Here is a 57671-nt window from a genome sequence, read left to right as displayed (position 1 = left end):
CGCTTTGAACACGCAACACTGTTCGAGGCGATGGCTTGCTGTCCCTGTCGCGCGTCATCCCGATCGACCCTCCTCGAACAAGGAAGGAAGATATCATGAACAAGGCAATCATCATCCTGGCGGCACTCACTCTGGCTTTGCCTGCCCATGCTCAGTCCCAAAACGCACCCCTTCCCCCGGACGCACCGGCACCGGAAGCCGTGCCAGGTCAGACCGGCCCCGACCAGGGCATCACCGGACAGACATTCACCAACATAGCCATCGTCGCATTGGCGGACTTGCCACCCGACCTCAAGGCCAAGGTCGAGACCGTGGTTGCCCAGACCAGTCAGGAAGACCTTCACGTCCTGCAGCGTTCGGTCAGCGCATCGCCGGAAGCCTCCTCGGCCCTGGCCGCGAATGGGCTTGACGCCTCCGAAGTGGTGGCCGCCAACATCGACGGCGACGGCACGCTGACGCTGATCATCCAGACCACGACCTGACGGCGTGGGGGCAGAACCCGGTGCTTCGGCGGATGTCCCATTCCCGGTGCCAGGCGGCAAAGTCGAAGGAGGGCGTCATGACTGACGCGACGGTCCGCAATTTCACGATAAACTTCGGGCCGCAGCACCCTGCGGCGCATGGCGTCCTGCGGCTGGTGCTCGAACTCGACGGCGAAGTCGTCGAACGCGTCGATCCGCATATCGGGCTGCTGCATCGAGGCACGGAGAAGTTGATCGAGTACAAGAACTACCTGCAGGCCCTGCCCTATTTCGACAGGCTCGACTATGTGGCGCCGATGAATCAGGAGCACGCCTTCTGCCTGGCGGCGGAGAAGCTGCTCGGGATCTCGGTTCCACAGCGCGGCCAGCTCATCCGCGTGCTGTATTGCGAGATCGGCCGGCTGCTGTCCCATCTGCTCAATGTCACCACGCAGGCGATGGATATCGGCGCCCTCACGCCGCCGCTCTGGGGTTTCGCCGAACGCGAGAAACTGATGGTGTTTTATGAACGGGCATCGGGCGCCCGCATGCATGCCAACTATTTCAGGATCGGCGGCGTACATCAGGATCTTCCCCCGGACCTGTTGGACGATATCTGGGATTTCTGCGATCCGTTCCTCAAGGTCTGCGACAATCTCGAAGAACTGCTCACCGAAAACCGCATATTCAAGCAGCGCAATGTCGACGTCGGCGTCATCGGTCTCGACGATGCCTGGGCTTGGGGATTTTCGGGCGTAATGGTGCGTGGGTCGGGCGCGGCATGGGATTTGCGCAAGGCGCAGCCTTACGAATGCTACCCGCAGATGGATTTCGATATTCCCATCGGCAAGAACGGCGACTGCTATGACCGCTACCTCGTACGAATGGAGGAGATGCGCCAGTCGGTCCGGATCATGAGGCAATGTCTTGACAAGCTACGGTCGCCGCAAGGCCAAGGACCGGTCGCAATTCCCAACCGGAAGATCACGCCGCCACGCCGCGCGGAGATGAAACGCTCCATGGAAGCGACCATTCACCATTTCAAGCTTTACACGGAAGGCCATCACGTGCCCGAGGGCGAGGTCTATGCCGCCGTCGAGGCGCCGAAAGGCGAGTTCGGCGTCTATCTGGTTTCGGATGGGGGCAATGTTCCTTACCGGTGCAAGATTCGCGCGCCGTCCTTCGCACATCTGCAGGCGATGGACTATCTGTCCCGGGGGCACATGATCGCCGACGTCTCGGCGATCATCGGCTCCCTCGACATCGTCTTTGGAGAGATCGATCGCTGAACCGCCGTCGCCGCCCGCGGGACGCGGGCAGCGCTCTCGCAATGTCATCGATGGTCAGTGTGCCGTCTGCGAATGCGCGCCGCCTGCCTGTGAGATGCCGTTCAGCGCTTCGCCGGCTCGTGCTGCCTCGCCGTTTTTCGTGAGATCGCCAAGCGAGATGATGCCAACCAGCCGTTTTTCACGGCTGATCACCGGCAGCCGTCTAACCTGAAGGTCCCCCATCTGCTGGAGCACGTCCTCGATCTCCTCGTCGTCGTAACAGTACCTGATCTCGGCACTCATCACTTCGCGTATCCGCGTATCCGGGCCCCTACCCTGGGCGACGCCACGGACGGCGATGTCGCGATCAGTGATCATTCCGACCAGCCGGTCGTCCTCGCCTACGGGCAGAGCGCCGGCATCGAGGCTGGCCATGGCGGCGGCGGCCTCCCGCAGGGTCTGGTCCGGACTGGCGACCTGAACGCCTTGCGTCATGCAGTTGCCAACTTTCATGATGTTCTCCTTTGGTTGAAGCGCCCCTTGCCGTTGCTGCGATGGAAACACGATGGGGGGACAATGGCGCCGGCCCAAGACGTTCCATTGCCACGGGATCGGGATCTCATGCGTCGCACGTTCAGACGACGCGGCTGCCGGCATGCATCGGCGATTCTTCGTTCTCGTCGGGATTGGGCAGAGGCGTCTCGTCCGGGAGTTGTTCCGGATCAGGCTCCTCGATCGGTTCGGGCTTCCAGGTCGGCGCCGGCATCGGCACGTCGCGATTGGGATCTGGTTTTCCTGGGTTTGGCATCGGGATCACCTCCCTTCATTCGGGACGCAACTCCTGGCCGGCGTCATTTGTTCCATCGCCAATTCGCGGTCGCCTCCGGCCTTGCCGCCACGGATCGAGACGGCGCGCTGCCGATCGGATCCGCCGGTCGACTTCAGCCCCGTCTTTCGGAACCGGACGGTTTTCCAATCCGTTGTCTCGGCATCGATCGAGGAGAAAGACGATGGCTGGTGACGAGAGAATTTCCGGCAGCAACTTGCCCCAAGTCGCGGTCGACAGTGAACAGGTCCGGCAACTGGTGGCGACAGCCGATCTGCCGTCCAATCAGGCACGCGAGCTCGTGCGCCGTCACGGCAACGATCCGCACAAGCTCGAAGAACTGGCAAAATCTATCAAAGCGGTAAGCTGACCGTCGGGACGGCGTCCGACTCCGTCAGATTTCAAGCAAGGCATAGGGTCGGCCGGTCGGTTTGGAAACGTGCATGGCGACGTTGTAGACCCTCGCCCCGCCGGGCGTGCGGCCCTCATAGCTTCCCCGATGCGCATGGCCGTGCACGACAGCACTGACCTGGAACCGGTCGATCGTTTCCGCCAGCCGCGACGAGCCCAGAAACGGAAATATCTCCAGGGGTTCGCCGGCGATGGTCTCGACGATCGGAGCGTAGTGCAAAATGACAAGCGTGCGTTTTGCGCGAACCTGGCGCATCGCGTTCTCAAGCCGCATGGCCTCGCTGACGCTCTCGGCGACCATCGACTTGATGGCCGGCTCGCCGAAGGAGCCGAGCATGCGTGAACCGAACCCCCCGACGAACCCTTTCACGCCGACAAAACCGACCTCCTCTATTTCGGTCGTCTGCCCGTCGAGGAGATGGACGCCCGCTTGACGCAGGATTTCCGCGACGTCCTCGACCGCGCCGGATTCATAATCATGGTTGCCGAGCACGCCGACCACCGGGATAGAGCAGGCGCGCAGGTCTTCGGCGAGGATCTCGGCTTCGCGGGGCTTGCCCAGATTGGTCAGATCGCCTGGAAGAACGAGGATATCGGCCTCGCGCGACATTTCGCCGAAGAGATCGCGATACGATGTCTGGGCGTCCTCCTTCACATGCAGGTCGCCAACGGCCGCCACCTTGATCGTGGCGGTGCCCTCCATCGCCGGAGCGTCTTCGGTCCGTTCAGCCATCACGAAATTCTCCTGTACCGCCGACGCCGGCGAAGCCCCATTCCTTGACGTCGATTTCGTAGTCGGTCTGCGAAAGCAGGCGCCCGCGGCAGATCTTCATTCTGGGGGAAGGCAATTGGCGCTGCTTGGCAAGGCGGTCGAGCAGTTCGTCAAGCAGCCATGTGGGGATGCGGTCGCGCTCGCTCGGATAGATCCATCTGAAACTGAGAATCTGCATCAGCAGCACTTCCCAGTGGACTTCCAGGTAGGAGAGCAGCCTGTGCCAGTCGATCTGGTCCTGCGCCTTGAGGATCGTATGGGCGATGTCCGCCCCGTCATGACGCCCTCGGTCCTGGATGAAGCATTTGGACCATATGAGCTCGGTCGGGCCGACGATCCTCACCCGGCTTCCCAGCAGTTCGGTTTGGCGGGCATGCTCCATCCACTGGTCGCTTACCGGCATCGTTCCATTCGCCGAGGCGAATATGATGTCGAAGAAATGCGTGCCCTTGAAGACCTTTCCAAGCCACCGGTCGTCCTCGATTTCGACCGCGTAGCCGAGCTGCTTGAAATGGGCCAGGATGCGCGAGAAGTCGCCTGCCTTGCAGAAGATATCGAGATCCTTGGTCTGACGGATGACGCCGGTGTAGGCGCTTACCGCGTAGGTTCCGGCGACAAGGAAAGGAATGTCGGTGGCGGCGAGTTCGCGAATGGCTTCGGTATAGAACACCTCCGCCTCGGCGTTCTTGAGCGTCGGGGCGGCCTTTGCGTCGATCGCGGGAAGGGATGCCGGAACAGTTCCCGGCAACGGATCGTTGATCATGGCACGCATGGCTCCCACACATCGGCAACCGATTGATCGCCCGCGTTGTTAACAGCGGGAACCCTGCCTGGTTCCGCCATGGTCGCGTTGCGGCCTGAAGGAAATCGGGCGCGACGGGCAAAATTACCCGCAGAGTCCTGGGTTTCAATATGGTTGCATGGGCCGTTTCCCTGCATGGAACCATCGCCATTCGGCATCGTTAGCCCGGACAGCCGAAGCTGCCTTCGGGCGATCGGGGTGTCTGGTTTCAAGCGCAGACGATATCCAGGATGTATGTTCTTGTCCTAGCGACAGACTATGACGGCACGCTCGCCGAAGACGGGGTCGTCTCCGATGCGACCTATGCTGCGCTCGAACGGCTGAAGCAGACGGGCCGCAAGCTGATCATGGTGACCGGCCGCGAGCTTGCCGATCTCGAGCGGGTCTTTCCGGCACTCGACATCTTCGACAGGGTGGTCGCCGAAAACGGCGCGTTGATCTATACGCCCGCTTCGAAGAAGGAGCGGCTTTTGGCGCCGGCGCCCCCGGCTGAATTCGTCGACCGGCTGAAGCGTCGCGGGGTCGCGCCCCTGTCGGTCGGACGCTGCGTCGTGGCCACCTGGGAACCACAGGAAACCGCCGTGCTGTCGGAGATCAAGGAGCTTGGACTTGAGCTCGAGATCATCTTCAACTAGGGCGCGGTGATGGTGCTGCCAAGCGGGGTCAACAAGGCCACCGGCCTTGCCTGCGCACTCGAGGAATTGGGGTTTTCCGCCCACAACGTCGTCGGTGTCGGCGATGCCGAGAACGACCATGCATTCCTGCGCGCCGTCGGCTTCGGCGTCGCCGTAGCCAACGCATTGCCGACCGTTAAGGAGACGGCGGATTTCGTCACAGCCAGCCCTCGAGGTGCCGGCGTGGTGGAACTGATCGAACAGCTCATATCGCGCGATGCCGGCTTCGTGGAGACGGCTCGCCAACATGTGGAAGTGGGAACCGACATATCGGGCGCGCAGGTGCACCTTTCACCGCATGGCGGCGGCGTGCTGCTGGCCGGCACATCCGGTATCGGCAAATCCACGCTTGCCACCGCGTTGACCGAGCGCTTTGTCGAGAAGGGTTTTCAGTTTTGCGTTCTCGACCCCGAAGGCGACTATCAGGAACTCGAGAATGTGGTGGTGGTTGGCGACGCCAAGACCCCGCCGATCTCGCGTGAGGTCTTCGATCTTCTGTCCAAGCCAACCAACAATGTCGCTGTCAACATGCTGGGGCTGAAGACCGCCGAACGGCCCGGCAATTTTGCCAAGCTGCTGCCGGACATGGCCAGCATTCGCGCGCGCACCGGCCGACCGCATTGGCTGATCATCGATGAGGCGCATCATCTCTTGCCCCAGGCCCGTGACGGCGCGTCTTTCGCGCTGCCCAAGAGCCTCCCCGCGACCATCCTGATCACCGTGCACCCCGATCTGGTTTCGCGCGACGTCCTGGCTGGCGTCGAAACCGTCCTGGCGCTTGGACCGGAAGCCGACAAGATCGTCGCAAGCTTCTGTGCCGCCACCGGCATCGACGTCCCCGACGGCGCCGTGCCGCCGCCAAAGGACGAAGTCCTGTTTTGGAAACGATCATCGGGCGAGCCGATCAGGACGGTCAAGGTCGAACGGCCCCGCCAGGTTCGCAAGCGGCACATGCGCAAATATGCCGAGGGCGACCTTGGCGACAACAGCTTCTATTTCCGGGGGCCGGACGGAGCGCTTAACCTGAAAGCGCAGAACCTGATGATGTTCCTTCACATCGCAGAAGGCATCGACGATCGCACCTGGGAACATCACCTGCGCGCCGGCGACTATTCGAAATGGTTCCGCAGCAAGATCAAGGACAAGAACCTCGCCGACGAGGTGGCGGACATAGAAACGGATACCGGCACGGACATGCAGGAGAGCCGCGCGGCCATCGCCGAGGCCATTGGCCGCCGTTACACTGCTCCCGCGGACTGACCTTGAGCCGGGGTAGACACAAGCCCATCCCGATTCCTCGGGATGGACCTCTCTCATGTCATGATACGGAGCGAGCGTCAGCCCGCCTGGCTGAAATGCCTAGCGGTTTTTGTGGCTCTGTTGGCCCGCTCTTACATGTTGTTCGTGCGAGCCGCCCCGCATGTTGGAGCTGTCGCCCTGTTGCCGCTCATTGTTACCTGCGGCCTGTTGCTGCTGGCGGTTCTTGTTTTCCGTGTTCTTGTGGCTCTGCTGGCCCGCCTTCACATGTTGCTCGTGGCTACCACCTTGATTGGGCATGGTAATTCTCCTTTCAATCCAACTTCGAGACGACGGTCGTCTCCCCCGGAGAATGCAGATTTCGGCGCCGACGTTCCCTCACGTAATATTTCGTGACATCCTGCCAAAGGGACGAAGGCGGACCGAGCTTGATGCCGACCGGCGGGAGAGCGACATGCCTGAAGCAGCGATCATCACCCCGAGGGTGTGACGCGCCACACTGTGTTTCCGACATCGTCCGCGATCAGCAGCGCTCCGGTTTTGTCGATGGCAACGCCGACCGGCCGACCACGCGCCTCCTCCTGGTCGTTGAGGAAACCTGTGACGACGTCTTGAGCCATGCCGCTGGGGCGGCCACCGCTGAACGGCACGAAGACGACTTTGTAGCCATTCAGCCCGGGACGGTCCCAGCTGCCGTGCTCGCCGACAAAGGCGCCGCCCCGATATATCTGCGGCAGGCTGGTTCCGGTGTAGAAAGCCATGCCCAACGGTGCCACATGCGAACTCAGCGCATAATCGGGAACGATCGCCTTGGCGACCAGATCCGGGCGCTGCGGCATTACCCGGGGATCGACATGCTGGCCGTAATAGCTGTACGGCCAGCCGTAGAAGCCGCCGTCCTTCACCGATGTCATGTAGTCCGGCACTAGATTTGGTCCGAGTTCATCGCGCTCGTTGACGACGGTCCAGAGTGCTCCCGTCTGCGGCTCGAAGCTCAAGCCGTTCGGATTGCGCAATCCGCTGGCAAAAATGCGCGATCGTCCGGTGGCCCTGTCCACCTGCCAGATTGCGGCGCGGTCCTTTTCCGCGCCGATGCCGTTTTCGGTGATGTTGCTGTTCGAACCGACGCCGACATAGAGCAACGACCCGTCCGGACTGGCGGCGAGGCTTTTGGTCCAATGATGATCGATCGGACCGCCCGGCAATTCCGTTAACCTGACGCCCGGCGCGGTGATCTTGGTGTCGCCTGGCCTGTAGGGATAGCGCATGATCGCGTCGGTGTTGGCAACGTAGAGGTCGTTTCCCACCAGGGCGACGCCGAAGGGCGAATTCAGGTGATCGAGGAACACATCCCGGACGTCAGGCACGCCGTCGCCATTGCTGTCACGCAGCAAGGTGATGCGGTTGCTCCGTCCCGTATCGCCGCCCGAGGTGACAAGCGATTCGATTAGGCCCATCACGATATCCTTCGGCCGTTTGGCTGGCGGTTCCGGCGGGGCCTTCGATTCGACGACCAGCACATCGCCGTTCGGCAGGATGTAGAGCGAGCGCGGATGCTGAAGCCCGGTCGCCAGCGCATGGATCTGCAGGCCCTGCGCTACCGTCGGCGTTTCATCCTTCTTCCAGCCGACCACGGATGCAAGATGCATCGGCGGGAACAGATATTGCTTTATCTCCGGCAAATTCGGGTTGGGGCCTATCTGAGTGCTTGGGTCGGCGGCATCGTTGCTGCAGCCCGCGGCGCCGAGCGTCGCAAAGCAAAGGAACGCAAGCCCTGTACCATAAGCGCGTCGCTTGCCGGATCGATCAAACGGTTTCATCGGCCACTCCCACGTGGTGGCGGTAGACAAGGGCCCAGCCCAGCCAGCCGGTGAATATCAGGATGAGTACCACCAGCGCCGACAGGATAAGGCCTGTCGGCATCACCGAGGTCCAGGCATCACGGGTATGTATGAGCATGTTGAAGAAGGACAGTATGACCGCCACCGCATTGCCCAGCATGTGCAGCCACGCGGTTTTATGTGCGCGCACCCGGCGATCGCCCAGGAAGTCGGTGAAGCCGGCAATGGCGGCTAGGACGCCGACGATCACCCCGACCGTCAGCAGCCAGGCGGAGAAATTCGCCCACATCATCTCCGCCGTCCGCCAGTAGTTCAGGTCCGTCAGCAATGCGCCGACGAAGCAGGCGATGGGAATGGGCACGAGCATCGGATGGATGGGATGGCCGGCGATGCTGGCCGTGGAAGCCGGATTCTCCCTTGCCATGAGGAAGTCCTTCCATATCAACTCTTGGTTGGCCCATAAACAATCCCCAAGGCCGGAGGTTCCTGCCTGATGGTCCCGGCGGGTCGCCGCGGACCGAGTTCAGCGGTCAGATCGGCACGATCGCCAGCACCTGGCGGGCGATGATCAATTCTTCGTTAGTGGCGATTGCGTAAACATCGACCGCGCTGCCCTCGCCGGTGATCCGCCCTTTTCCCGACCGGTTTGCATTCGCGTCGAGCAACACGTCCAGCCATCGCAGGCGCTCGCAAACCGCTTCACGGATCTGCCAGGAATGCTCTCCGATCCCTCCCGTGAACACCAGCGCCTCGATACCCTGGAGCGTGGCTCCCATCGCCGCGATCTCGCGGGCGATCCGAAACGTGAAGAGATCGATCGCCTCCGCCGCACGAGGATCCTTGCTGCCAAGCAAGGTCCGCACATCTGCCGACACTCCCGAAACGCCGAGCAGGCCGGACTTGTGATAGAGCAAGGTCTCCAACTCTTTCACGGACATGCCGCGCGCCTGCTGAAGGTAGAGAAGCACGCCGGGGTCGATGGCGCCCGGCCGCGTGGCCATCATCAACCCGTCAAGCGCGGTGAACCCCATGGTGGTGTCGAGACTTCTGCCTTCGCGCATGGCGCACAGGCTGCATCCGCTGCCGAGATGCGCGACCACGCAACGCTTGCCCCGGAGTCCGGGCGAAAGCGCCTGCAGCTGGCCTGCGACGAATTCGTAGGAAAGGCCGTGGAAGCCGTAACGGCGGATCCCGCTTTCCTCGAACTCGCGCGGCAGCGCATAGCGGTTGACGGGCGGCTCCAGCGTGCGGTGAAAGGCGGTGTCGAAGCAACCGATCTGGGGTAGGCCGGGCAGCAGTTTGGAGATCGCACGAACCGGCGCCAGGCCGGCCGGCTGGTGGAGCGGTGCCATCGGCGTCAGCGCGTCGAGCGCCTCGACGATCTCGCCGGTCAGCAGGACCGGAGTCGAAAACCGCTTGCCACCATGGACGATGCGATGGCCGACCGCGCTCAGCGGAGCCTGCGCAAGATACGGATCGAGGACATCGAACAAGTCCCGCAGGAGAACCTCTACGGGCGGGCTTGCGGGCTTGACGGCGCGTTTGAAGATGGATTTGCCCGACGCGTCCTTGGCGACGAGGCTTGGCTCGTCATCCAAGTCTTCGCACGCACCGCTCACCGTGAGCACCGGCCCCTCCTGTGATCCGGCTTCGAACAGGCCGAACTTCAGGCTGGACGAGCCTGCATTGAGGGCGAGTATTGCGCTGGTCACGAGCGGCACTCCCCGGCGGGCACAGCCTTAACCATCCGCCGCGCCCGCTTTGTCGCGCCAGGCCCAGTTCCGGATCTCGGGCATGTCCTCGCCATGTTCGCGAACATAGCGCGTGTGCTCGTTCAGGCCGTCGGCAAATCGGGCCCTCGCATCGGCTGCCCTGGCGCTCAGCCCCGGCACCCGGTCGATCGCCTCGATGGCTAGGTGAAAACGGTCCAGTTCGTTGAGCACCGCCATGTCGAAGGGCGTGGTCGTCGTGCCCTCTTCTTTGTAGCCGCGAACGTGGAAGTTGTCGTGATTGGCCCGTTTGTAGGTCAGCCGGTGAATGAGATAGGGATAGCCGTGGTAGGCGAAGACCACCGGTCTGCCGGTCGTGAACAGCCTGTCGAATTCCGCGTCCGCCAGGCCGTGGGGGTGCTGCTCCTTGGGTTGCAGCGCCATCAGGTCCATTACATTGACGACGCGTATCGCGAGATCCGGTATCGCCTGGCGAAGAAGGTCGACAGCGGCGAGCGTCTCCAGCGTCGGCACGTCTCCCGCGCAGGCCATCACCACGTCGGGATCCTCCCCTCCACGCTCGGTTCCCGCCCAATCCCAGATCCCGATGCCGGCCTCGCAATGACGTATGGCGTCGTCCATCGGCAGCCACTGGGAAGCCGGCTGCTTGCCGGCAACGATCACGTTGACCCGATTGTAGGTTCGCAGGCAGTGATCCGTGACCCAGAGCAGCGTATTGGCATCCGGCGGGAAGTAGATGCGCACGATGTCCGCCTTCTTGTTGGCGACGAGATCGACGAAGCCGGGATCCTGGTGGCTGAAACCATTGTGGTCCTGCCTCCACACATGGGAGGTCAACAGATAGTTGAGCGACGCGATCGGCCGCCGCCAGACAAGTTCACGCGAGACCTTCAGCCATTTGGCGTGCTGGTTGAACATGGAATCGACTATGTGGATGAACGCCTCGTAGCATGAGAAGAGGCCGTGCCGGCCGGTCAGCAGGTATCCTTCCAGCCAGCCTTGGCAAAGATGTTCGCTCAGCACCTCCATGACGCGGCCGTCGCGCGCCAGATGCTCGTCATAAGGCTCGATCTTTTCCATCCAGACGCGCTCGGTCGCGTCGAAGACCGCATCCAGCCTGTTGGACGATGTCTCGTCCGGTCCCATGAGCCTGAAATTGCGGGCATCGGCATTCAGCCGTATGACCTCCTCCATGAACGCTCCCATGAGCTTCGTCGCCTCGGCCCTTGCGCCGCCGGGTTTCGGGACCGCGACCCCGAAGTGGCGGAAATCCGGCAATCGCAACTCCTGCTTGAGCATCCCTCCATTGGCATGTGGATTGCTGCCCATGCGCCGCTCGCCGTCCGGCGCCAGGGCCTGTAGCTCGTTTCGAAACCTGCCCGCTTCATCGAAAAGCGTCTCGGGCCGATAGCCGCGCATCCAATTTTCCAGAGCTGCGAGATGGCCTGCATCGTTTCGCGGGTCGGTGATCGGCACCTGGTGCGCGCGCCAGAAACCCTCGACCTTCTTGCCATCCAGCTCCTTCGGGCCGGTCCAGCCCTTCGGGCTTCTCAGCACGATCATCGGCCAGCGGGGCCGATGATCCACTCTGCCGGTCTCGCGCGCTTCCTTCTGGATTTCATCGATCCGATCGAAGACAGTATCGAGCGTTTCGGCCATCAGCCGGTGCATCGCCCGCGGTTCGTCGCCTTCGACGAAAAAAGGTTCATAGCCATATCCAGCCAGCAAGCTTCGCAACTCCTGCGCGTCGATCCGGGCGAGCACCGTCGGATTCGCGATCTTGTAGCCGTTGAGATGAAGGATCGGCAGGACAGCGCCGTCATGGACCGGATTGAGGAATTTGTTCGAATGCCAGGAGGCTGCCAGCGCCCCCGTTTCCGCCTCGCCGTCGCCGATCACGCAGGCCACGACGAGGTCCGGGTTGTCAAACGCGGCGCCATAGGCGTGAGCCATCGCATAGCCGAGTTCGCCGCCCTCATGGATCGACCCCGGCGTTTCCGCGGCGGCATGGCTCGGGATGCCGCCCGGAAAGGAGAATTGGCGAAAGAGCTTGCGCAGCCCATCCTCGTCGCGACTGACCTCGGGATAGATTTCGCTGTAGGTCCCTTCGAGATAGGTATTGGCGACCATCCCCGGTCCACCATGGCCTGGGCCGCAAATGTAGATCACGTCGGCATCACGCTGCCTGATGATGCGATTGAGATGGACGTAGATGAAATTCAGCCCGGGCGTGGTCCCCCAGTGGCCAAGCAGGCGAGGTTTGATGTGCTCCGGCCGCAACGGCTCCTTCAGCAGCGGATTGTCGATCAGATAGATCTGTCCGACCGACAGAAAATTCGCCGCCCGCCAATAACGGTCGATGAGATCGAGCTCTCCTTGTTCAGGCCGGCTACGCATTGCCCGCACGAGTTTCTCCTTGGCAAAGCTGGTTGAAATACGATGCGTGCCGCCCGCATTGAATAATCCGACAGCGAAGTCGAGGTTCCCATCAAATGCGAGCCGCCCCCCACAGCCGGCCGGGGAAATCTTGCCTCAGCCGCGGATTTCACCATCTAAAGGCGATGCCATCGCCCCGATCCAGCAATCCCACGGACCCTCGCCAGGACGACCTCTTTGGTGCGCCCGACAGCTTGCCGGAAGGATTTCGTTACCTGCCCGAACTGATCACGCCGGCGCAGGAAGCTGAACTGGTGCGGGAGCTCGAGAGCCTGTCCTTCCAGCCATTCGATTTCCACGGCTATCTCGCGAACAGACGCGTGGCAGGCTTCGGCCTGCGCTACGACTATGAGCGGCGCCAGGTGATGGAGGCGCCGCCCATACCAGGTTTCTTGCTGCCCTTGAGGGACAAGGTAGCCGGCTTTGCCGGCCTGCCTGCCACCGATTTCGTGCAGGTCCTGATCAACGAATATCGACCGGGCGCCGGCATCGGATGGCATAGCGACAAGCCGCACTTCGGCATTGTCGCCGGAGTGTCGCTGTTGGCTGCTTGCAGTTTCCGCCTGCGCCGCAGGAACGGTGCGAAATGGGACCGCGAAACCGTCACGGTCGAGCCGAGGTCCGCATATCTGATGGCTGGGGCCGCCCGGACCGAGTGGGAGCACAGCATACCGCCGGTGAAAGAGCATCGCTATTCGATCACGTTGCGGACGCTCCGGCCGTTGTGATCGTCGGACAGCGACTGCGACAGCCGGTGCAGCATCTCGCGTGAACTGCCGAAGCGAAGAAATTTCGGCCCGGCATGAAACTTTCCCTGCCACCGATGGTTTTGCCGACGGGTTTTGCGGGTGAGCGATTCGATTGAGGAGGCGGCGATGAGCGCTACCGGACTCGAGATTTTCGACAAGACCACCCACACCACCAACGTCTGGCTGGACGAGATCATGGCCGACCACGGACAGGATCGCCAGTTCGCTTGGCACCTGCTCGGCGTCGTCCTGCGCACCGTCAGGGACCGGCTGCCGGTCGACATGGCTTCGCATCTTGGAGCGCAGTTGCCGCTGCTCGTGCGCGGCACCTACTATGAGCAGTTCGAGCCGTCACGCCTGCCGCAAAAGAGCCGTTCTCTTGAAGAGTTTCTCGGCCCCGTTGAGCAGGGCATGAACGATACGCGTCCCGTCGACCCGAAAGCCGCGGTTCAATCGGTCTTCAAGGTCCTCTTTCATCATATCGACCCTGGTCAGATCAGAAAGGTCCGCGCCTCGCTGCCTGAGGACGTACGGCAGCTCTGTCCCGATCCCGATACGAAACACTGAACCTCCTCTCGGTTCGAGAGGGCGGCGTGCTCAATAAAGGAAATCCGCCATGCCCAATGCCGCCGAAATCCTCGTCGACACGCTGATCAACTGGAAAGTGGAGGTCGTCTTCGGCCTGCCGGGCGACGGCATAAACGGCATCATGGAGGCGTTGCGCACCCGTCAGGACCGCATCCGGTTCGTCCAGGTCAGGCACGAAGAATCTGCCGCCTTCATGGCGTGCGCCTATGCCAAATGGACCGGCAGGTTGGGCGTCTGCCTGGCCACCTCGGGACCGGGGGGCACACACCTCCTTACCGGCCTCTATGACGCCAAGCTCGACCAGGCTCCCGTGCTTGCCATCACCGGCATGCAGTTCCACGACCTTATCGAGACTTTTACGCAGCAGGACGTCGACCTGACCCGCGCCTTCAACGACGTCGCGATCTTCAACGCGCAGGTCTCCGATGCCGCCCATATGGAAAACCTGGCCAGTCTCGCCTGCCGCTCGGCTCTTGCCCGGCGCGGCGTCGCCCATCTGTCGATTGCCAGCGATGTACAGGAAAACGAGTTGCCCGAGGCAGACCGCTCGAAGCGAAACCGGCCCTCGCACACCCCCGATCGATGGTTCGAAGGCAGCCGGCTTCCGGCTGCCGACCAGCTCGACCAGGCGGTTGAGATTCTCAATGCGGCGAAAAAAGTCGCTATCCTGGCCGGGCGCGGCGCACTCGGCGCACGCGAAGAACTCGAACGCGCGTCGGACCTGCTGGCGGCGCCCGTCGCCAAGGCGCTGCTCGGCAAAGCCGTGCTCCCTGATGACCATCCGAATACGACTGGCGGCATCGGCATTCTCGGCACCCGCGCCTCGCAGGATGCGCTGAGCGAATGCGACGCCCTGCTGATTGTCGGATCGACGTTCCCCTACATCGAATACTATCCCGAACCCGGCAAGGCGCGCGGCGTCCAGATCGACCGTGACGCGCAGAGGATCGGCCTGCGCTACCCCGTCGAGGCAGGGCTCGTAGGCGATGCCGCCGACACCTTGCGTCTTCTCAACGAACGCCTCGAGCGCAAGAGCGACCGCTCCTTCCTGGAAAAGGCGCGGCAGGAAATGACCCGCTGGCGCGATGCAATGGCATTATCCGAAGCCAAGCCGGATGTGCCGCTGAAGCCGCAACTCGTGGTCAAGGCATTCGGCAGGCGTATGCCCGAGAACGCGATCCTGGCAGCCGATTCAGGACAGAATACCGAGATGGCTGCCAGGCACATCGACATGAAGGCCGGACAGGCATTCGGGGTTTCTGGAGCGCTCGCCTCTATGGCCTGCGGCCTTCCCTATGCGATTGCCGCCGGCATTGCCTTTCCGGGGCGGCCTATCTTCACAGTGGTTGGCGATGGTGGGCTTGCCATGCAACTCGGCGAATTCTCGACCGCGGTACGGCACGGCATTCCCCTCAAGGTCCTCGTGCTCAAGAACGGCATGCTGAACCAGATCGCCTGGGAGCAGATGATGTTCCTTGGCAATCCGCAATTCGGCTGCGAGCTGCAGCCCATCGATTTCGCCATGGCCGCCGAGGCCATGGGCGGCATCGGCTACAGCGTCTCGCGGCCGGAAGAGGTCGAGGGCGTGCTTGAGGCGGCCTTCGCCACGCAGGGACCGGTGATCATCGAGGCCGTCGTGGACGCCTATGAGCCAATGATGCCGCCCAGGATGCCGCCAGATTATGCGAGGAATTTCCGCAAGGCGCTGCCGGACACGCCTGGACACGACCAGATCGAGGACAATGTCGGCGAGGAACCGCTGAAGTCCATGATGAGCGAAGTTTCCGAGGAAGCGTAGGCACAGCCGATCTCGCCCCACGTCCGCGACGGATGGCGACGTGCGCGGCGACACTGCATAGGGATACTTCTGCCGAGTCCGTGCGATCGGTATCGGCGCCCCGACCATCGCGGAAGTCTCGGGCCATGTACCGCTTCGGGGCAGATCCTGCTGTTGCAAGAGTGAAAGGGTCGTGCGGCAGAACTACCGCAAGCCACTGTTCTTGCATGGCAACTTAGCATCAAAAAATTTTTGGGACCCCTCTTGAAGAGATTTCTGGCCGTTCCCAGATCGTTTCGCGTCGAGGCTTCGGCTCGATGAAAAAGGCGTCGCGACACCTGCGGCGTCCCATGTTGCTTTTCGGAGGATATGGATATGAGAAGCGTGGATTTTGCACCCCTTTACCGCACGACGGTCGGCTTCGACCGTCTTTTCGACATGCTCGACAGCAGCATTCGCTCGGACTGGCCTCCCTACAACATTGAAAAGAAGAATGAGAACAATTACCGCATCACCATGGCGGTAGCAGGCTACGACCTGGACGAGCTCGAACTCGTGCAGAATGGCGCCGAACTGTGCGTTACCGGACGCAAGAAGCCAGATCCAGAACAGCGGCAAGTTCTCCACCAAGGCCTTGCGATAGGTAATTTCAGACAGGCCTTCAGGCTGGCCGACCACGTAAGGGTGAAGGCTGCGACGCTGAACTGCGGTTTGCTCGCCATCGAGCTCGTGCGTGAGGTGCCCGAAGAACTCAAGCCGCGTCGCATCGAGATTGGCGTCCGCGACCCTGAAAATACAACGAAGTCGATAAGCCAGGATGTGTCGCGCAAGGCGGCATAGAATGTCGCAACAACCTGCGGTCCGCCTCCCGGCAACGCCGGGAAGCCAAGATTGCGGAGAACGGAGATGACAAGCGAAGCTGATATCTTTCTTCAAGCCGGCACAAGAAAACCGACCCGCATCGACGTCTCGCCGGTGCCGAAAAACCCCGGCGACGTTCTCAACTGCTCAACCATGAGCCTTGAGGCGAAGCGTGCCTTGCTTGCCTCATGGGCCTCGGACGCGCATGCGGTTGACGACGCTCCGTCGCTGCGCAGGCTGGATGACGGCTCGGTCATGAATGTGGATGAGATCCTTCGCGCGCTGAAGGCACTGGATGAGCGCGAGCAAGGGCATCCGCCGCACAGGGCGGCGTCTCGGTCCCAGCGGCGTTCTTTCGGCCGCTTCCGTCGAGGGAGTTGGTCCCGCTGGATCGCGGGCACCCGAGGTGAAGACGATGATGACGATCCACCTCCGAGCCCGGTCTGCGCGGCGATCCCGCCGAGGGCAGGCGGTGGCGGGGCATTTTCCCTGCCGGAACCTGAAGCAGCCTAGAGCAATCCCGGGAAAAGCGCATACCGCTTTTTCCCTGGAGATTACGTAGAAACAAACAGTTAGAGCAGTTCGGCGTCTCGTGAAACGATGAACTGCCCCAATGAAGGGGTTGGGGCCAACCCCTCAAAAGCATCCAGCCAATGGAGGAAGTTCATGAATGACAAAATGTTCGAGCAGCCTGTTCTGGTGAAAGAACGGGGATTTCATGATCGAGGAAGTAGCGTGCCTCGAAGATGCATTCGAGTTTCTGCAGAATTGGCCCCGGAACCGCAGAGGCCCGATTTTCGAAACCGCCCTGCGCGCGTGTCAACGCGCCTATGACGGCCATGTCCCAGCCTCGCTGGCACGCGATGCTTTTGCCGGCTTTGCGCGCTCGGCCAGGATCCTTGAAGACGTCTAGACCTCCATACCCTGGATGGCGGGGATCAAGACGGGCAGAGGCGGCATTTCCGCCTGAGGAGAACGTTCGCCGAACCTTCGGTTTCAAGTATGTCAGGTTCCGAGCAAAGTCATGGAGAGCGCCTAATTCCGTAGGTCGTGCCGCCGGCAGGGCGCGGTGACCGGTGCTAACGCCGGTCACCATGCTTGGCGGTGCCGGTCAGCGGAACATCGAGCCGCCATCAACGTCGAGCGCCGCGCCATAGACGAAGCTCGCGGCGTCCGAGCAAAGAAATAGGATCGCGGCGGCCATGTCGTCGGGCCGGCCCATGCGGCGCATCGGCAAATTGGCCGCGATGCGGTCCTTGAGAGCCTGGTCGATATGGGAATGCATCGGCGAATCGGTCGGCCCCGGATTGAGGGCGTTGATGCGCACCTTCTTTCCCGCCAATTCGCGCGCAACCGACTTCACCAGCGACAGCGTGCCGGCCTTGGACGCCGCATAGGCGGTGTCGGCGATGAGCCCGCCGCCGCCATGCACACCGGCGTCGGAGGCCACGCACACGATATTCCCCCCGCCGGCATTGCCTTGCATGCGCTGCACCGCCCCCTGGACGGTGAAGAAGGTGCCCAGCAGATTGACGCCGAGGACGCGCTGCCAGTGCGCCCAATCCTGCTCCGCGATTCTCTTGGCAGTAATGATCGCCGCGCAGGTCACGACGTTGTCGAGCCGCGCCAGCTTGGCGTCGCAATAGTCGAACATGCGCGCGATGCTGTCGGGGTCGCCCATGTCGGCCACCACCTTGTGCGGTGGTGTCCCGGCCGTTCCGCTCAATTCGTCATGGCGCTTCGCCAACCCCTCGGTATCGCGGTCGCACATCACGACCTCGGCGCCCTTGGAGAGAAAGGCACGGGCGGTCTCGAAACCCATGCCGCTCGCGGCACCGGTCACCAGCACGGTCTTGCCGGCAAAACTGTCCTGGGCAAACGTCGGATAGGGATCGATCATGATGTCTCCGTGAACAGTAAGGGTTGGCCGGCGGCAAGGTTTGGCACGGCGTGTTCAGGCCTTCAGGTGCAGCGTCACGAGCACGCTGCACTCCGCGCCGCTGTCGAAACGCGCCGCGACGCGCAGCCAGTTGCCAAAATGGCTAAGCCGCGCCATTGCCATGCCGTCGCGCTCGGCCGGCATGACAAACTCGGTGCCTTCGCGCAGCCAGTGCATTCCATCCGGCGAGATCTCGATCCACGCCGTTGCCGCAGGGCCGACAGGTTGCTTCAACGCGCGCACGAAGAAGATCGCCTCGCGCGCCCATCCTGCCTCGTAAGGCTCGCTGGCGGCCTCGCCGCGCCAGCGCTCGTTGCGCGAGACGACCGCGGTGATGTTCTCGGGCAGCATCAGAAGTCTCCGGAAATGCAGATGGAATCGACATAGAGGAAGGCCCGTTTGGCAACGTCGGTTTCAGCGAAGAGGCCGAAATTGAGCATGCACCACAGGTTCTTCATCGCCGGAATGCGGATCGAATCGAATCCCGAGAGATCGAAGCTGCGATCGTTGCAGCGCAGCCCGAGCGCCGTCATCGATTCCAGATCGAAATCGAAGCACAGATAAGTCCAGTTCACCTTGGTGGGGATCTCGTTGTAGCACAGGCGCTGCGATCCGCCGGGAAGGTCGAGCCATCCCTCCGGCGACAGGTGATAGTGGCTGATCGTCTTGTCGTCGCTGCCGATCGGGATGATCTTCTCGGTCTCGCGCTTGTATTGCCATTTTTGCAAGTGCTGGCCGTCGAGCGCGTTCAAAAAGCGCAGATGCGGCATGACCCGATCGCTGTTGCCATCCTGATCTCCGCCCTGCAGGTCGAACAGGAAGCCGACGGAGCGCACATCGGTTTCGGAAAGCTTCAGCGCATTGGCTTCGGGCTTGAAGGTGAAATACATTTCGAAGCGGATCGGTCCGCGCTTCCTGAATGTGTGGCGTTTGATGGCGACGTTGCGGGCTCCCGGCAGGGGACGTGTCGCAACCTTCAACGCATAGGATGAATCCATCCCCCCGTGTGAGCCGGCGTCCCAGTGCGCGAGCGTCGACAGCATGGCGCTGGTATGCTGCGCGTAGCCCGGCAGCATGGTGTCCAGATCGTCCTCATAGTTGCCGACAAGCTGCGACCAGCCGCAATGGCCGCCCGCGAAATCGTCGAACGACAATATCCGCGGCAGCGGGTCGAAGCGGCTGAGCGCGGGGTCCGCGCGCAACAACGCCAGCCGCATCGCCTCGGCGAGGTCAGCGCCCTGGTTTGGAACCTGGTTCTTCATCTCGGCCTCATCCGGCTTTCAGTTTCTTGACGGCGTCCCAGTCGATCTCGATGCCGAGCCCGGGTTTCTGCGGGACGTCGAGCGTGCCGTTCTTCTGCCTGACGCAACCGGGCGCGAGATCGGCCAGGCTGGCCTTGAACGGGCTGGCGTCGCACTCGCACTCCATGACGCCAAAGTTCGGCATCGCGGCTGACAGATGGACGCTTGCGGTCTCGCAGACGATGCCCGACATGCCGATATGCGGCGCGTAGCGGACATCATGCGCCGCGGCGTAGTCGGCCATGCGACGCGTCTCGGAGATGCCGCCCGCGCGCGCCACGTCGGGCTGCAGCACGGACAGCGTCCGGTTGGCGATCAGGCGCTGCGCCTGGTCCAACGTGAAATTGCTCTCGCCCGCGGCCAGCGGCACGTCGCAGCGCCGGCGCAGTTCCTCGTAGCCCTGCTCGTTTTCCGGTTGCAGCGGCTCCTCGAACCAGAAATAGCCGTTTGCCGAAAGCGCACGACCTACCTCGACCGCCTCGTCCAGATTGTAGGCCCAGTTCGCATCGACGCAGAGCCCGATCGCATCGCCGGCGCGCTTGCGGATGCGCTCGATCCGTTTGCAGGCTTCGCGCACGGGCCGCGCCATCTTAACCTTGATGCGCGTAAAGCCCTCGCCGAGATAACGATCGAGTTCAGCGTCGGCGGCATCGTCGTCGACCCAGTTGACCGCGGCGGCATAGACGTCGATGCGGTCGCGTCCGACACCGCCGAGAAGCTTCGCGATCGGCTGTCCGGTCGCCTTGCCCAATATATCCCATAGCGCGATGTCCACGCCGGCGATGGCCTCGATCAGCACGCCGCCCGCCCTGCCCGAAAGCGCGCGGCGCATGGACTGCCATAGGGCGCCGATGTTGCGCGCGTCCTGGCCGAGCAGGCGCGGCTTGAGCGAGCTTTCGATCAGCTCGACATAAGCCTTGGGCGAGAACCGCGCCAGGGTTTCGCCTACGCCGACAATGCCCTCGCTCGTGCGCACTTCGACCAGGACCAGCGAGACCTTTTCATAGACGCCCCAGGACGTGACCGTGGGCCGGGGCAATGTCTGGCTGAGGGGATGGGCAATCACCTCGGCAATCTTCAGCGGCCCCGCCGCGATTGGATCGCTCACGTGCATCGGCTCCAGATTTCTCCCTTGGTCCTCTCGCACCGCCTTCATAGCTTTCACTTGTAAACTTAGCAACCAAAAAACTTAGTTGCTATGTTTGGGAAAACCGTGCTAGTGAGCTCGGAAAGGATTCCGAATGCCCCTGGACGAAGCACGCAAGCCGATTTTCTCCGCGAAACTCGCGAGCCCTTCCCGCCTCGCGGACGGCGTCTCGGATGCGATCGCCGCGGCGTTGTTCGACGGACGCATCGCGCCTGGCGAAGCGCTGCCGCCGGAAGGCGAGATCGCCCGGGAATTCGGCGTCTCCAAGCCCATCGCACGCGAGGCGCTGCGCCAGTTGACCAGCGCCGGCCTCGTTTCGACCCAGCAAGGAAAAGTTGCCCGCGCCAAGGCACTTAGCGGCGAGCCGATGGAGCGCATCTACGCCTATGCGGTCCGTTCGAGCCTGACGCGGCTTCAGGAAGCCAACGAGATGCGCCGCGTCATCGAGGTTGGCATAGCCAGGCTGGCCGCCGAGCGCCGCGATCCGCGCGGCCTGGAAATGATGCGCCAGGCCGTGCTCGACATGCACGCCGGCATCGGGAGGCCTGGCGATTTCACGCAAGCCGACATTCTGTTCCACCTCGGCCTCGCGACGGCCACGGGCAACTCCATGATCCGTATTCAGATGGAAGGGATGCGGTCTGTCCAACGCGAGGTTTCGGAACTGTTCTCCCAGCGCTCCAACCGCACGGAAACGGATTGGCGGGCCACCGTCGAACGGCACCAGGCGATCTACGACGCGATCATGGCGGGCGACACCGATCTCGCGGACCGGCGCATTCACGAGCATTTCGACGCGGCCGACATCGCCTCGTTCGAGGTGGCCGGCAAGCTCGGGGAGCCGTCGCCGTGAGCAAGGACCGTTTTTCCCTTGCCGGACGGCGGGCGCTGGTGACCGGCGCCAGCTCCGGCATCGGGCGCGCGGTTGCGATCGCCCTGGCGCAGCATGGCGCCAGCGTCGCGCTGCATCACTTCGGTGACGCCGCCGGCGCGCGCGAAACGGCTGCCGCTATCGGCCCGGGCACCGCGGTTCTCGAGGCCGATTTCACCGATAGCAAGTCAATGTCGGCCTTTACCGATGAAGCCGCCGGCGCCGGGCCCATCGACATCCTCGTCTCGAACGGCGCGATCGAGCGGCGCCGTGCATGGAGCGAGATCGACGAAGCGCATATCCAGGCCCATGTGGCGGCAAACTTCACGGCCCTGCTTACCCTGGCCACGCGGCTCGTTCCCGCCATGGCCAAGCGCGGATGGGGACGCGTGGTCGCGACCGGCAGCGTGATGGCGAGGCGTCCGCGCGCGGAAACAATCGTCTATGCTTCGCTGAAGGCGGCGCAACTTACGGCGGTGCGCGCCATGGCACGCGAGGTTGCGCCGCATGGCGTCACCATGAATGTGGTATCGCCCGGCGCGATCGAGACGGAGGCAACCGCCGAGCGCTACCGGGACGCAGCCTTCCGCCAAGCGGTCGCGGCGAAGATTCCCGCCGGCCGCCACGGCCAGGCCGACGACCTCGTCGGCGCCTTCGTTTTTCTGTGCAGCGACGCCGCCCGCTACGTCACCGGGGCTGACCTGCCCGTCGACGGCGGCTGGACGATCGGCGACGCGCCCAGCGCGCTGCCGGGGACAACAGCATGACAAGTCGCCGCCGCCTGCCGGCCCGTTCGTTGCGCGCCCGCAGTTGTTGATTGGACCATCGGCGTTTCGGGAGGAAACCATGAAGACCGCAATCAAACTTGCACTATCGACCTTGGCGCTGTGCGCCCTGTCGGCGCACTCGCTGGCCCAGGAACTCCGAGTGACCGTGTGGACGGGCAGCGAGGCCCACCTCAAGATGCTGAACGGCATCGCCCAGGGCTTCATCGCCAAGCATCCGGGCGTCACGGTGAAATTCGAGACCGTTCCGGTCGCCGACTACACGCAGAAGCTCACTTTCCAGGTCGCCGGGGGCAACGCCCCCGACATCGCCTGGATGATGGAGGATGCCGCACCCGCCTTCGAGAACGCCGGGCTGCTGATGGACATCGGCCCGACGCTCAAGGCGACCGAGGGATACAATTTCGACGATTTCTCCCAGCCCGCCATGGCGCTCTGGCAGAAGGACGGCAAGGTCTACGGCGTGCCCTTCTCCACCTCGCCTTTCCTGATCTACTACAACAAGGACATGTTCGACAAAGCAGGTGTCGAATATCCCAACCAGCTCGCCGCGAAGGGCGAGTGGAACATGCAGAAATTCCAGGAGGTCGCCAAGAAGATCACCGAGGCCAATCCCGGCAAATGGGGCTTCGAATTCAAGGATGGCGAAGGTTACGCATCGCGTATGACGCACGCCTTGCTGCCGCCCGTGCGCGCTTACGGCGGCGATCTGTGGGCCGACGGCCAGTGCGGCCTCGACAAGCCTGAAGCGGTGGCTGCCATCAAGCAGCTCCATGATATGGTGTTCAAGGACAGGTCGATCGTGCCGCCGGGAGAGCAGGGCGACTACTTCTCCGGCAATTCGGCGATGACCGTGAACCAGATCTCGCGAGCCTCGAAGATGCCCGAGGCAGGCTTCAAATGGGGCATCGCCCCCTTGCCTTCGGGACCCGCCGGCGAAGCTCCGGTCATCGGCCAGGCCGCGCTGACAGTCTTTGCGTCCGGCAAGAACAAGGAGCTTGCCGCGCAACTGGTGGCCGACATGACCAGCAAGGACAATGTGGCTGTCATGGCCCAGTTCTTTCCGCCGGCCCGCAAGAGCGTCCTGGAGAGCGACGCCTTCGTCAACTCCAACAAGCTGATCCCGCCCGAGCAGATGAAAAGCGTCGCCGCAGCGATCGTCAACGGCCGCGTTCACCCTTCGCATGAGCATGTGCCGCAGATATTCGCCGCGATGGCGCCGCGCGTCGACGCGCTGTGGCGGGCCGACGCCAATGTCGAAGAGGCGCTGAAGGGCGTCTGCGCCGCCATTCAGCCATTGCTCTGACAGGATTTCGGTTCATGGCCGGCATGGCATCCCGGGACAATGCGGCGCGCCCTGCCAGCGCGCCGTGGCTGAGCTTGAAGGCCAGGGAGATGCTCGAGGCATGGCTGTTCGTCAGCCCGACCTTGATCGGCTTCCTGGTCTTCTTCCTTGGGCCGCTGGTCGCCATCTTCTATTATTCGACGACCGAGTGGAACCTGCTCAGCCAGCAGGCGACCTTCGTCGGGCTTCGCAATTTCCAGAATGCGCTGCTGGAGAACCCCGACTTCTGGCATGTCGTGCGCAATTCCGTGATCTTCGCGCTGGGGCTCGTTCCCCTGAACATGGCGCTGGCGCTCTCCCTCGCGCTGGCGCTTTCGCGGCCGTTCTTCGGTGTCGTCTTCTTTCGCACGGTCTTCTTCGCGCCGGTGGTCACATCGGCAATCGCCTGGGCCATCGTCTGGAAATTCATGCTGCAGGGCGAAGGCGGCGCCGTGAACCAGATGCTCGCCTGGATCGGCATCGATGGCCCGAATTGGTTGCGCGAGCCCAACTGGGCGATGGCGGCCGTCATCGTCACCCGAGTCATCAAGATGGTCGGCCTCAACATGATCCTCTACATCGCCGCGCTCCAATCGATACCGCGCGACTACGAGGAGGCAGCGGCGCTGGAAGGCGCCTCGCGCTGGCAGGTCTTTCGCATGATCACCTGGCCGCTGCTCGCGCCGACGACGCTGGTCATCATGGTTCTGACGACGATCGGCTCGTTCAAGGTGTTCGACCACATCTACCAGATGACCGGCGGCGGCCCGGAAAACGGCACCCTGGTGCTGGCCTTCTACATCTATCAGCAAGGCTTCAAATTCTTCAACGTCGGCTACGCGGCCGCGCTGGCCCTGATCATGTTCGTCATCGTGATGGCGCTCACCCTCGTGCAGGTGATGTTGCGGCGGAAGGAGATGGAGTGACCCAGCGCCGGACCGAGATTCTCTATCGCATCTGCTGGACCATGGCGCTGCTGCTTTTGGCCGTGCCCTTCGTGTTCCCGTTCCTGTGGATGATTTCCGGCGGCTTCAAGAGCACCACCGAAATCTTCGGCGCGCCGACCTTGATTCCCCGCGTCTGGCGCTTCGAGAACTTCGCGGAAGTGTTCACCTATCAGCCCTTCGCGCGGCAGTATTTAAACTCGCTCTACATCGCCGCGACGGTGACGGTGCTGACCCTGTCCATCGCCTCGCTCGCGGGCTACGCGCTGGCGCGCATCCGCTTTGCCGGCGCCGGGCTGTTGATGCTGTTCCTGGTGATGGCGCTGATGGTGCCGGAAGAGGTCACCATCATCCCTAACTTCTTCCTGATCCGCGCCATGGGCCTGATCGACACGCACTGGCCGCTCATCCTTCTGCCGGTCTTCGGCCCGCAGGGCGTGGTGGCGACCTTCCTGATGCGTCAGTTCTTCCTGGCGCTGCCCAGGGAACTCGAAGAAGCCGGCAAGATGGATGGCCTGTCGCGGTTCGGAGTCTGGTTGAAGATCGCCCTGCCCATGGCGCGGCCGGCGCTCGCCGCGGTTGCTATCATCACCTTCCTGCATTCGTGGAACCTCTTCCTCGAGCCGCTGATCTTCCTCAGTTCGCTCGAAAAATTCACGCTGCCGCTGGCGCTGTCCAACTTCAACGACAGCTACGGCCTGCCCTTGTGGAATCTGCAATTGGCGGCGACCAGCCTGGCCGTGGTTCCCATCCTCATCATCTATCTGATCGCCCAGCGCCAGATCATCGAGAGCTTCGCCCTCTCCGGCGTCAAGGGATAAGGGGGAGTCATGACAAAGCTTCTGCTCAAGGACATCCGCAAGCGGTTCGGAACGGTCGAGGTCATCCGTGGCGTCGATCTCGAGATCGAGGATGGCGAGTTCGTCGTCTTCGTCGGCCCGTCGGGATGCGGGAAGTCGACGCTCTTGCGGCTGATCTCCGGCCTCGAGCATCTCAGCGAGGGCGAACTCCACATTGGCGGCCGTCTGGTCAATGAGGTTCCGGCGGCCAGGCGCGGCGTGGCCATGGTGTTCCAGTCCTACGCGCTCTACCCTCACCTGACCGTCCGCGACAATATGGGCTTCGGCCTCAAGGTCCGCAAAGTGCCGGCCGGCGAGCGAGCCCGGCGCGTCTCGGAGGCCGCCGCGACGCTGAAGCTCGAGCCATTGCTCGACCGTTTCCCGCGTCAGCTATCGGGCGGGCAGCGCCAGCGCGTGGCCATCGGCCGCGCCATCGTCGCCAATCCCGACGTCTTCCTTTTCGACGAGCCGCTTTCGAACCTCGACGCCGAACTGCGTGTGCACATGCGCTCCGAGATCGCGGCGCTCCACCAGCGCCTGTCGACGACGATGATCTACGTGACGCACGATCAGATCGAGGCCATGACGCTTGCCGACAAGATCGTCGTGTTGCGCGACGGAAGGATCGAACAGGTCGGCTCACCGCGCGAGCTCTACGACAGCCCCCGAACCATTTTCGTCGCCCAGTTCATCGGCAGCCCGAAGATGAACATCCTGCCGCTCGCCGATGGGCGGCCAATCACCCACGGGGCGTCCGTGCCTGCGGCGGCCGTCTCGATCGGCGTTCGGCCCGAGCACCTGTCGCTGGCCCAGCCTTCGTCCGCCACGCTGCGCGGCAAGGTAAAGCTTGCCGAATACACTGGCGCCGTCACGCTCATCCACGTGGAATTGGACGCGGGCCAGACTTGTCTTGTCATCCACAATCAAGGAACGGCGCCCGAGATCGGCGCCGAGATCGGCCTGGACGCAGCCCCGACGAACCTGCACTTTTTCGACGGCGAGGGCCGCGCGGTCTGACGCGATCAGGAATGGCCAGCGCGTAGCCGGCGTGCGGACGCGATAACCCGCGGAAGCATGAGAACGGGCGAATGACCCGCCGCATTGCCTTCTGTACCCGCTCGCTGGATAGTTCCGGCCATGCTGCAGAGCCTGACGACTCACTGGCCTCAAATCCTGGCGATCATCTCGGTGATGATCGCGAGCGTTGGCATTGCCCATGCCGTCATGACCAAGGAGGACGTCCGGGCCGCCACCGGCTGGGTCGGCGTGATGGTGCTGTCGCCGATCCTGGGGGTGCTGATCTATGCCGTGGCCGGCATCAACCGCATCCGTCGCGCCTCGATCAGCGCACAGCGCTCGCTTGCCGGCGATCTGGCGTCCGCCAGGCACGACCGCGACATTGCCGCCGAGGAGGCCCTGATCATCGAACGATACGGGCCGCGCTTCATCGGCCTCAGGACGCTGGGCGACAGGGTCGCGCGGCGCGCGCTTCATCCGGGAAACGCCATCACGGTCCTGGAAACAGGCGACGAAGCCTATACCGCGATGTGCGCGGCCATCGACGGCGCCGAACGCAGCGTCCTGCTCGAAACCTATATTTTCGACAATGACCCCGTCGGCCTGCTCTTCGTGGAATCCCTTGCCCGGGCCGTCCGGCGCGGCGTCAGCGTGCGCGTGCTGATCGACGCCGTAGGCGCCCGCTATTCCGTGCCCAGCATATTGGGCCACCTGCGCGGCGCCGACGTCACCGCCGGGCTCTTCAACGGCAACATCGTCATGGGCCTGCACCTGCCCTATGCCAATCTGAGGACCCACCGGAAGATCCTGGTGGTCGACGGTACGGTTGCCTTTACCGGCGGCATGAACATTCGCAAGGGCTTTTCCGCCGAGTTTGCCGGCTCCAACAGTTCCAGGGACACGCATTTTCGCGTGACCGGTCCAGTGGTAGCCGACCTCTTTTCGGTTGCCGCCGAAGATTGGCGTTTCGCCAGCAACGAGGCGCTGAAGGGCGATGCCTGGCGAATTGCCCCGCTGTCGCCGGCGCCCGCCACGCCCATGCTGGTGCGGGCGGTCGCGTCCGGCCCGGACGCCAGCGTCGAGACCAATCACAAGCTGCTGATCGGCGCCTTCTCCGTCGCGCGCAAATCGATCCGCCTCATGTCGCCCTATTTCCTGCCGGACCGCGAACTGATCAGCGCCCTGACGACTGCGGCAAGACGCGGTGTCGAAATCGACATCGTGGTGCCGGCGGTGAACAATCTTTTCCTTGTCGACCGTGCGATGACGGCGCAGTTCGACCAGGTTCTGAAGCACTATTGCCGCGTCTGGCGCACGGAAGGACCTTTCGACCATTCGAAGCTGCTTTCGATCGATGGTGCATGGGCCTATATCGGGTCTTCCAACCTGGACGCCAGGTCGCTACGGCTCAATTTCGAGATCGACCTGGAGGTACTCGACGCCGGCTTCGCCAGCGAGGTCGAAAAGCGGGTCGCGGCGGCGATCGAGACGGCCGTCCCTGTCACACTGGAAGTATTGCGGGCGCGGCCATTCGTCATCCGTCTGTTCGATCGCATCCTGTGGCTGGGCTCGCCCTATCTTTAACAAAAGGACGTGTTTGCCAGATAGCTTGAAATCGATGATGGAACAGATGCCGAAAGGTTCTATTCTTTGAGGTGCATGGTGCAAGCAGCAGGAATGGCGGGCAAACGATGCGGGTGAACGGGCGCAGCCTGCCGGCAAGCATGCTTTTGTCCATTCGCGACAAGCGGATGCGGAAGGCCAATGCCACGTCTACGAACAAGGCTGACGCCACCGGAACGCTGGTCGCCTCCTACAATGTCCACAAATGCATCGGCGTCGACCGCAAATTCGATCCCGACCGCACCAGCCGCGTCATCCGCGAGATCGACCCGGATGTCATCGCCCTGCAGGAAGCGGACAATCGTTTCGGCGACCGGACCGGACTTCTCGACCTGTCCCGGCTCGAACTGGAAACCGGCCTGGTGCCGGTGCCGATTTCGGCAACCGGCAAGGGCCATGGCTGGCACGGCAACGTCTTGCTTTTCAAAAAGGGTGTCGTGCGCGACGTGCATCAGATCAGGCTTCCCGGGCTGGAACCGCGTGGCGCTCTGGTGGCGGAAATCGACCTCGACGGAAGCCAGTCCCTGCGCGTCATCGCGGCGCATTTGGGCCTGCTGCGCCGTTCGCGGTCGCAGCAGGCACAGGTCGTCCTGGATATCATGAACAGCCCCGACGAGAAGCCGACGCTGCTGCTCGGCGACCTCAACGAATGGCGCCTCGGAAACCGCTCCGCGCTGAACACGCTGCATCTGACGTTTGGACCGTTGCCGCCGGCTGTTCCCACCTTCCCCTCGAATCTGCCACTGCTGGCGCTCGACCGCATCATGGCCAACCGGCACGGAATGATCGCGGCCGTCGAAGCGCATGACACGCCGTTGTCGCGGGTCGCCTCCGACCATCTGCCGCTGACCGCCTTTGTCCGCCTGTAGCCACGCGCCGATAACGCCTTGATGTCGACCGCGTTGGAAAGCGTGTAGGGCGGTATCGGAACGGCGGCTCGTTTTGCGAGTTGATATGGCTTGGACAACAGGAGGACGAGACATGAGAAGCTTTTTCCTGGCCTCGATGATGGCGTTGGCCGCTTCGGCTTCCGTCATTGCGCCGACGCAGGCCGCGAGCGTCACCATCCAGTCCGGCGACGAGCCCCAGTATTCGCCCGACGACGACTATGACAATGGCGAGGTCGTCGTGCGCCGCCATCACGATCGCCAGCGTTATATCGACAATCGCTATAACGACGACGAGGACAGCGATGTTCGTTACAGCGACCGCGAATACCGCCGCTACCATCGTCACCACCGCTGCCACATCGAGTTGGTGAAACACTGGCGCCACCATCACAGGGTGATCGAAGAGGTTCGTGTCTGCACCTGACCCGAGGATCGCTGAAGTGCATCTGCGTGGCCTGATTGCAATGCGGTAAGCTGCGGCCACGCCCCTTCTGCTGCACTGGCTATGCCGCATTGCACAATTCCGCGACCTTGCCCACAATGCGGGGCATGGTCCTATCCTCCCTAGCCGTCCTGGTGATCGACGAAAACCGTATCCGCGCCTCGATCATCGAGGCGGGACTGCGCGAGGCCGGCCATCAGCGGGTGACCGTCGTCCATGACGTGGCGGGCATTGCGCGCCGCATCGCCGAGATCGAACCCGACGTGATTGTCATCGACCTCGAAAACCCCAACCGCGACATGCTGGAGAACATGTTCCAGCTGTCGCGCGCGGTGAAGCGCCCGATCGCCATGTTCGTCGACCGTTCCGACAAGGCCTCTATCGAGGCCGCGGTCGATGCCGGCGTGTCCGCCTATGTCGTCGATGGCCTCAGACAGGAACGCGTGAAGCCGATCCTCGACATGGCCGTCAGCCGCTTCAACGCCTTTTCGCGCATGGCACGCGAACTGGAGGAAGCGCGCAGCGAACTCGAGAACCGCAAGGTCATCGACCGCGCCAAGGGGATATTGATGAAATCGCGGGGTCTGAGCGAAGACGCGGCCTACACGCTGCTGCGCAAGACGGCGATGAACCAGAACCGCAAGATCAGCGACATCGCCCATAGCCTGGTGACGACAGCCGGGCTGCTCGGGCCGCTGGAGGATGAATGAGCATGACAGCTGCGCATCAGATCACCGCCGGCTTCATGCCCCTGTTCGACAGCGCCGTGCTGGTCGCGGCCGGCGAAATGGGCTTTGCCGCGCGCGAAGGCGTCGATCTCGTCCTCCACCGCGAAACCTCCTGGGCCAACATCCGCGACCGCATCGCCATTGGCCATTTCGACCTTGCCCATATGCTTGGGCCGATGCCGCTCGCCTGCAACCTCGGGCTCACGCCGCTGGCATCCGAGACGATCGTGCCCTATTCGCTCGGCCTCGGCGGCAATTGCGTCACCATCTCCAACGCCGTCTGGGAAGGCATGGCGGCGCACGGCGCCGTATCGGATCTCGATCCGGCCCGCGCCGGCGCGGCGCTCGGCGCGTTTATCCGCGAACGCGCGGCGGCCGGCCGCGACCCGCTGCGCTTTGCCGTCGTGCATCCGCATTCCGGGCACAATTACGAACTGCGCTATTGGCTCGCCGCCTGCGGCATCGACCCCGACGGTGAGATCGAGATCGTCATCGTGCCGCCGCCCTTCATGGCCGACGCGCTGGCCGCCGGCCGCATCGACGGCTATTGCGTCGGCGAGCCCTGGAACAGCGCCTCCGTCTCGGCCGGCACCGGCCATATCGTCACCGTCAAGGCGCTGCTGTGGCGCAACAGCCCCGAAAAGGTAATCGGCGCGCGCAAGGCTTGGGCCGAAGCGCAGCCGGAGGCGCTGGCGGCGCTGCTCAGGGCATTGCACCACTCCGCCCGCTGGTGCCAGGACCTGGCCAATCGAGGCGAACTGGCGGCATTGATGGCGCAGCCCGGCTTCCTTGGCCAGTCCACCGAGATCCAGATGCCGGTCCTGACCGGACATCTCCGCCTCGGCAGCGGCGCCGAGCGGAACGTCGAGGACTTCTTCGTTCCGTTCGACAAGGCGGCGAACTTTCCCTGGAAGAGCCATGCGCTGTGGTTCTACACCCAGATGGTGCGCTGGGGCGATATCGCGCACACGCCTGAAAACCTCGCCGTCGCCCGCGACTGCTACCGGCCCGACCTCTATCGGGCGGCGCTGAAGCCGCTCGGCGTAGCGCTGCCGGGCGCCAATGCCAAGGTCGAGGGGGCGTTGAAGATCGCAACGCCCGTCGGCTCGGCCGGGGCAAGCCTGGTGCTCGGCCCCGACGGTTTCTTCGACGGCCGCATCTTCGATCCGGACCAGATCGACGCTTATATCGGGGCGCAGCGGCCAGGGTGATCATTTCCGCGCCATTCTTGTGCATTGCACAAAATTTATGCGGACTGATCGCACAGCTGACCAATGTTTGGCCTTGTCACCTGGTGGCCGGATCTGCCCGTGAATCGGCTATTCAGCTGAATTCATTCGAAATTCCTTTCTAAGGCGAGACTGGCACGGTTCCTGCATTGAAATAACCGGACCCTTAGCGGGTCACGGAACAGGCGTCCAATGGCGGGCGCCCACAGGCAAAGCTGCCGCTCAGGTCAAGACGCGATCCGGATTCCCGGACGCGAAGACCTGGCCGGCGGCTTTTTGTTTGGCCGAACACGCAATCGACGGTGCTGGTCCCAGGCAGCGCCCAACCGGAGACGACGATGACGAAACGGATCGGAACTGGAACAACCCTCAAGGATTTCACGCGCCGCGATTTTGTCGCCAGCAGCGCGCTGGCGGCGGCACTGTTCGTCGCAGCGAAGATGCTGTTCCCGGTTGGCGCCGTGGCCGAGGGCAAAGGTGCCCAAGTGAACGCGCCAAGCTCGCCGCGCTGATGCCGCGCCGCTGACCATCGATCAAGAAAACACGCGCGGTGCTTCTCTATCGCAAACCGGAGCCTGACATGACCGCAATCCTCCCAGCCGCGCCCAGCCAGGACAATGCCCCCCGGCAGGCGCTCCTGATGTCCACCATCGCCTTCACAGTCTGCTTTGCGGTGTGGACGATCTTTTCCATCATCGGCGTGCGCATAAAGCAGGAACTTGGGCTGAACGAGACGGAGTTCGGCCTGCTCGTCGGCACGCCGATCCTCACCGGCTCCCTCGTGCGCATGGTGCTCGGCGTCTGGACCGACCGCTATGGCGGACGGCTGGTTTACACCGCCACCATGCTCGCTGCGGCGGTAGCGACCTTCCTGCTCGCTTTTGCGCACACTTACGGACAGATGCTGATCGCTGCACTCGGCGTCGGGCTTGCCGGCGGCTCCTTCGCCGTTGGCGTCGCCTATGTCTCGCGCTTCTTCCCGGCGGGCAGGCAGGGCACGGCGCTCGGCATCTTCGGTGTCGGCAATGTCGGCGCCGCTGTCACCAAATTCCTGGCGCCTTTCGTGCTTCTCGCCTGGGGCTGGCAATCGGTCGCGCTGATCTGGGCGGCAGCACTCGTCATCATGGCCGCCATCTTCTGGTTCACGACCGGCGACGATCCCGTGATTCGCGAGCGCCGCGCCGGCAAGACCACGCCTGCGAGGAGCTTCTGGCAGGAATTCGCGCCGCTGAAGAACCCGCAGGTCTGGCGCTTCGCCTTCTATTACTTCTTCTCCTTCGGTGCGTTCGTGGCGCTGTCGCTGTGGCTGCCGCGCTACCTGATCGGCGTTTACGGCTTCGGGCTGGCGACCGCCGGCATGATCGGCGCGGCTTATTCGATTCCCGCGAGCATCTTCCGCGCCTATGGCGGAGTGCTGTCCGACCGCGTCGGCGCTCGTACCGTACTCTACTGGACCTTCTCCGTTTGTGCCGTCGCGACCTTGGTGCTGTCTCTCCCCTCGGCAGACTATGTGGTGCGCGGCATCAGCGGGCCGATCGCCTTCCATTTCGAGATCGGCCCGCTCGCCTTCATCGCCGTCGCCTGCGTGCTCGGCTTCTTCATGAGCCTCGGCAAGGCCGCCGTCTACAAACATATCCCGGCTTACTATCCGCAGAGCGTCGGGGCCGTTGGCGGCGTCGTGGGCATGATCGGCGGCCTTGGCGGCTTCATCCTGCCGATCGCCTTTGGCGCGCTGAACGATCTCACCGGCGTCTGGTCGAGTTGCTTCATGCTGCTCTTCGTCCTCGTCGTCGCCTGCTTTGCCTGGATGCATGTCAGCGTCAGGCGGATGGGGCGGGCCGCATCAACCAAGGCGTCGACCCTTTCCTATGCTGCAGAGTGACACCGGAGCGGATTAGGAACATGACCCAAAAACTCGTCATCATCGGCAACGGCATGGCCCCCGGGCGCATGCTGGAGCACCTGCTGGAACAGGCGCCGGACCGCTACAGCGTCACCATCTTCAACGCCGAACCGCGCGTCAATTACGACCGCATCATGCTGTCGCCGGTCCTCTCGGGCGAGAAGGCCTACGAAGAAATCATCATCCATGGCGACGGCTGGTACATCGCCAACAACATCACCCTCTACAAGGGCCATAAGATCGTCGCCATCGACCGCGCAGCGAAGACCGTCACGTCGGACCACGGCGTCACCGAACCCTACGATAAGCTTGTCATCGCCACCGGCTCGGTGCCGTTCATCATCCCGGTGCCCGGCCACAACCTGCCCGGCGTTCTCACCTATCGCGACCTCGACGACGTCCAGGCGATGATGCTCGCGGCCCAGTCGCGCGCCAAGGCTGTGGTCATCGGCGGCGGACTGCTCGGACTGGAAGCAGCAGCGGGCCTCAACGCGCAAGGCATGGACGTCACCGTGCTGCATGTCATGCCGACGCTGATGGAGCGCCAGCTCGATCCGGCGGCAGGCTATCTGTTACAGCGCGCCGTCGAGCAGCGCGGGATCAAGGTTGTCACCAAGGCCAATACAAAGGCGATCACGGGCAACGGCAAGGTCGAGCAGGTCGAACTCGTCGACGGCACCGTCATCCCCGCGACGCTGGTGGTGATGGCCGTCGGTATCCGGCCGAACGCAGCGCTGGCGAAGGAGGCGGGCATCGCCGTCAACAGAGGCATCGTCGTCGATGCCGGCATGCGCAGCAACGACCCGGACATCTACGCGCTCGGCGAATGCGCCGAGGTCAACGGCCAGATCTATGGGCTGGTCACCCCCCTATACGAGATGGCCCGCGTCGCCGCCCGCCAGCTCGCCGCCGACGAGGCGGTCGGTTTTGTCCACATGGACACGCCGACCAAGCTCAAGGTCACCGGCATCGACCTGTTCTCGCTCGGCGACTTCGCAGAGGGCGAGGACCGCCAGGAGATCGTGCTGCGCGACGCGGCGGCCGGCGTCTACAAGCGCCTCGTGCTCAAGGACGACCGCATCATCGGCACCGTGCTCTACGGCGAGACCGCGGACGGCGCCTGGTTCAACGACCTCAAGAAGAAGCAAACAGACATATCGCAAATGCGCGATACGTTGATCTTCGGCCAGTCCTACCAGGGGGGTGCCCCACTGGACCCTATGGCGGCCGTTGCAGCCTTGCCGGATGATGCGGAAATCTGCGGCTGCAACGGCGTCTGCAAGGGCAAGATCACGGGCGCGATCGCGGCCAAGGGGCTGACTTCGCTCGACGACGTGCGCGCGCACACCAAGGCGTCGGCCTCCTGCGGCTCCTGCACCGGGCTGGTCGAAAAACTGATGGTGCTGACCATCGGCGACAAGTACAACCCGGCCGCCGTACAGCCCATGTGCTCCTGCACGACGCTCGGCCATGACGAGGTGCGCCGGCTGATCAAGGCCAAGGCGCTGAAGACCATTCCCGCGATCATGCAGGAACTGGAATGGAAAACCTCCTGCGGCTGCGCCAAATGCCGGCCGGCACTCAACTATTATCTCGTCTGCGACTGGCCGGACGAATACGCCGACGACTACCAGTCACGCTTCATCAACGAGCGCGTCCACGCCAACATCCAGAAGGACGGCACCTATTCGGTGGTGCCGCGCATGTGGGGCGGCGTCACCAATGCCGCCGAACTGCGCGCCATCGCCGATGTCGTCGATAAGTTCGATATCCCGATGGTCAAGGTCACCGGCGGCCAGCGCATCGACATGCTGGGCATCCGCAAGGAAGACCTGCCAGCGGTGTGGGCCGACCTCGGCCAGGCCGGCTTCGTCTCCGGCCACGCCTATGCCAAGGGTCTGCGCACGGTGAAGACCTGCGTCGGTTCCGACTGGTGCCGCTTCGGCACGCAGGATTCCACCGGTCTCGGCATCCGCATCGAGAAATTCATGTGGGGCTCGTGGACGCCGGCCAAGGTCAAGATGGCGGTTTCGGGTTGTCCGAGGAACTGCGCCGAGGCGACCTGCAAAGACGTCGGCGTCATCTGCGTCGACAGTGGCTACGAGATCCACTTCGCGGGTGCGGCAGGCCTCGACATCAAGGGCACCGAAGTGCTTGGCCTGGTCAAGACCGAGGACGAAGCGCTGGAGCATATCGTGGCGCTGACGCAGATGTACCGCGAGCAGGCCCGCTATCTCGAACGCATCTACAAATGGGCCAAGCGCGTCGGCATCGCCGAGATCAAGCGCCAGATCATGAACGATGGCGACAAGCGCAAGGCCTTCTACGACCGCTTCGTCTTTTCCCAGAAATTCGCCCAGGTCGATCCGTGGTCGGAACGCGTGTCAGGCAAGGACAAGCACGAGTTCCGGCCGATGGCCTCGGTCGGGTTCGCGGAGGCGGCGGAGTGATGGAGATGTTCGCGCGAGCCACCCCCCTCTGTCCTGCCGGCCATCTCCCCCTCAAGGGGGGAGATTGGATGCCACAACGGCCTTTGCCAATCGCCAACTTCGCAGAACGGACGCCATCAGCAAAACTGCCGATCTCCCCCCTTGAGGGGGAATTGTCCGGCAGGACAGAGGGGGGCGCCTGGGCGCATTCGTATCAAGTAAAGGCGACCCAATGACCTGGACACCGATCGGCTCCCTGTCCGACATCCCCCGCCGGGGCGCGCGCTGTGTTGCCACGCCGCAGGGCAAGATCGCTATCTTCCGCACCGCCGAGGATCAGGTCTTCGCCATCGACGATCATTGCCCGCACAGAGGCGGGCCGCTGAGCCAGGGCATCGTGCATGGCGCGGCGGTCACCTGCCCCCTGCACAATTGGGTCATCTCGCTGGAGACCGGCAAGGCGCTCGGCGCCGACGAGGGCGCGGTGCGCACCATTCCGGTGAAGATCGAGGGCGAGCGTTTGTTCATCGCGCTCGAAGCGCTGGCAAGCCGCGCGGCCTGACCCATGCAGATTGGCGAAGCACGCGAGGTGAGGACCACTTGCCCCTATTGCGGGGTAGGCTGCGGCGTGCTGGCGAAGGTCGCCGCGGACGGACAGGTGTCGGTCCGCGGCGACCCCGACCATCCCGCGAATCTCGGCCGGCTCTGCTCCAAGGGCTCTGCTCTTGTCGAGACCATCGGCCTCGACGGCAGGCTGCTCCACCCCGAGATCCACGGCCGCCGCGCCTCCTGGAATGAGGCACTCGATCTTGTCGCGTCGACCTTCTCGCAAACCATTGCCGAACATGGGCCGGATGCGGTCGCCTTCTATGTCTCCGGCCAGTTGCTGACCGAGGACTATTATCTCGCCAACAAATTGATGAAGGGGTTCATCGGCTCGGCCAATATCGACACCAATTCGCGCCTCTGCATGGCCTCCTCGGTCGCCGGCCATCGCCGCGCCTTCGGCTCCGACACGGTGCCCGGAACCTACGAGGATCTGGAGCTTGCCGATCTCATCGTGCTGGTCGGCTCGAATCTCGCCTGGTGCCATCCCGTGCTCTACCAGCGCATAGCTGCCGCGCGTGAGAAGCGCCCGGAAATGAAGATAGTCCTGGTCGACCCCCGCCGCACCATGACATCCGATATCGCCGACATGCACCTGGCGATCGCACCGGATGGCGACGTCGCCCTGTTCACCGGCCTGCTCGCCTGGCTCGGCCAGCACAATGCGCTCGACCGCGCCTACATCACCGCTCACACGACCGGCTTCGGACAAGCCCTTTTCGCCGCCTCGGCACTCGACCTTGCCGGCATCGCTGCCGCCACGGGCCTGAGCGAGGACGAGCTCGCCCGCTTCTACGGCCTGTTCGCCGCGACCGCCAAGACCGTCACGGTCTATAGCCAAGGCGTCAACCAGTCGTCGTCCGGCACCGACAAGGTCAACGCCATCACCAACTGCCACCTCGCCACCGGTCGCATCGGCAGGCCCGGCGCCGGGCCGTTCTCGGTCACCGGCCAGCCCAACGCCATGGGCGGACGCGAGGTCGGCGGCATGGCCAACATGCTGGCCGCGCATATGGAGATTGAAAATTCGGGGCATCGCGAACGCGTGAAGCGCTTCTGGAATGCACCTGACATCGCGCAAAAGCCCGGCCTGAAAGCGGTCGACATGTTCCGGGCGGTCGCCGACGGGCGGATCAAGGCGCTGTGGATCCTCGCCACCAATCCTGTCGATTCGATGCCCGATGCCGACGCCGTCGAAGCAGCGATCAAGGCCTGCCCGTTTGTGGTGGTGTCGGACGTGCAGGCCGACACAGACACGGTGCGCCATGCCCATGTCTGGCTGCCGGCCACCGCCTGGGGCGAGAAGGACGGCACCGTTACCAATTCCGAGCGCCGCATCTCGCGCCAGCGCCCGTTCCTGGCCGCGCCCGGCGAGGCGCGGCCAGATTGGTGGATCATCGCCGAAGTGGCGCAGCGGATGGGGTTTGGCGAGGCGTTTTCCTATGACGCGCCGGCCGGGATATTCGCCGAGCACGCGGCGCTGTCGGGCTTCGAGAATGATGGCGCGCGCGATTTCGATATTGGTTGGTATGCCGGTGTCGATGAGAAAGCTTACGAAGCGCTTGCGCCATTCCAATGGCCGGCGCCGAGCCCAGGCGCCCCCCTCTGGCCTGCCGGCCATCTCCCCCTCAAGCGGGGAGATTGGATGCCACGACGGCCTTCGCCAATCGCCGATACCGCAGGACGAGCGCCGTCGACAAAACTGCCGATCTCCCCCCTAGAGGGGGAGATGTCCGGCAGGACAGAGGGGGGCGCCTGGGCTCGACATCTCTCGGAGGGGAACGTTCAAGCTGAGCCCCAACCGGAGAACGATAAAGCAGGGCCACCGAACACCCGCTTCTTCGCCGACGGCAATTTCTACACGCCCGACCGCAAGGCGCGCTTCATCGCCGTCCGCCCTGTCACGGAAACCCGCACGGACGAGAAATTCCCCCTCATCCTCAACACCGGCCGTGTCCGCGACCATTGGCACACCATGACACGCACCGGCAAAAGCCCGCGTCTGTCGCAGCACATCGCCGAACCCTTCGTCGAGATTCATCCCGACGACGCCGCGCGATACGGCATCGGCGACGCCGACATCGCGCGCGTTTCCAGCCCGCGCGGCGCCGTGCTCGTGCGCGCGCTGATCACGTCCCGCCAGCGCCGGGGCAGCATCTTCGCGCCGATGCACTGGACGGACCAGTTCACCGCCAAGGGCCGGCTCGACACGCTCACCGCGCCACTCACCGACCCAGTTTCCGGCCAGCCGGCACTGAAGCACGTCGCGGTGCACATCGAGAAATTCGCCGCGATGGCGTTCGGCTTCGCCGTGACCCGACAAAGGCCCGAAGCGATCGCCGTCGACTATTGGGCCGTGGCCCGCTGCAGGGATGGCTGGCGGGTCGAGCTCGCCTTTGCAGACGACAAAATCGACTGGACGACTTTTGCCCAATCCCTGTTCGGCGCCTCGACCGATGCCGAAATACTCGCCTATCACGACCGCGATGCCGGCCAGCATCGCATCGCCGCCTTCGATGGCGTACAGCTCGCGGGCGCCCTGTTCGTCGCTCCCGGCCCGGTCGCCGTGTCGCGCGGATGGGCAACGCAACAGCTCGAAGAGGCCCATGCCAGCCAACGCGAGCGCTTCCGCATCGTCGCCGGCCGCGCCGGCGCCGAACGGCCCGATGCCGGCGCGACCGTCTGCTCCTGTTTCAACGTCGGGATCAAGCAGATCACGGCGGCGGTGGCTTCCGGCTGCACGAACGTGGAAGCCATCGGCGCCGCGCTGAAGGCAGGCACCAATTGCGGCTCCTGCCGCTCCGAGATCCGCGCCATCATCCAGGCACATCGCGTTCAGGCGGCCGAGTAGGCGGCAGAACCCGCCATCGGCGGCCTCCCGATGCGTATGCGCCGGCGGACCCCGCGTCAGCCCATCATGGCCGGGCGGCAGGACGACACCCGGGGCGTAGCTGCGGTTGTCCAGATCGCTAAGCGCGCCGTACTTGCCGCCGTGTGGGTTGCCGCCGACGTCTCGCCGCCATCATTGGCTACAGAACTGGACTTTAGTCCGAGCTGTCTCATCTGGACACAAAAGCGCAAGGCTGAAAATGTCTTAATGCATGTCGCCCAAAAGTAACCTCGGTTTTGGGAGGACGACATGCACGAAAAAAGCCAAAAGCGCGTCGCATGAATCCGCTTCGACGCGACCCGCTCTTGGAGCGCAGTAAGCTTGGCCAACCAGAAGGAGGCGGATGCTGGACATCGAGGACATAGCCGCTCATCCGGATCTGCACCGCCACGTCCAGGAGCAGTCGCTGGCGCTGATCCACATCTACGAAGCCAGCCCGCGGCTTGCTTCCATATTCGCCACGCAGCAGCGCTGGCTGATGGGCCATGTCGGCCTTGCCATGCATTTCAGGCGCGACCCGGGCGACCGTCGCACCGCGTTGACGGTGTCGCGCTTCATCGAGTTCGTGCATCAGCACAAGGTCGCCAGCCGCAACACCGCCGACGCTTTCATCAAGGAGATGCTGAATTACCGCATCGCCGAATACGTCGCGGGCGGAGACGGGCGCACCCACCCGTTGCAGCCGACAGCGGACACGGTGCGGACATTCACCGGATGGGTGCACGCACATCTACGGACCCTTGACCGACTCGACGGCGCGGACCGGCTGGCGAGATACCTGGAGCGGCCCGATATGCTCGCCGCCCTGCAGCCCCTCGTGGCCGACGGCCTGCTTTCGTCCAAACCGGTGCGCGAACCCAACCAGACCTTTTCCCTGTTCATCTGGCTCAACAATGGCGGCATCGTCATGGATCGGCTCATGTCCGGCATCGACCCCGACCATGCCGGCCTAGATCGGATTCCGACCAGCGTGGTCTCGGTGGCGGAATTCGCCAGTTGGCTCAAACTGTCGCGCACCCACCTCGCCCGAAAACTACGCGATGCCGAGGCGCTCGGCAGCATCGGCTGGCTGGGCCAGCGCGGCAATTCCGTGATGTGGGTCTCGCACCGCTTCTTTCAGGAATACATGACCGTCCAGGCCGCCAAGCTGGCCATCGTGGATGCCGCCTTCGCAGCATGCTTTTCCACCGACCACTGAGAGACTCGCCGCTGCCCAGGCTATGAAGGCGGTCCGTGCCGCTGTGTATCCTTTGAAACAAAAAAACCGCCTCGGCGGCGGGACGTCAGCACCATACGAAGAATGACAGCATAACTGCCCTCAGCAGTGAACCTCAGGCCGCAGAACGGCCCGGGTGCGCAAGGTCACCCGAGCCGGAACCCGCAATGTCACTCGATGTCGAAGGAGACACCCTGGGCGAGCGGCAGCGCCTTGGAATAGTTCACCGTGTTGGTGGCGCGGCGCATATAGGCTTTCCACGCATCGGAGCCGCTCTCGCGGCCGCCGCCGGTTTCCTTTTCACCACCGAAGGCTCCGCCGATCTCGGCGCCCGACGTGCCGATATTGACATTGGCGATGCCGCAGTCCGAGCCGTCGACGCCGAGAAAGCGCTCGGACTCCTGCAGGTCGCGGGTGAAGATCGACGACGACAGCCCCGCTCCCACCGCATTGTGCTCGTCAAGCACGGCGTCGAAATCGGAATACTTCATCACATAGAGGATCGGCGCGAACGTCTCTTCGGTCACCGGCGACACTTGGCTGGGCATTTCGACTAGCGCCGGATGCACGTAGTAGGCGTCCGGATGGCCATTCTCGACCCGCGTGCCGCCGGTCACCTTGCCGCCGTGGGCGGACGCTTCCTGCAGCGCCTTCTGCATGGCTTCGTAGGCTGCCTTGTCGATCAGCGGCCCAACGAGGGCCGACGTCTCCAGCGGATTGCCGACAGAGACGCTCTGATAGGCCTTCTTCAGCCGCGGTACCAAGGCGTCGTAGATGCTGTCATGCACGAACAGGCGCCTCAGCGTCGTGCAGCGCTGGCCCGCCGTGCCCATCGCGCCAAAGGCAATCGCGCGCAACGCCATGTCGAGATCGGCGGTCGGGCAGACGATGCCGGCATTGTTGCCGCCGAGCTCCAGCACCGCGCGTGCAAAGCGCTTGGCCAGGCGCGGGCCGACGTCGCGGCCCATGCGGGTCGAGCCGGTGGCGGAGACCAGCGGCACCTTGGGATGATCGACCAGAATCTCGCCGACGGCGCGGTCGCCGATCAGCACCGACGCGAGCCCTTCCGGCGCATCAGTGCCGAAGCGCTTGACGGCGCGCTTGAAGATCGCCTCGCAGGCCAGCGCCGTCAGCGGCGTTTTTTCGGAAGGCTTCCATACCACCGCATCGCCGCAGACCAGCGCCAGCGCCGCATTCCACGACCACACCGCGACCGGGAAGTTGAAGGCGGAGATGACGCCGACCACGCCGAGCGGATGCCAGGTTTCCATCATCCGGTGTCCTGGGCGCTCGGTCGCGATGGTCAGTCCGTACAATTGCCTGGAAAGACCGACGGCGAAGTCGCAAATGTCGATCATCTCCTGCACTTCGCCGAGCCCTTCCGAGGGGATCTTGCCGACCTCGATCGACACCAGCCGGCCAAGTTCGGCCTTGTGCGCGCGCAATTCCTCGCCGAGCAGCCGCACCAGCTCGCCGCGCTTCGGGCCCGGTACCAGCCGCCAGGCCTGGAACGCCTTGTGCGCGGCATCGATGGTCCTGGCCGCATCGGCCTGTGAGATCGTGCTCAATGCCGCGATCTGCTCGCCCGTGACCGGGCTGCGCACGATCAGGTCGCCGCCGACAAGCGCCTCCTTGGCAACACCCAGTTTCGCCAGCAGCTCGGCGGTTTCCTTCGCTATCGTCATGTCTGTCCCTTTCAGATCCCGCCATTCATGTGGCGTGGTCAAGCATTGCGCCGTGCATTCCCTGTGCGGTCAGGCGCAGGGTGGCGCTGTCTTGGCGTGCCAATAGCGGTTTCAGGAAAAAATCGCCACCCCGGCATGGTCCAAGCCCGGGCCAGACCATTGAACCAGGGTCAGCTTGCGGTGCGCGCTGCGCTGTCCTTCATCAGCCGGTCGATGTGCATGCGTATATGGGCCGCTTCCGCCGCGGTGTTGGCAAGCGCGATGGCGCGATCGAAGGCGACCCGCGCCTCCTCGCCCCGGTCGAGTTGCATCAAAAGCCCGCCCTTGAGGCCGAAGAAGTGGAAATAGCCGGAAAGCCTCTGCTCCAGCGGCTCGATCATGGCGAGCGCGGCCTCCGGGCCACGCACCTTGGAGACCGCAACCGCACGGTTGAGGGTGACGACAGGCGACGGCTGCATTTGTTCGAGCAGGCCGTAGAGCAGGTCGATCTCCACCCAGTCCGTGTCCTCGGCCTTTTCAGCCCGCGCATGCAGCGCGGCAATCGCCGCCTGCACCTGGTAAGGGCCGGGCTTTCGGTGGCGCAGCGCCTTGTCGACCAGCGCCAGCCCCTCATCGATCATCTTGCGGCTCCACAGGCTGCGGTCCTGATCCTCGAGCAGAACGATCTCTCCGTCCGCATCGAAGCGGGCCGGTGCGCGCGCATGCTGGAGAAGCAGCAGCGCCGTCAGCCCCATGATCTCCGGCTCGGTCTGGAACAGCCTGAGCAGCAGCCGGGCCAGCCGGATCGCCTCCTCGCACAGCGGCGCGCGGGCTGGCGCCTCGCCGCTGTTGATCGAATAGCCCTCGTTGAAGATCAGGTAGACCATGGCTGCGACTGCGGCGAGCCGCTCCGAGCGCTCCACCGCGCCCGGCGTCTCGAACGGCACGCCGGCGTCGGCGATACGTGCCTTGGCGCGGGTGATGCGCTGCTCCATGGCGCTTTCGCCGACCAGGAAGGCGCGCGCGATCTGCTTGACCGTAAGGCCGGAGACAATGCGCAGCGCCACCGCGATCTGCTGCGTTGCCGGCAGGTCGGGATGGCAGCAGATGAACAGCAGTCGCAATATGTCGTCGCGGTAGTGCGCGCCATCGAGCCGCTCGGCGATGTCGCTCTCTGCGTCCTCGAGATCAGATATCTGGTCCTCTTCCGGCATCGGCGCCTGCTTGGCGCGCTTGCGCACCGCGTCGATGCCGCTGTTGCGTCCGACGAAGATCAGCCAGGCCGCCGGATCGCGCGGCGGACCGTTCTGCGGCCAGTTCTTCAGCGCCCTGAGGCAAGCGTCCTGGAAAGCTTCCTCCGCCGTATCGAGGTCGCGGAAATAGCGCAGCAGCGCACCCATCGCCTGCGGGCGGGCGGCGCTGATCGCTGAGCTGATCCAGGCAAGTTCGGTCATACGGCGACCCTAGTGGGATTGAAGATGGATACCGGGCGGATTTCGTAGGAGCCGCCGCTCGGATTGACCTCGGAAAGTTCGCGCGCGAACTCCACCGCCTCGTCGAGATCGGCGCATTCGAGCGTGTAGAAGCCGAGGAACTGTTCCTTGGTCTCGGCGAACGGCCCGTCGATGACGATCGATTCGCCCTTGACCTTCCTCAGCGTCGTCGCCGCCGTCGTCGGCAAAAGCCGCGCCACCGGGCCAAGCCGGCCGGCGTCCGCGTATTTCTGCTGGACATCGAGAATGTTGGCCATGACCTTGTCGTCCTGTTCCTTGCTCCAGGAGCAGACGACGTCTTCGGAAGCATAGCACAAGATCGCGTAGAGCATGGTTTGTCCTCTTCTGTGTCAAAGGACGAAACACTAGGACCGATCCCGACACGGCGTCGATAAAAAAATCGAGGCGCCGCGGATTCAGCGGCCGCTGGTTGCCGCGGGTCCGCTTTCGTGCGTCTTCAGCCATCGCAGCACGAGCGCTTCCTCGTCATCGAGACCGTCTATCGACCGTTTGCGCTTGTTGGCTTCCGCTATTTCGGCAAGCAGCCGTCCCTGCAGCCATGCTTCGAAGACTTGCGGATGGATATAGCATTGGCGGCAGACGGCGCGCGTGTTGCCCAGCCGCTCGGCGACCCTGTCGATGACGCTGTTCATCGCCCGTTTCTGCTGTGCCTGGCTGTCGGGCAGCACCGTTTGCGCGAACAGCGACGCGGCGTGAATGGTGCCGCCCCATGTACGGAAATGTTTCGAGCTGAATGCATCGCCGATGGCCTCGCGGATGTAGCGGTTGACGTCCTCGGAGCGCACCGGGTGTCTGTTGCCGTCCTCATCGAGATACTGGAACAGCTTTTGGCCCGGCAGGTCCTGCGCGCCCCGCACGATTCGCGCGATGCGGCGATCGACCAGCTTCAATTTCCATTCCTTGCCCGATTTGCCCTTGAAGGCGAACCGCAGGCTCGATCCCTTGATGTCGACATGGCGGTCCCGCAGCGTCGTCAGGCCGAAGCTCTTGTTGTCGCGGGCGTAAGCGGCGTTGCCGACTCGGATCATGGTGTTGTCGAGCAGCCAGACGATCGCGGCGACGACGCGTTCGAGCGGCAGGCCATGGCGGCGCAGGTCGCTGTCGATCCTGCGCCGAAGCTCCGGCAGACTTTCGGCGAAAGCGACAAGGCTCGAATATTTGGCGCTGTCGCGTTCCTCGGCCCAACGCGGATGGTAGCGATATTGCTTGCGCCCGCGCTGATCCCTGCCGGTTGCCTGGATATGGCCGTCCGCCTCGGGCGAGATCCACACATCCGTCCAGGCCGGCGGGATAACGATCGCCTCGATGCGCGCTCGGGTGGCATCCGAGACCGGCCTTCCGTCAGGTCCCCTGTAGGAAAATCCCTTGCCCGCTTTCAGTCGGCGGATACCGGGCTCGGTATCGCTGACATAGATCAGTGCGGCATCCTCGGCAGAGATCTGAGCGCCGTTCTTTGGTGCGGCCTCGCCGTCGATAGTCAATCCGGATTTCTGCAGCATGCTGGCCCCACGGAAACACCCGTAGATAAGCCTCTGGGCCGAGCACTGGTTCCATTCCTGTCCGAAAAGTCGGCGGCCACCCACGTCGGGCGGAACCCTGCAAGGCGCTTTGCGCAAGCAGGCCTGACGTCAGGTCTTCTCCAGCACCACCGGAATAACGTCGACGGCTTGCTCTCCGACCTGTCCGCCGGTGGTCTTGAGAACGCCGACGATCGGCGCGACATCCGAATAGTCACGGCCATAGCCGACGGTGATGTGATCGTTGGAGGCCCGCATGCCGTTGGTCGGGTCGAACTCCTGCCAGCCGGCATCGCGCCCGCACCACACCTTGACCCATGCATGCATGGCGTCGGCGCCCTCCAGCCTGGGCTTGCCCTTGGGCGGAATGGTGCGCAGGAAGCCGCTGACATAGCCGGCCGGTATGCCGAGCCCGCGCAGGCCGGCGATCATGATATGCGAGAAATCCTGGCACACGCCGCGCTTCAGCCGGAAGGCATCGCCTGCCCTGGTGCGGACGGTGGTTGCCTCGTTGTCATAGGTGAAATCGCGGTGGATGCGATTGCAGAGGTTCATCGCCGTACCGGCGGCGGAGCCGCCGACGCTGTCGCGCGCATAGGCGGTAATCGCCGCATCGATGCCGGCGTGACCGCTGGCGGCCAGGAAATGGTGGGGGGTATCCGGCGCCAGCGAGCGCACGGCGGCGAGCTCCTGACGCAGCCGGCTAAGGTCGGGCGACACGTCGAGCCCGGGCTCGGGCCGCGACACCGCCACGCGCGCGCTCATCCTGATGTCGAGTGCGTCATGCGCGTCGCGGAAGGCGATCGAGGTGACGTTGTTGCCGAAGAAATCGGAAAAATCCGAGCGTTCGTTTGGCGCCGGCGCGAAGGATAGCGACGCTGCGACGACGCGCTGCACGCCGTCGATGGTCGGCGGCAACACGCGGACCTGGTGACGGCCGCCGCCGACGACGGCGGCGTAGTCGTAGTGAAGGTGAAGCCTGATGTCGTAGAGCATGCCGGAGCGCCGCCTTAACCGAAATAGGCCTTGGCGAGGCTGCTGTAGAGCCCGCCTATCTCGCCGGCGAGATCGTTCAGCGCCTTCACAGTCATGTCCGCTGGCTCCTTGATGGCGATGGCTGTGTTGAGCTGCAGGATTTCCTTGGCCGCAGGCGACATGTGCCCCTCGCCGCCGATCGCCGGCAGCAGCCCGATCTCGGCCTTCAGCCGTTCGAGCTGGAACAGGATGGAACGCGGATTGAGCGGATCGAGCGCCAGAAGGTCGATCACCGTGCGGCGGCCGGCTTGCACAGGGTACTGCCGCCGGTGCGTCATGACGCTGTCGCCGATCTCCAGCATCATGTCGAGCGCGCCGTCCGGCGCCTTGTCGCTGGTCAGCCGGGCGAGCGTGCTGGCGATCTGTATGCCGCGTTCCAGCCGCCGGCCGATCTCCAGGAACCGCCAGCCCGCGAAGCGGTACATGTTCTCGTGCAGCAGGCCGGAAAAACCGGCGAGCTTGCGCAGGATGACGGTCATCGCCCGCGTCGCGTCATCCCCCGGCGCCACCGTCGTCGCGAACTGATGGATGGTCTTCGACAAGTCCTTGAGCGCCAGCCAGCCGTCCGGCGAGAAACGGTCGCGGATCTGGCCGGCGCTGTAGACCGCGCTGTCCAGCGTACCGATCAGCCCCGATGGGATCGCTGTTTCGACATCGATGCCGAACGGTTCGAGATGATCCCTGATGTCGGCCAGCAGCGGCATATCCGGATCGGAAGTTTCGGCGAGCCGCACATGATAGGCGCGCAGGATGCGCACCGTGTCTTCCGAGCGTTCGATGTAGCGGCCGAGCCAGGTCAGGTTTTCCGCTGCGCGGCTGGGCAGGCTGCCCGGCCTGGTGCGGCTGAAGCTGTCGCCCTCTTGTGGCAGCAGCGTCTCGCGCTCCACCGGCCGGTCGCTGACCACCCAGACATCGGCCGCCTGGCCGCCGCGCTGCATGGCGATCGCGGTCGGATCGAGCGACAGGCCGACGCGGGCGAACCCGCCCGGCATCACCGTCCAGCCCTCGGGCGTGCGCGCCAGGTAGACACGCAGGCTTGCCGGCCGCGGCTCCAGCCAGCCGCCGACATAGACGGGCGTCGTCGAAAGCGTCACCGCTTCCTGGCCGACGAAAGCGTCGCCGTCGCGTTCGATGCGCGCCACCAGGTCCGCCCGCTCCCCGGCCGACAGCGCGGAGCCAAGCCTAGTCTGGTCGTCGTCCTCGAAGGCCAGCCTCGTCGACAGCGCCGGCCCGATCACCATGCGGTCGATATTGGCGAGCACATGCGCTCGGTCGGATGCCTGACCGCACCACCATGTCGCGACGGTGGGCAGCTCGAGTTCCTCGCCCCGCAATTCGCGCGCGATCTTGGGCAGGAAGGCAAGCAGCGCGCGCGTTTCCATCAGGCCCGAGCCGAGCGCATTGACGGTGGAGACGCTGCCTTGCCGGATCGCCTCGACCAGGCCCGGCGTACCGATTTGCGACTCCGAGCGCAGTTCCAACGGATCGGCGAACGCCGCGTCCAGCCGTCGCCACAGCACGCTGATCGGCATCAGCCCGGAAACGGTGCGCACCATCAGCCTGCCCCCGGAAACGGTCAGGTCCTCGCCTTCGAGCAGCATGATGCCGAGATAGCGGGCGATATAGGCGTGTTCGTAATAGGTTTCGTTGAGCGGCCCAGGCGTCAATATGGCGACGCGGCCGTCAGCTTCCCTGGCCATGCCGATCAGCGCATCGCGAAAGCGCCGGAAGAAGCCGGCGAGGCGATGCACATGCATCTCGCCATAGATGTCCGACAGCGCGCGGGTCGTGGCGACGCGGTTCTCCAGAGCGAAACCGGCGCCGGATGGTGCCTGAGTACGGTCGCCCAACACCCACCAGCGGCCGTCCGGCCCGCGGCCGAGTTCGAAGGCGCAGAAATGCAGGAAATGGCCGTCGGCCGGACGAGTGCCAACCACGGGCCGCAAATATTCGGGGCTCGCCGCGATCAGTCCGGCCGGCAGGATGCCCTTCTCGACCAGCCGGTTCGGCCCGTATATATCGGCGATGATCTCCTCGAACAGCTCGGCGCGCTGCACCAGGCCGGCGCTGATCGCTGCCCACTCGGCGTCCTCGATGAGCACCGGAACATGCGCCAGCGGCCATTCGCGCTCGTTGGCGCCGGCCTTGTCATAGACGCGGTAATAGACGCCGGCGTCGCGCAGATACTGGTCGGCACGCGCAAAACGCTGGGCGAGTTCTTCGGCGCCGAGATCATCGAGCGCCTCGATGAAATGCTTCCAGGCCGGACGGGGATTGCCCGACGCGTCGACCATCTCGTCGACGACGCCGTCGATCGGCTGGTAGTGCTCCAGCAGGCGATGGATCTGCGCCTTGCCTCGTACCCGCTTGTGATTCCCCTTTGCCATGTCAGATCAGAGTCTTGGCGGACGCCGAAGGTCAAGCGTCACCGGGAAATCTTCCGTGGGTTGTTCTTCGCGCAGCACATAGGTCGACGGCGTGTGGCCGCGCGCCTCGAAGCGGGCGAGCCGGCGCGCTTCCGCCTCATTGCCGTTGACCGGAAAAGTGTCGTAGCTGCGCCCGCCCGGATGCGCGACATGATAGACGCAGCCGCCAATCGCCCGACCCGACCAACGGTCGTAGATATCGAACACCAGCGGCGTATTGATCGGCAGTGCCGGATGCAGGCCCGAAGCGGGTTGCCACGCCTTGAAGCGCACGCCCGCCACCGCGACTTCCCTGTTGTCGGTAACCTTCATCGGCACGATGCGGCCGTTGCAGACGACGGCATGGCGCTCCGGATTGAGCCCTTCGGTCTTGACCTGCAACCTTTCGACCGAGGAATCGACGAAGCGCACGGTGCCGCCGATGGCCCCCTGCTCGCCCATGACATGCCACGGCTCCAGGGCCTGCCGCAGTTCCAGCTTGACGCCCGCATATTGGACCTCGCCGCAGAAGGGAAAGCGGAACTCGAGCTGCGCGTCGAACCATTCGGGGCGGAACGTGAAACCGTTGAGCTTGAGGTCGTCGAGAACGTCGAGAAAATCCGCCCAGACATGATGCGGCAGCATGAAGCGGTCGTGCAGCGACGTGCCCCAGCGCACGAAACGGCCGTCGAGCGGGTTCTTCCAGGCGCGAGCGATGATCGCCCTGACCAGCAGTTGCTGCGCCAGGCTCATGCGCGCATTGGGCGGCATCTCGAAGCCGCGGAATTCCACCAGGCCCAGCCGTCCGGTCGGTCCATCAGGCGAAAACAGCTTGTCGATGCAGATTTCCGAGCGATGCGTATTCCCGGTGACGTCGGTCAAAAGGTTGCGGAACAGCCGGTCGACCAGCCATGGCAAAGGCACGTTGCCCTGGTCCGGACGCGGCACCTGCGCCATGGCGATTTCAAGCTCGTAGAGCGAATCGTGGCGCGCCTCGTCGAAGCGCGGCGCCTGGCTGGTCGGGCCGATGAACAGGCCGGAGAAGAGATAAGACAGCGAGGGATGCCGCTGCCATTGCAGCACCAGGCTCTTCAAAAGATCGGGGCGGCGCAGAAACGGGCTGTCATTGGGCGTCGCGCCGCCGACCACAACATGGTTGCCGCCGCCGGTGCCGGTGTGGCGGCCGTCGATCATGAATTTATCCGCGCCAAGCCGCGTTTGCCGCGCCTCCTCGTAGATCGCCGTGGTCGTCGCCACGCAGTCCTGCCAGTTGGCAGCCGGGTGGATGTTGACCTCGATGACGCCAGGGTCCGGCGCGACGCGGATGACGTTGAGGCGCGGATCATGCGGCGGGCCGTAGCCCTCGATATGCACTGGCAACCTGATCGCCTTGGCCGCGTTCTCGGCTGCCGCCACCAACTCAAGATAATCCTCCAGCGCCTCGACCGGCGGCATGAACACGCAGAGCCGTCCCTCGCGCGGCTCGACCGAAAGCGCGGTACGCACCGCGCCGCCGATCTCGGTGATCTCCTGCTCGACCCGGTCCTGCTGGGCGGTCGCGGCCGTGAACGATGCCGCCTGCTGGCGGCGTGCCATTTCATCGGCGCCCTGAGGTTCGGCCGGAGCCGCCATGGGCAAGATCGCCTCCCGCACGGGCAGCGCACCGCGCGGCTGCGAAGGATCGACCGGAACGATATAGGGAAACTGCTCCGGCGGCACGTGAGGCAGCGTGCCGAGCGGCAGGCGGTAGCCGACCGGTGAATCGCCCGGCACCAGGAACAGCCGCCCGCGCCGCGTCGTCCATTTTTCCGAGCGCCAGCGCTGGCCCGACGCCTGGCTGTTCCAGCGCTGCACCGGCAGCACATAGCCCGACGGCTTGGTCAGCCCGCGTTCGAACACCGTCGCCATGCGGCTGCGCTCTTCGGGATCCTCCAGCTTCGAATTGGACGGATCGACATTCTCCGGCAGCTTGCCTTCCTTGAGCAGCCACTCGGCCGGATCCTCATAGGCTTCGCTGACCATGGACGTTTCGATGCCGAGCTCGTCGGCGATCGCGGTCAGCAGGCTCTCGGCCTGCTTCGGACCGATATCGGCTTCGCTTTTCTCCCGCGCGATCAGCGACGGGTCGCTCCACACCGGCTGGCCGTCGGTGCGCCAGTAGAGCGAAAAGGTCCAGCGCGGTAAGCTTTCGCCGGGGTACCATTTGCCTTGGCCATAATGGAGGAAGCCGCCAGGCGCGAAGCGCTCGCGCAGCCTCCGGATCAGCGCATCGGCCTTTTCGCGTTTTGTCGGGCCGACGGCGGCGGTGTTCCACTCGGCGGACTCGAAATCGTCGATCGACACGAAGGTCGGCTCGCCGCCCATGGTCAGCCGTACATCCCCGTCCGCCAGCGCCGCATCGACCTTGTTGCCGAGCGCATCAAGCGCATGCCAGCTTTCATCCGAGAACGGCTTGGTGATGCGCGGATGCTCCGCGATGCGGTCGACCCGCATGTCGAAGCCGAACTCGACATTGGCAAAGCTCGCCATGCCGGAAATGGGCGCTGCATTGCGAAAATGCGGGGTGGCGGCAAGCGGTACATGGCTCTCGCCGGTAAGCAGGCCCGAAGTCGGGTCGAAACCGATCCAGCCAGCGCCGGGAAGATAGACCTCGCACCAGGCGTGCAGGTCAGTGAAATCCACTGATGTACCGGCCGGCCCATCGAGCGTGACGAGGTCGGGCTTGAGCTGGATCAGATAGCCCGAGACAAAGCGCGCGGCGATGCCTAGATTGCGCAGGATCTGCACCAGCAGCCAGCTCGAATCGCGGCACGACCCTTTGGCGGCCGCCAGCGTTTCCTCCGGCGAGAACACGCCGGTCTCCATACGCACGATATAGGCGATTTCGCGCTGCAGCCGGGCATTGAGGTCGACGAGAAAATTGACCGTGTTTTTCGGGCTGGTATCGATGGTTTTCAGGAACGCCGACAGCAGCGGGCCTGCCGGTTCCGGTGTGCGATAGATGGCGAGGTCGTTGCGTGTCTCTTCCGGATACTCGAACGGGAAATTTTCCGCCGTCTCCTCGACGAAGAAATCGAACGGGTTGTAGACCGTCATGTCGGCGACGAGGTCGACCTCGATCTTGAGTTCGCTCACCGGGTCGGGAAAGACGAAACGGGCGAGGAAATTGCCGTAGGGGTCCTGCTGGAGATTGACGAAGTGGTTCGCCGGCTCGACCTTCAACGAATGGCTGAGCACTTTGGTGCGCGAATGTGGCGCCGGCTGGAGCCTGATCACCTGGGGACCAAGAACCACCGGCCGGTCGTATTTGTAATGGGTCAGGTGATAGACGGCGGCCAGAATTGCCATGGAGCCCCGGAAGATCGGCGTTTAGCTGGCCGAACCCTGACACATCTGGCCGTCATTCTCCAAGCGGATGTTGCGCTGCACCTAACTTAAACGGCTACCGAACCTCAGAAAAACGCTTGGATCCCCGTCTGCGCCCGTCCCAGGATCAGCGCGTGCACGTCATGCGTGCCCTCATAGGTGTTGACCGTCTCCAGATTCTGCGCATGGCGCATCACGTGATAGCCGATCTGGATGCCGTTGCCGCCATGCATGTCGCGCGCCTGGCGGGCGATGTCGAGCGCCTTGCCGCAATTGTTGCGCTTGACGATCGAGATCATCTCCGGCGCCATCTTGCCTTCGTCGAGCAGCCGCCCGACGCGCAACGAGGCCTGCAGCCCGAGCGCGATCTCGGTCTGCATGTCGGCGAGCTTCTTCTGGTAGAGTTGCGTGCTGGCCAGCGGCTTGCCGAACTGCTTGCGGTCGAGGCCATACTGGCGCGCGCGATGCCAGCAATCTTCGGCCGCGCCCATCGAGCCCCAGGAAATGCCGTAGCGAGCCCGGTTGAGGCAGCCGAACGGCCCCTTCAGCCCCGACACGTTGGGCAGCAGAGCATCCTCGCCGACCTCGACGCCTTCCATAACCACCTCGCCGGTGATCGACGCCCGCAGCGACAGCTTGCCGCCGATCTTCGGCGCCGAAAGCCCCTTCATGCCCTTTTCCAGGACGAAGCCACGGATCTCATCCTTGCCGTTCTCGCCCTTCAGCTTCGCCCAGACGACGAACACGTCGGCGACGGGCGCATTGGAGATCCACATCTTGGAGCCGGTAAGCTTGTAACCATTGGCGGTCTTCTCGGCGCGCGTCTTCATGCCGCCGGGGTCGGAGCCGGCATCCGGTTCGGTCAGGCCGAAACAGCCTATCCACTCGCCGCTGGCGAGCTTGGGTAGATACTTCCTGCGCTGTTCGTCCGAGCCATAGGCATAAATGGGATACATCACCAGCGACGACTGCACCGACATCATCGAACGATAGCCGGAATCGACGCGCTCCACTTCGCGGGCGACCAGGCCGTAGGTGACATAGTTGGCGCCGAGGCCGCCGAATTCTTCCGGAATGTTGATGCCGAGCAGGCCGGCCTCGCCCATCTCGCGAAAAATCGCCGTGTCGAAGGTTTCGTTGAGATAGGCCTCCTCGATGCGCGGCGCGAGCTTGTCGGCGGCGAAGGCCGCCGCTCCGTCCCGCACCATGCGCTCGTCTTCCGAAAGCTGGTCCTCGATCAGGAACGGGTCTTCCCAGACGAATGCATTCTTGTCGGCGGCCATGGCGTCTCGATCCTTAAAAACGGGTGAAGCCCGGCTTATCGGCCCACGGCCTGAAAAAATCAAACGAAATTGCTTCACCGATCAATGAGCGTTAGGAATAGATCATGAGCGTCCAACGTCGTCTTTTGCCTAACATCAACGCGCTTGCCGCCTTCGAAGCGGTGGCCCGGCTTGGCAGTTTCACCGCTGCAGCCCAGGAGCTGGATTTAACCCAGGGCGCCGTCAGTCGGCAGATCAGGCTGATCGAGGACCAGTTTGGCCGCCGGCTGTTCGAGCGCGACAGCCGCAATGTCCGGCTGTCGGCGGCGGGCGAAACCTACGCCGAAGTGGTCCGTTCGGCACTTGGCCAATTGCGCGACGCAGCGCTTGGATTGATGAGTAATCGGCATAGCGGCATCCTGAACCTCGCAATCCTGCCGACCTTCGGCACGCGCTGGCTGATGCCGATGATCCCAGACTTCGTCGACAACAATCCCGACATCACCATCAACTTCGTCACCCGCGTCGGCCGCTTCGACTTCGCCAGAGAGCGGCTGGACGCCGCCATCCATTATGGCCTGCCGGACTGGCCCGAGGCAGACTCGACGCTGCTGGTGCGGGAGGTGGTGGCCCCGGTGGTGTCGCCCGAATTTCTCGCCGAGCGCTCCATCGCCACGCCGGCCGACATCGGCCGTCTGCCGCTGCTGCACATGGCGACGCGGCCTGGCGCCTGGACAGAATGGTTTGAGCATCAGGGCCTGAGCGCGCCGACCGGACCGGGTATGCAGTTCGAACAGTTCGGCACCGCCGCCCAGGCCTGCATGGCGGGTCTGGGCGTGGCTCTGCTGCCGCAAATCCTCATCTCAGGCGAGTTGCAGCGCGGCCAGCTGGTGCCCGCGCCCGGCCAGCCTATGCACAGCCGCAGCGCCTATTATCTAGTCGTCCCGCACGACAAGCGCGGCCATCCGCCGGTCGCGAGTTTTCGAGATTGGCTGACGAGCCAGGTTGAAAAGGACCCGGCTGTTCTGGCGTGGTAGCTACTTCCGCTTCAACGCATCCGCCAACGCCGCGCCGAACGCACCTTGCTGCGCCGGTCGCTCCGGCTGGCGCTGCGGCGCGGGCGAGCGTGGCGCCGGCCTGCCGCCGCCATTGTCTCGCGGGCCGCGCGATGCGCTGCCCTCGCCACCATCCCTGCGCATGGAAAGCGCGATTCGCTTGCGCTTGATGTCGACGTCGACGACCCGCACCTTGACCACGTCGCCGGCCTTGACCACCTCATGCGCGTCCTTGATGAAACGGTCGGCCAGTTGCGAAACGTGCACCAGCCCGTCCTGGTGGACGCCGATGTCGACGAAGGCGCCGAAGGCGGCGACATTGGTGACGGTGCCTTCCAGCAGCATGCCGGGCTTCAGATCCTTGATGTCATCGATGCCATCGGCGAAGGTTGCCGTCTTGAAGCCGGGGCGCGGATCGCGGCCGGGCTTTTCCAGTTCGGTCAAAATGTCGCGCACCGTCGGCAGGCCGAACCGCTCGTCGACGAAAACGCGCGGATCGAGCGCCTTCAGCGCCGCACTGTCGCCCATCAGCGAACGCACATCGCGCCCGCAGGCGGCGACGATCTTTTTGGCAACGCCGTAGGCTTCCGGATGCACGGCCGAGGCGTCGAGCGGCTCGGAGCCGTTCGGGATGCGCAGGAAGCCGGCGCATTGCTCGAACGCACGCGGCCCGAGGCGGGAGACCTTGAGCAAATCCTTGCGGCTGGCGAACGGGCCGGTGGCATCGCGATGCGCGACGATGGCGTCTGCGAGCGACGCCCCGAGCCCTGAAACCCGCGCCAGAAGCGGCGCCGAAGCCGTGTTGAGATCGACGCCAACCGCGTTGACGGCGTCCTCGACCACCGCCTCCAGCGAGCGGCCAAGCCGGTACTGGTCGACATCGTGCTGATACTGGCCGACGCCGATCGATTTCGGCTCGATCTTGACCAGTTCGGCCAGCGGATCCTGCAAGCGGCGCGCGATCGACACCGCACCGCGCAATGATACGTCGAGACCGGGGAATTCCGCCGCCGCCGTCGCCGAAGCCGAATAGACCGAAGCGCCGGCCTCGCTGACGATCACCTTGAGCGGCTTCGGCCCGCCGTCGGAAGGCATGTCGGACAGCATGTCGGCCACCAGCTTCTCGGTTTCGCGGCTGCCGGTGCCATTGCCGATCGAGATCAGCTCGACCTTGTGCAGGCGAACGAGCTTGGCGAGCTCCGCCTGCGTGCCACGCACATCGTTCCTGGGTGGGAACGGATAGACCGTTGTCGTCGCCACCAGCTTGCCGGTGCCGTCGACCACCGCGACCTTGACGCCGGTGCGGATGCCAGGGTCGAGCCCCATCGTCGGCCGCGATCCGGCGGGGGCGGCGAGCAGCAGATCCTTCAAATTGCGGGCGAAGACGTGGATCGCCTCTTCCTCGGCCCGTTCGCGCAGGTCGCGCATCAGATCGAGCGTCAGGTGCAGGGATAGTTTTATGCGCCAGGTCCAGCCTGCGACCTCCATCAGCCAGCGATCGCCCGGCAGGCTGCCGCCGATGGCGTAGGCATTGGCGATCATCCGCTCTACCGGCTTCACCGGCGAAGAGTCGTCGGCATCGACCTCGATGTCGAGCGACAGCACCTCCTCGTTGCGGCCGCGCAGCATCGCCAGCGCGCGGTGGCTCGGCACGGTGGCCCAGCGCTCGACATGGTCGAAATAATCGGAGAATTTCGCACCCGCCTCCTGCTTGCCGTCGACCACCCTGGCGCGCATGAAGGCGCGTTCCTTCATGTAGCTTCGCAGCTTGCCGACCAGGTCGGCATTCTCGGCGAACTGCTCCGACACTATGTCGCGCGCACCCTCAAGTGCCGCCTTGGCGTCGGCCACGTCCTCGGTCAGATAGGCCAGTGCGAGTTCCGCCGGCACCAGCGAGCGGTCGGCCAGGATGGCTTCCGCCAGCGGCCCCAGCCCACGCTCCCGGGCGATCTCCGCCCTGGTGCGGCGCTTGGGCTTGTAGGGCAGGTAGATGTCTTCGAGCTCGGCCTTGGTGACGGCGGAGGCGAGCTTGGATTCAAGCTCGTCGGTCAGCTTGCCTTGCTCCCGGATCGAGCCAAGGATGGTGTCACGCCGCGCGTCGAGCTCACGCAGATAGGCAAGACGCTCCGACAGCAGGCGCAATTGCGTGTCGTCGAGCCCGCCCGTCACCTCCTTGCGGTAGCGCGCCACGAACGGCACGGTCGCGCCTTCGTCGAGCAGCCCGATGGCAGCGGCGGCCTGTTCGGGCCGCGCTGTGATCTCGGTCGCGATAATGGCTGCGATGCGCTTGATGTCGGATGCCATGCCGTTCCTGCTCTTCTCGAAAAGAGCGGCGACCATAGGCGCAGTTATCCTGCCCGCCAACCTTCGCGGTTTCACCGGCGACAGAGGTCCACAGGAAAGCGCGCCCTAATGTTGCGGCCGCTCAGACCATCCGGCTCAGCGCTTCGAAGAATGCGACGATCTCGAGATCGAGCGGATCGTCGACCGGCTCGGGCTGCGATGACATCTTGGCGATCACCACTTCCGTCCGGGGGTCGACATAGAGCCACTGGCCATGGATCCCGATGCCGCAATAGGCCCCGTTCTCATGTCCTGTCTGGTACCATTTGTTGCGGTAGCGGCCCTTGGGAAACAGCGGCAGCATGGCGCCACGCTGCCAGGCTTCAGAACTGCCGCCGGTTACCGTGGTGTCGCGCACCCAGGCCTCGGGCACGATGCGGCGGCCATTCGCAGTGCCCCCTTGCCGCATCATCTCGCCGACGCGCGCCAGATCGCGCGGCGTCACCGAGATGCCGCCGGCAGTGCGCGCCGTGCCCTCCATGTCGACCGCCACCGAAGCTTCGCCGGCAGCACCCAGCGGCAGCCACAGTTTCTCGCGCATCAGGTCGGCGAAGCGCTGGCCGGACGCCCGTTCGAGCAGCAGGCCAAGCAGGTCGGAATTGGGGGACCGGTAGCGGAAGGTCTGGCCATGCGGCTCGGCGAGCCGCTGCAGTGTCAGGAGGAATTCACGCAGGCTTTCCGTGCCGCCGCCCGGGTTCCACAAGGTGGCGCGACGGTAACGAGCAAAGGCGCTTTCGGGATCGAGGTAGGCCTCCTCGAAATCGAGGCTGACACTCATATCGAGCACATGCCGCACGGTAGCCTCGCCATAGGCCGAATCGCCGGCTTCCGGTATGTAGGCCGTCACCGGGGCTTCCGGATCGAACACGCCCTCGCCTTCCAATATGCCGGCCATGATCGCGGTCACCGACTTGCTGATCGAAAAGATGATGTG

General features: G+C 64.0%; 50 protein-coding genes and 1 pseudogene (1 of these 51 only partly in view). 28 read left to right on the top strand and 23 right to left on the bottom strand.

The features are described from left to right. The first annotated feature begins 95 nt into the window (after positions 1–95). Together LB541_RS05280 and LB541_RS05275 are read left to right on the top strand one after the other, a co-directional pair. A complete protein-coding gene (locus LB541_RS05280) occupies positions 96–482 on the top strand; it encodes a hypothetical protein (RefSeq protein ID WP_140658501.1) in 387 nt (128 codons plus the stop codon). 77 nt (positions 483–559) lie between these two features. After that, a complete protein-coding gene (locus tag LB541_RS05275) occupies positions 560–1750 on the top strand; it encodes an NADH-quinone oxidoreductase subunit D (protein WP_140658503.1) in 1191 nt (396 codons plus the stop codon). A 54-nt stretch (positions 1751–1804) separates the two neighbouring features. On the opposite strand, the gene LB541_RS05270 is transcribed toward LB541_RS05275, so the two are convergent. Together LB541_RS05270 and LB541_RS05265 are read right to left on the bottom strand one after the other, a co-directional pair. Beyond that, positions 1805–2242 (bottom strand): CBS domain-containing protein, encoded by a 438-nt coding sequence (locus LB541_RS05270; protein WP_140496149.1) that lies wholly within the window; start codon positions 2240–2242, stop codon positions 1805–1807. Between the two features lie 121 nt (positions 2243–2363). Beyond that, positions 2364–2537, bottom strand: a complete 174-nt coding sequence (locus LB541_RS05265; protein WP_140496150.1) for a hypothetical protein — start codon at positions 2535–2537, stop codon at positions 2364–2366. Positions 2538–2739: 202 nt separating this feature from the next. Between LB541_RS05265 and LB541_RS05260 the strand changes: the two genes are divergently transcribed. Beyond that, a complete protein-coding gene (locus LB541_RS05260; RefSeq protein WP_140496151.1) occupies positions 2740–2925 on the top strand; it encodes a hypothetical protein in 186 nt (61 codons plus the stop codon). A 24-nt stretch (positions 2926–2949) separates the two neighbouring features. Here LB541_RS05260 and LB541_RS05255 read toward each other — a convergent pair whose 3' ends face one another. Both LB541_RS05255 and LB541_RS05250 read right to left on the bottom strand, forming a co-directional pair. Then, the gene (locus LB541_RS05255) at positions 2950–3699 is read right to left on the bottom strand and encodes a metallophosphoesterase (RefSeq protein WP_140496152.1); all 750 of its coding nucleotides are present in this window, start codon (positions 3697–3699) and stop codon (positions 2950–2952) included. Then, the gene (locus LB541_RS05250; protein ID WP_140496153.1) at positions 3692–4501 is read right to left on the bottom strand and encodes a nucleotidyltransferase family protein; all 810 of its coding nucleotides are present in this window, start codon (positions 4499–4501) and stop codon (positions 3692–3694) included. The genes LB541_RS05255 and LB541_RS05250 overlap by 8 nt, the downstream gene beginning before the upstream one ends. A 269-nt stretch (positions 4502–4770) precedes the next feature. Here LB541_RS05250 and LB541_RS05245 point away from each other — a divergent pair. Further along, positions 4771–6474 (top strand): annotated as a pseudogene (locus LB541_RS05245) (HAD family hydrolase). Positions 6475–6573: 99 nt separating this feature from the next. On the opposite strand, the gene LB541_RS05240 reads toward LB541_RS05245, so the two are convergent. The 5 genes from LB541_RS05240 to LB541_RS05220 form a co-directional block, all read right to left on the bottom strand. After that, positions 6574–6771 (bottom strand): hypothetical protein, encoded by a 198-nt coding sequence (locus LB541_RS05240; protein ID WP_224618016.1) that lies wholly within the window; start codon positions 6769–6771, stop codon positions 6574–6576. 173 nt (positions 6772–6944) lie between these two features. Beyond that, entirely contained in the window at positions 6945–8291 is a 1347-nt protein-coding gene (locus LB541_RS05235) for a PQQ-dependent sugar dehydrogenase (protein WP_140632644.1), read from the bottom strand. Next, positions 8278–8736, bottom strand: coding sequence for a DUF2231 domain-containing protein (locus LB541_RS05230; protein WP_140632641.1), 459 nt, complete (start codon positions 8734–8736; stop codon positions 8278–8280). The genes LB541_RS05235 and LB541_RS05230 overlap by 14 nt, the downstream gene beginning before the upstream one ends. Positions 8737–8842: 106 nt before the next feature. Next, on the bottom strand, positions 8843–10033 hold the full coding sequence (locus tag LB541_RS05225) for an acetate/propionate family kinase (RefSeq protein WP_318012597.1): 1191 nt from the start codon (positions 10031–10033) through the stop codon (positions 8843–8845). A gap of 18 nt (positions 10034–10051) precedes the next feature. Beyond that, positions 10052–12439, bottom strand: coding sequence for a phosphoketolase (locus tag LB541_RS05220; protein WP_140671498.1), 2388 nt, complete (start codon positions 12437–12439; stop codon positions 10052–10054). A 164-nt stretch (positions 12440–12603) separates the two neighbouring features. On the opposite strand from LB541_RS05220, the gene LB541_RS05215 reads away from it, so the two are divergent. From LB541_RS05215 to LB541_RS28605, 6 genes are all read left to right on the top strand, one after another. Then, on the top strand, positions 12604–13206 hold the full coding sequence (locus LB541_RS05215; RefSeq protein ID WP_140560360.1) for an alpha-ketoglutarate-dependent dioxygenase AlkB: 603 nt from the start codon (positions 12604–12606) through the stop codon (positions 13204–13206). A 147-nt stretch (positions 13207–13353) separates the two neighbouring features. Continuing rightward, a complete protein-coding gene (locus LB541_RS05210) occupies positions 13354–13794 on the top strand; it encodes a DUF2267 domain-containing protein (RefSeq protein WP_140560359.1) in 441 nt (146 codons plus the stop codon). A 49-nt stretch (positions 13795–13843) separates the two neighbouring features. Beyond that, positions 13844–15613: a thiamine pyrophosphate-dependent enzyme gene (locus LB541_RS05205; protein ID WP_224618015.1), complete on the top strand. Its 1770-nt coding sequence runs from the start codon at positions 13844–13846 to the stop codon at positions 15611–15613. Between the two features lie 354 nt (positions 15614–15967). Continuing rightward, complete coding sequence (locus LB541_RS05200) at positions 15968–16432, top strand: Hsp20 family protein (RefSeq protein ID WP_140496161.1); 465 nt, start codon at positions 15968–15970, stop codon at positions 16430–16432. A gap of 66 nt (positions 16433–16498) precedes the next feature. Further along, positions 16499–16966 (top strand): hypothetical protein, encoded by a 468-nt coding sequence (locus LB541_RS05195; RefSeq protein WP_140496162.1) that lies wholly within the window; start codon positions 16499–16501, stop codon positions 16964–16966. A gap of 247 nt (positions 16967–17213) precedes the next feature. Next, complete coding sequence (locus LB541_RS28605) at positions 17214–17366, top strand: DUF982 domain-containing protein (protein ID WP_318012598.1); 153 nt, start codon at positions 17214–17216, stop codon at positions 17364–17366. Positions 17367–17564: 198 nt separating this feature from the next. Here the strand turns inward: LB541_RS28605 and LB541_RS05185 are convergent, their stop codons facing one another. The 4 genes from LB541_RS05185 to LB541_RS05170 form a co-directional block, all read right to left on the bottom strand. Then, positions 17565–18275, bottom strand: a complete 711-nt coding sequence (locus LB541_RS05185; protein ID WP_246673091.1) for an SDR family NAD(P)-dependent oxidoreductase — start codon at positions 18273–18275, stop codon at positions 17565–17567. Positions 18276–18407: 132 nt separating this feature from the next. Next, positions 18408–18743, bottom strand: a complete 336-nt coding sequence (locus LB541_RS05180) for a hypothetical protein (protein WP_140496164.1) — start codon at positions 18741–18743, stop codon at positions 18408–18410. Further along, positions 18743–19609 (bottom strand): DUF6772 family protein, encoded by an 867-nt coding sequence (locus LB541_RS05175; protein ID WP_224618059.1) that lies wholly within the window; start codon positions 19607–19609, stop codon positions 18743–18745. Before LB541_RS05175 ends, LB541_RS05180 begins: the two co-directional genes overlap by 1 nt. Positions 19610–19661: 52 nt before the next feature. After that, entirely contained in the window at positions 19662–20801 is a 1140-nt protein-coding gene (locus LB541_RS05170) for a mandelate racemase/muconate lactonizing enzyme family protein (protein WP_224518899.1), read from the bottom strand. 133 nt (positions 20802–20934) lie between these two features. Between LB541_RS05170 and LB541_RS05165 the strand changes: the two genes are divergently transcribed. The 17 genes from LB541_RS05165 (at position 20935) to LB541_RS05085 (ending at position 40558) form a co-directional block, all read left to right on the top strand. Then, a complete protein-coding gene (locus tag LB541_RS05165; RefSeq protein WP_140496166.1) occupies positions 20935–21693 on the top strand; it encodes a FadR/GntR family transcriptional regulator in 759 nt (252 codons plus the stop codon). Next, positions 21690–22478, top strand: coding sequence for an SDR family NAD(P)-dependent oxidoreductase (locus tag LB541_RS05160; protein ID WP_140496167.1), 789 nt, complete (start codon positions 21690–21692; stop codon positions 22476–22478). Before LB541_RS05165 ends, LB541_RS05160 begins: the two co-directional genes overlap by 4 nt. A gap of 79 nt (positions 22479–22557) precedes the next feature. Next, positions 22558–23802, top strand: coding sequence for an ABC transporter substrate-binding protein (locus tag LB541_RS05155; RefSeq protein ID WP_224618014.1), 1245 nt, complete (start codon positions 22558–22560; stop codon positions 23800–23802). A 23-nt stretch (positions 23803–23825) separates the two neighbouring features. Next, complete coding sequence (locus tag LB541_RS05150; RefSeq protein ID WP_140496454.1) at positions 23826–24746, top strand: carbohydrate ABC transporter permease; 921 nt, start codon at positions 23826–23828, stop codon at positions 24744–24746. Continuing rightward, positions 24743–25585 carry a carbohydrate ABC transporter permease gene (locus tag LB541_RS05145; RefSeq protein ID WP_140556658.1) on the top strand — a complete coding sequence of 281 codons (843 nt, stop codon included), beginning with the start codon at positions 24743–24745 and terminating at the stop codon, positions 25583–25585. Before LB541_RS05150 ends, LB541_RS05145 begins: the two co-directional genes overlap by 4 nt. A gap of 9 nt (positions 25586–25594) precedes the next feature. Then, on the top strand, positions 25595–26620 hold the full coding sequence (locus LB541_RS05140) for an ABC transporter ATP-binding protein (RefSeq protein ID WP_140897311.1): 1026 nt from the start codon (positions 25595–25597) through the stop codon (positions 26618–26620). Positions 26621–26740: 120 nt separating this feature from the next. After that, positions 26741–28204 carry a phospholipase D-like domain-containing protein gene (locus tag LB541_RS05135; protein WP_140897310.1) on the top strand — a complete coding sequence of 488 codons (1464 nt, stop codon included), beginning with the start codon at positions 26741–26743 and terminating at the stop codon, positions 28202–28204. Between the two features lie 107 nt (positions 28205–28311). Further along, positions 28312–29112, top strand: coding sequence for an endonuclease/exonuclease/phosphatase family protein (locus tag LB541_RS05130; RefSeq protein WP_140513604.1), 801 nt, complete (start codon positions 28312–28314; stop codon positions 29110–29112). 112 nt (positions 29113–29224) lie between these two features. After that, positions 29225–29557 (top strand): hypothetical protein, encoded by a 333-nt coding sequence (locus LB541_RS05125; protein ID WP_140496173.1) that lies wholly within the window; start codon positions 29225–29227, stop codon positions 29555–29557. A gap of 125 nt (positions 29558–29682) precedes the next feature. Then, complete coding sequence (locus LB541_RS05120; RefSeq protein WP_140665783.1) at positions 29683–30285, top strand: ANTAR domain-containing response regulator; 603 nt, start codon at positions 29683–29685, stop codon at positions 30283–30285. 2 nt (positions 30286–30287) lie between these two features. Next, complete coding sequence (locus LB541_RS05115; RefSeq protein WP_224618058.1) at positions 30288–31514, top strand: CmpA/NrtA family ABC transporter substrate-binding protein; 1227 nt, start codon at positions 30288–30290, stop codon at positions 31512–31514. Between the two features lie 356 nt (positions 31515–31870). Beyond that, the gene (locus LB541_RS05110; protein ID WP_224618013.1) at positions 31871–32044 is read left to right on the top strand and encodes a hypothetical protein; all 174 of its coding nucleotides are present in this window, start codon (positions 31871–31873) and stop codon (positions 32042–32044) included. A 68-nt stretch (positions 32045–32112) separates the two neighbouring features. After that, complete coding sequence (locus LB541_RS05105) at positions 32113–33414, top strand: MFS transporter (RefSeq protein ID WP_140556650.1); 1302 nt, start codon at positions 32113–32115, stop codon at positions 33412–33414. Positions 33415–33434: 20 nt separating this feature from the next. After that, on the top strand, positions 33435–35885 hold the full coding sequence (nirB, locus tag LB541_RS05100; RefSeq protein ID WP_140584387.1) for a nitrite reductase large subunit NirB: 2451 nt from the start codon (positions 33435–33437) through the stop codon (positions 35883–35885). Between the two features lie 211 nt (positions 35886–36096). Continuing rightward, positions 36097–36426, top strand: coding sequence for a nitrite reductase small subunit NirD (gene nirD / locus LB541_RS05095; RefSeq protein ID WP_140522291.1), 330 nt, complete (start codon positions 36097–36099; stop codon positions 36424–36426). Positions 36427–36429: 3 nt separating this feature from the next. After that, a complete protein-coding gene (locus LB541_RS05090; RefSeq protein ID WP_224618011.1) occupies positions 36430–39321 on the top strand; it encodes a nitrate reductase in 2892 nt (963 codons plus the stop codon). Between the two features lie 382 nt (positions 39322–39703). Next, the gene (locus LB541_RS05085; RefSeq protein ID WP_140496181.1) at positions 39704–40558 is read left to right on the top strand and encodes a hypothetical protein; all 855 of its coding nucleotides are present in this window, start codon (positions 39704–39706) and stop codon (positions 40556–40558) included. 188 nt (positions 40559–40746) lie between these two features. Here LB541_RS05085 and LB541_RS05080 read toward each other — a convergent pair whose 3' ends face one another. The 8 genes from LB541_RS05080 to LB541_RS05045 form a co-directional block, all read right to left on the bottom strand. Next, positions 40747–42261: an aldehyde dehydrogenase family protein gene (locus LB541_RS05080; RefSeq protein WP_140566285.1), complete on the bottom strand. Its 1515-nt coding sequence runs from the start codon at positions 42259–42261 to the stop codon at positions 40747–40749. 170 nt (positions 42262–42431) lie between these two features. Further along, positions 42432–43694, bottom strand: coding sequence for an RNA polymerase sigma factor (locus LB541_RS05075; RefSeq protein WP_140522297.1), 1263 nt, complete (start codon positions 43692–43694; stop codon positions 42432–42434). Further along, positions 43691–44065 carry a YciI family protein gene (locus LB541_RS05070; protein WP_140496184.1) on the bottom strand — a complete coding sequence of 125 codons (375 nt, stop codon included), beginning with the start codon at positions 44063–44065 and terminating at the stop codon, positions 43691–43693. Before LB541_RS05070 ends, LB541_RS05075 begins: the two co-directional genes overlap by 4 nt. A gap of 84 nt (positions 44066–44149) precedes the next feature. Further along, positions 44150–45253, bottom strand: a complete 1104-nt coding sequence (locus LB541_RS05065) for a DNA topoisomerase IB (protein ID WP_140584390.1) — start codon at positions 45251–45253, stop codon at positions 44150–44152. 129 nt (positions 45254–45382) lie between these two features. After that, on the bottom strand, positions 45383–46267 hold the full coding sequence (locus LB541_RS05060) for a transglutaminase N-terminal domain-containing protein (protein WP_140650974.1): 885 nt from the start codon (positions 46265–46267) through the stop codon (positions 45383–45385). A gap of 14 nt (positions 46268–46281) precedes the next feature. Then, a complete protein-coding gene (locus LB541_RS05055) occupies positions 46282–48693 on the bottom strand; it encodes a circularly permuted type 2 ATP-grasp protein (RefSeq protein WP_140522302.1) in 2412 nt (803 codons plus the stop codon). A 6-nt stretch (positions 48694–48699) separates the two neighbouring features. After that, complete coding sequence (locus tag LB541_RS05050; protein ID WP_224618009.1) at positions 48700–52059, bottom strand: DUF2126 domain-containing protein; 3360 nt, start codon at positions 52057–52059, stop codon at positions 48700–48702. A gap of 104 nt (positions 52060–52163) precedes the next feature. Next, on the bottom strand, positions 52164–53360 hold the full coding sequence (locus tag LB541_RS05045) for an acyl-CoA dehydrogenase (RefSeq protein ID WP_140496189.1): 1197 nt from the start codon (positions 53358–53360) through the stop codon (positions 52164–52166). Between the two features lie 104 nt (positions 53361–53464). Between LB541_RS05045 and LB541_RS05040 the strand changes: the two genes are divergently transcribed. Further along, on the top strand, positions 53465–54376 hold the full coding sequence (locus tag LB541_RS05040; RefSeq protein WP_140496190.1) for a LysR family transcriptional regulator: 912 nt from the start codon (positions 53465–53467) through the stop codon (positions 54374–54376). Here the strand turns inward: LB541_RS05040 and LB541_RS05035 are convergent, their stop codons facing one another. Both LB541_RS05035 and LB541_RS05030 read right to left on the bottom strand, forming a co-directional pair. After that, positions 54377–56698, bottom strand: coding sequence for a Tex family protein (locus LB541_RS05035; protein ID WP_140650987.1), 2322 nt, complete (start codon positions 56696–56698; stop codon positions 54377–54379). It abuts the gene before it with no gap. A gap of 121 nt (positions 56699–56819) precedes the next feature. After that, positions 56820–57671, bottom strand: partial view of a serine hydrolase domain-containing protein gene (locus LB541_RS05030; protein WP_140566272.1) — the 3' portion only. Its footprint extends 327 nt past the window's final position; only the last 852 of its 1179 coding nucleotides appear in the window; its start codon lies beyond the right edge, outside the window; its stop codon occupies positions 56820–56822.

Origin of the sequence: Mesorhizobium sp. BR1-1-15 (assembly GCF_020165475.1) — a bacterium.
Classification (GTDB): Bacteria; Pseudomonadota; Alphaproteobacteria; order Rhizobiales; family Rhizobiaceae; genus Mesorhizobium.
This window is presented reverse-complemented; position numbering and strand designations above follow the sequence as displayed.

Coding starts and splice junctions, on each gene's coding strand:
- LB541_RS05110 (WP_224618013.1), top strand. CDS start 31,871: ATGACGAAACGGATCGGAACTGGAACAACCCTCAAGGATTTCACGCGC.
- LB541_RS05255 (WP_140496152.1), bottom strand. CDS start 3,699: ATGGCTGAACGGACCGAAGACGCTCCGGCGATGGAGGGCACCGCCACG.
- LB541_RS05270 (WP_140496149.1), bottom strand. CDS start 2,242: ATGAAAGTTGGCAACTGCATGACGCAAGGCGTTCAGGTCGCCAGTCCG.
- LB541_RS05240 (WP_224618016.1), bottom strand. CDS start 6,771: ATGCCCAATCAAGGTGGTAGCCACGAGCAACATGTGAAGGCGGGCCAG.
- LB541_RS05140 (WP_140897311.1), top strand. CDS start 25,595: ATGACAAAGCTTCTGCTCAAGGACATCCGCAAGCGGTTCGGAACGGTC.
- LB541_RS05075 (WP_140522297.1), bottom strand. CDS start 43,694: ATGACCGAACTTGCCTGGATCAGCTCAGCGATCAGCGCCGCCCGCCCG.
- LB541_RS05215 (WP_140560360.1), top strand. CDS start 12,604: ATGCCATCGCCCCGATCCAGCAATCCCACGGACCCTCGCCAGGACGAC.
- LB541_RS05105 (WP_140556650.1), top strand. CDS start 32,113: ATGACCGCAATCCTCCCAGCCGCGCCCAGCCAGGACAATGCCCCCCGG.
- LB541_RS05195 (WP_140496162.1), top strand. CDS start 16,499: ATGACAAGCGAAGCTGATATCTTTCTTCAAGCCGGCACAAGAAAACCG.
- LB541_RS05050 (WP_224618009.1), bottom strand. CDS start 52,059: ATGGCAATTCTGGCCGCCGTCTATCACCTGACCCATTACAAATACGAC.
- LB541_RS05080 (WP_140566285.1), bottom strand. CDS start 42,261: ATGACGATAGCGAAGGAAACCGCCGAGCTGCTGGCGAAACTGGGTGTT.
- LB541_RS05060 (WP_140650974.1), bottom strand. CDS start 46,267: ATGCTCTACGACATCAGGCTTCACCTTCACTACGACTACGCCGCCGTC.
- nirB (WP_140584387.1), top strand. CDS start 33,435: ATGACCCAAAAACTCGTCATCATCGGCAACGGCATGGCCCCCGGGCGC.
- LB541_RS05165 (WP_140496166.1), top strand. CDS start 20,935: ATGCCCCTGGACGAAGCACGCAAGCCGATTTTCTCCGCGAAACTCGCG.
- LB541_RS05115 (WP_224618058.1), top strand. CDS start 30,288: ATGACAGCTGCGCATCAGATCACCGCCGGCTTCATGCCCCTGTTCGAC.
- LB541_RS05210 (WP_140560359.1), top strand. CDS start 13,354: ATGAGCGCTACCGGACTCGAGATTTTCGACAAGACCACCCACACCACC.
- LB541_RS05250 (WP_140496153.1), bottom strand. CDS start 4,501: ATGATCAACGATCCGTTGCCGGGAACTGTTCCGGCATCCCTTCCCGCG.
- LB541_RS05070 (WP_140496184.1), bottom strand. CDS start 44,065: ATGCTCTACGCGATCTTGTGCTATGCTTCCGAAGACGTCGTCTGCTCC.
- LB541_RS05090 (WP_224618011.1), top strand. CDS start 36,430: ATGCAGATTGGCGAAGCACGCGAGGTGAGGACCACTTGCCCCTATTGC.
- LB541_RS05130 (WP_140513604.1), top strand. CDS start 28,312: ATGCGGGTGAACGGGCGCAGCCTGCCGGCAAGCATGCTTTTGTCCATT.
- LB541_RS05120 (WP_140665783.1), top strand. CDS start 29,683: ATGGTCCTATCCTCCCTAGCCGTCCTGGTGATCGACGAAAACCGTATC.
- LB541_RS05205 (WP_224618015.1), top strand. CDS start 13,844: ATGCCCAATGCCGCCGAAATCCTCGTCGACACGCTGATCAACTGGAAA.
- LB541_RS05155 (WP_224618014.1), top strand. CDS start 22,558: ATGAAGACCGCAATCAAACTTGCACTATCGACCTTGGCGCTGTGCGCC.
- LB541_RS05035 (WP_140650987.1), bottom strand. CDS start 56,698: ATGGCATCCGACATCAAGCGCATCGCAGCCATTATCGCGACCGAGATC.
- LB541_RS05220 (WP_140671498.1), bottom strand. CDS start 12,439: ATGCGTAGCCGGCCTGAACAAGGAGAGCTCGATCTCATCGACCGTTAT.
- LB541_RS05135 (WP_140897310.1), top strand. CDS start 26,741: ATGCTGCAGAGCCTGACGACTCACTGGCCTCAAATCCTGGCGATCATC.
- LB541_RS05065 (WP_140584390.1), bottom strand. CDS start 45,253: ATGCTGCAGAAATCCGGATTGACTATCGACGGCGAGGCCGCACCAAAG.
- LB541_RS05280 (WP_140658501.1), top strand. CDS start 96: ATGAACAAGGCAATCATCATCCTGGCGGCACTCACTCTGGCTTTGCCT.
- LB541_RS05235 (WP_140632644.1), bottom strand. CDS start 8,291: ATGAAACCGTTTGATCGATCCGGCAAGCGACGCGCTTATGGTACAGGG.
- LB541_RS05260 (WP_140496151.1), top strand. CDS start 2,740: ATGGCTGGTGACGAGAGAATTTCCGGCAGCAACTTGCCCCAAGTCGCG.
- LB541_RS05200 (WP_140496161.1), top strand. CDS start 15,968: ATGAGAAGCGTGGATTTTGCACCCCTTTACCGCACGACGGTCGGCTTC.
- LB541_RS05265 (WP_140496150.1), bottom strand. CDS start 2,537: ATGCCAAACCCAGGAAAACCAGATCCCAATCGCGACGTGCCGATGCCG.
- nirD (WP_140522291.1), top strand. CDS start 36,097: ATGACCTGGACACCGATCGGCTCCCTGTCCGACATCCCCCGCCGGGGC.
- LB541_RS05085 (WP_140496181.1), top strand. CDS start 39,704: ATGCTGGACATCGAGGACATAGCCGCTCATCCGGATCTGCACCGCCAC.
- LB541_RS05175 (WP_224618059.1), bottom strand. CDS start 19,609: ATGCGGCTGGCGTTGTTGCGCGCGGACCCCGCGCTCAGCCGCTTCGAC.
- LB541_RS05185 (WP_246673091.1), bottom strand. CDS start 18,275: ATGGGTTTCGAGACCGCCCGTGCCTTTCTCTCCAAGGGCGCCGAGGTC.
- LB541_RS05055 (WP_140522302.1), bottom strand. CDS start 48,693: ATGGCAAAGGGGAATCACAAGCGGGTACGAGGCAAGGCGCAGATCCAT.
- LB541_RS05040 (WP_140496190.1), top strand. CDS start 53,465: ATGAGCGTCCAACGTCGTCTTTTGCCTAACATCAACGCGCTTGCCGCC.
- LB541_RS05125 (WP_140496173.1), top strand. CDS start 29,225: ATGAGAAGCTTTTTCCTGGCCTCGATGATGGCGTTGGCCGCTTCGGCT.
- LB541_RS05045 (WP_140496189.1), bottom strand. CDS start 53,360: ATGGCCGCCGACAAGAATGCATTCGTCTGGGAAGACCCGTTCCTGATC.
- LB541_RS05275 (WP_140658503.1), top strand. CDS start 560: ATGACTGACGCGACGGTCCGCAATTTCACGATAAACTTCGGGCCGCAG.
- LB541_RS05150 (WP_140496454.1), top strand. CDS start 23,826: ATGGCATCCCGGGACAATGCGGCGCGCCCTGCCAGCGCGCCGTGGCTG.
- LB541_RS05180 (WP_140496164.1), bottom strand. CDS start 18,743: ATGCTGCCCGAGAACATCACCGCGGTCGTCTCGCGCAACGAGCGCTGG.
- LB541_RS05230 (WP_140632641.1), bottom strand. CDS start 8,736: ATGGCAAGGGAGAATCCGGCTTCCACGGCCAGCATCGCCGGCCATCCC.